The sequence below is a fragment of the Streptomyces sp. NPDC015345 genome, from assembly GCF_043078805.1.
Taxonomy (GTDB): Bacteria; Actinomycetota; Actinomycetes; order Streptomycetales; family Streptomycetaceae; genus Streptomyces.
The window spans coordinates 398,363-453,143 of record NZ_JBIBTX010000004.1; the positions used below are offsets into that span (position 1 = coordinate 398,363).

Annotated in this window: 55 protein-coding genes, 2 pseudogenes and 1 riboswitch (1 of these 58 only partly in view); of the genes and pseudogenes, 24 read left to right on the forward strand and 33 right to left on the reverse strand. The window is 70.9% G+C overall.

The genetic code is table 11. The features are described from left to right. Positions 1-19: 19 nt before the first annotated feature. Genes bioD through bioB form a run of 3 tightly spaced genes read right to left on the reverse strand, consistent with a single transcriptional unit; the run spans position 20 to position 3,189 of the window. Positions 20-754 (reverse strand): dethiobiotin synthase, encoded by a 735-nt coding sequence (bioD, locus tag ACF062_RS18965; RefSeq protein ID WP_392139500.1) that lies wholly within the window; start codon positions 752-754, stop codon positions 20-22. 1 nt (position 755) lies between these two features. Then, on the reverse strand, positions 756-2,036 hold the full coding sequence (locus ACF062_RS18970; RefSeq protein WP_392139502.1) for an adenosylmethionine--8-amino-7-oxononanoate transaminase: 1,281 nt from the start codon (positions 2,034-2,036) through the stop codon (positions 756-758). Beyond that, positions 2,029-3,189, reverse strand: a complete 1,161-nt coding sequence (gene bioB / locus ACF062_RS18975) for a biotin synthase BioB (protein WP_392139504.1) — start codon at positions 3,187-3,189, stop codon at positions 2,029-2,031. Before bioB ends, ACF062_RS18970 begins: the two co-directional genes overlap by 8 nt. Before the next feature lie 120 nt (positions 3,190-3,309). Here bioB and ACF062_RS18980 point away from each other — a divergent pair, with 120 nt between their 5' ends. Further along, positions 3,310-4,482 (forward strand): 8-amino-7-oxononanoate synthase, encoded by a 1,173-nt coding sequence (locus ACF062_RS18980; protein WP_392139506.1) that lies wholly within the window; start codon positions 3,310-3,312, stop codon positions 4,480-4,482. A 6-nt stretch (positions 4,483-4,488) separates the two neighbouring features. Here the strand turns inward: ACF062_RS18980 and ACF062_RS18985 are convergent, their stop codons facing one another. Both ACF062_RS18985 and ACF062_RS18990 read right to left on the reverse strand, forming a co-directional pair. Next, a complete protein-coding gene (locus ACF062_RS18985; RefSeq protein ID WP_392139507.1) occupies positions 4,489-4,722 on the reverse strand; it encodes a DUF397 domain-containing protein in 234 nt (77 codons plus the stop codon). A 9-nt stretch (positions 4,723-4,731) separates the two neighbouring features. Then, positions 4,732-5,598 (reverse strand): helix-turn-helix domain-containing protein, encoded by an 867-nt coding sequence (locus tag ACF062_RS18990; protein WP_392139509.1) that lies wholly within the window; start codon positions 5,596-5,598, stop codon positions 4,732-4,734. A 274-nt stretch (positions 5,599-5,872) separates the two neighbouring features. Here ACF062_RS18990 and ACF062_RS18995 point away from each other — a divergent pair, with 274 nt between their 5' ends. Continuing rightward, the gene (locus ACF062_RS18995) at positions 5,873-6,313 is read left to right on the forward strand and encodes an ATP-binding protein (RefSeq protein WP_320592217.1); all 441 of its coding nucleotides are present in this window, start codon (positions 5,873-5,875) and stop codon (positions 6,311-6,313) included. An 89-nt stretch (positions 6,314-6,402) separates the two neighbouring features. Here ACF062_RS18995 and ACF062_RS19000 read toward each other — a convergent pair whose 3' ends face one another. The 4 genes from ACF062_RS19000 to ACF062_RS19015 all read right to left on the reverse strand — a co-directional run bounded on the left by ACF062_RS19000 (position 6,403) and on the right by ACF062_RS19015 (position 8,865). Further along, positions 6,403-6,876, reverse strand: coding sequence for a C40 family peptidase (locus ACF062_RS19000; RefSeq protein WP_223772835.1), 474 nt, complete (start codon positions 6,874-6,876; stop codon positions 6,403-6,405). A gap of 3 nt (positions 6,877-6,879) precedes the next feature. After that, positions 6,880-7,056: riboswitch (cyclic di-AMP (ydaO/yuaA leader) on the reverse strand. A gap of 372 nt (positions 7,057-7,428) precedes the next feature. Then, on the reverse strand, positions 7,429-7,737 hold the full coding sequence (locus ACF062_RS19005) for a hypothetical protein (protein WP_392139512.1): 309 nt from the start codon (positions 7,735-7,737) through the stop codon (positions 7,429-7,431). A 7-nt stretch (positions 7,738-7,744) separates the two neighbouring features. Next, entirely contained in the window at positions 7,745-8,380 is a 636-nt protein-coding gene (locus ACF062_RS19010; RefSeq protein WP_392139514.1) for an ATP-dependent Clp protease proteolytic subunit, read from the reverse strand. 83 nt (positions 8,381-8,463) lie between these two features. Next, complete coding sequence (locus ACF062_RS19015; RefSeq protein ID WP_392139516.1) at positions 8,464-8,865, reverse strand: RidA family protein; 402 nt, start codon at positions 8,863-8,865, stop codon at positions 8,464-8,466. A gap of 101 nt (positions 8,866-8,966) precedes the next feature. On the opposite strand from ACF062_RS19015, the gene ACF062_RS19020 reads away from it, so the two are divergent. Next, positions 8,967-9,350 (forward strand): helix-turn-helix domain-containing protein, encoded by a 384-nt coding sequence (locus ACF062_RS19020; RefSeq protein ID WP_223772831.1) that lies wholly within the window; start codon positions 8,967-8,969, stop codon positions 9,348-9,350. 40 nt (positions 9,351-9,390) lie between these two features. On the opposite strand, the gene ACF062_RS19025 is transcribed toward ACF062_RS19020, so the two are convergent. Then, positions 9,391-10,026 carry a nucleoside deaminase gene (locus ACF062_RS19025; RefSeq protein ID WP_392139518.1) on the reverse strand — a complete coding sequence of 212 codons (636 nt, stop codon included), beginning with the start codon at positions 10,024-10,026 and terminating at the stop codon, positions 9,391-9,393. 108 nt (positions 10,027-10,134) lie between these two features. Here ACF062_RS19025 and ACF062_RS19030 point away from each other — a divergent pair, with 108 nt between their 5' ends. Then, on the forward strand, positions 10,135-10,428 hold the full coding sequence (locus tag ACF062_RS19030) for a type II toxin-antitoxin system Phd/YefM family antitoxin (protein WP_392139520.1): 294 nt from the start codon (positions 10,135-10,137) through the stop codon (positions 10,426-10,428). A gap of 38 nt (positions 10,429-10,466) precedes the next feature. On the opposite strand, the gene ACF062_RS19035 is transcribed toward ACF062_RS19030, so the two are convergent. After that, positions 10,467-11,483 (reverse strand): ABC transporter permease, encoded by a 1,017-nt coding sequence (locus ACF062_RS19035; RefSeq protein WP_392139522.1) that lies wholly within the window; start codon positions 11,481-11,483, stop codon positions 10,467-10,469. 167 nt (positions 11,484-11,650) lie between these two features. Here ACF062_RS19035 and ACF062_RS19040 point away from each other — a divergent pair, with 167 nt between their 5' ends. From ACF062_RS19040 to ACF062_RS19070, 7 genes are all read left to right on the forward strand, one after another. Beyond that, the gene (locus ACF062_RS19040) at positions 11,651-12,271 is read left to right on the forward strand and encodes a TetR/AcrR family transcriptional regulator (protein WP_392139524.1); all 621 of its coding nucleotides are present in this window, start codon (positions 11,651-11,653) and stop codon (positions 12,269-12,271) included. A 200-nt stretch (positions 12,272-12,471) separates the two neighbouring features. Further along, on the forward strand, positions 12,472-12,774 hold the full coding sequence (locus tag ACF062_RS19045) for an urease subunit gamma (RefSeq protein WP_223772826.1): 303 nt from the start codon (positions 12,472-12,474) through the stop codon (positions 12,772-12,774). Positions 12,775-12,791: 17 nt separating this feature from the next. Beyond that, complete coding sequence (locus tag ACF062_RS19050) at positions 12,792-13,136, forward strand: urease subunit beta (protein ID WP_392139526.1); 345 nt, start codon at positions 12,792-12,794, stop codon at positions 13,134-13,136. After that, positions 13,129-14,850, forward strand: coding sequence for an urease subunit alpha (locus tag ACF062_RS19055; protein WP_392139528.1), 1,722 nt, complete (start codon positions 13,129-13,131; stop codon positions 14,848-14,850). Before ACF062_RS19050 ends, ACF062_RS19055 begins: the two co-directional genes overlap by 8 nt. 29 nt (positions 14,851-14,879) lie before the next feature. Next, positions 14,880-15,554, forward strand: a complete 675-nt coding sequence (locus tag ACF062_RS19060) for an urease accessory protein UreF (RefSeq protein WP_392139530.1) — start codon at positions 14,880-14,882, stop codon at positions 15,552-15,554. A gap of 470 nt (positions 15,555-16,024) precedes the next feature. Next, complete coding sequence (gene ureG, locus ACF062_RS19065) at positions 16,025-16,708, forward strand: urease accessory protein UreG (protein WP_392139532.1); 684 nt, start codon at positions 16,025-16,027, stop codon at positions 16,706-16,708. Further along, positions 16,690-17,526, forward strand: coding sequence for an urease accessory protein UreD (locus tag ACF062_RS19070; protein ID WP_392139534.1), 837 nt, complete (start codon positions 16,690-16,692; stop codon positions 17,524-17,526). The genes ureG and ACF062_RS19070 overlap by 19 nt, the downstream gene beginning before the upstream one ends. Before the next feature lie 2 nt (positions 17,527-17,528). Here ACF062_RS19070 and ACF062_RS19075 read toward each other — a convergent pair whose 3' ends face one another. Continuing rightward, positions 17,529-18,326 carry an SAM-dependent methyltransferase gene (locus tag ACF062_RS19075; RefSeq protein ID WP_392139536.1) on the reverse strand — a complete coding sequence of 266 codons (798 nt, stop codon included), beginning with the start codon at positions 18,324-18,326 and terminating at the stop codon, positions 17,529-17,531. A gap of 181 nt (positions 18,327-18,507) precedes the next feature. On the opposite strand from ACF062_RS19075, the gene ACF062_RS19080 reads away from it, so the two are divergent. Continuing rightward, positions 18,508-19,386, forward strand: a complete 879-nt coding sequence (locus ACF062_RS19080; protein ID WP_392139538.1) for an endonuclease/exonuclease/phosphatase family protein — start codon at positions 18,508-18,510, stop codon at positions 19,384-19,386. A gap of 79 nt (positions 19,387-19,465) precedes the next feature. Next, positions 19,466-20,317, forward strand: coding sequence for a restriction endonuclease (locus ACF062_RS19085; RefSeq protein WP_392139540.1), 852 nt, complete (start codon positions 19,466-19,468; stop codon positions 20,315-20,317). 58 nt (positions 20,318-20,375) lie between these two features. On the opposite strand, the pseudogene ACF062_RS19090 reads toward ACF062_RS19085, so the two are convergent. Then, positions 20,376-20,468 (reverse strand): annotated as a pseudogene (locus tag ACF062_RS19090) (hypothetical protein); the annotation flags it as partial. A gap of 160 nt (positions 20,469-20,628) precedes the next feature. Here ACF062_RS19090 and ACF062_RS19095 point away from each other — a divergent pair. Beyond that, positions 20,629-22,230, forward strand: a complete 1,602-nt coding sequence (locus ACF062_RS19095) for an alpha/beta hydrolase (RefSeq protein ID WP_392139542.1) — start codon at positions 20,629-20,631, stop codon at positions 22,228-22,230. Between the two features lie 18 nt (positions 22,231-22,248). Here ACF062_RS19095 and ACF062_RS19100 read toward each other — a convergent pair whose 3' ends face one another. The 3 genes from ACF062_RS19100 to ACF062_RS19110 all read right to left on the reverse strand — a co-directional run bounded on the left by ACF062_RS19100 (position 22,249) and on the right by ACF062_RS19110 (position 24,615). Beyond that, positions 22,249-22,737, reverse strand: a complete 489-nt coding sequence (locus ACF062_RS19100) for a YbaK/EbsC family protein (protein ID WP_392139543.1) — start codon at positions 22,735-22,737, stop codon at positions 22,249-22,251. After that, complete coding sequence (locus ACF062_RS19105) at positions 22,738-23,781, reverse strand: NAD-dependent epimerase/dehydratase family protein (protein ID WP_392139545.1); 1,044 nt, start codon at positions 23,779-23,781, stop codon at positions 22,738-22,740. It abuts the gene before it with no gap. Positions 23,782-23,880: 99 nt separating this feature from the next. Beyond that, positions 23,881-24,615 carry a lysophospholipid acyltransferase family protein gene (locus ACF062_RS19110; protein ID WP_392139547.1) on the reverse strand — a complete coding sequence of 245 codons (735 nt, stop codon included), beginning with the start codon at positions 24,613-24,615 and terminating at the stop codon, positions 23,881-23,883. A gap of 222 nt (positions 24,616-24,837) precedes the next feature. Between ACF062_RS19110 and ACF062_RS19115 the strand changes: the two genes are divergently transcribed. After that, complete coding sequence (locus ACF062_RS19115; protein ID WP_392139549.1) at positions 24,838-25,227, forward strand: SSI family serine proteinase inhibitor; 390 nt, start codon at positions 24,838-24,840, stop codon at positions 25,225-25,227. Positions 25,228-25,272: 45 nt separating this feature from the next. Here the strand turns inward: ACF062_RS19115 and ACF062_RS19120 are convergent, their stop codons facing one another. From ACF062_RS19120 to ACF062_RS19140, 5 genes are all read right to left on the reverse strand, one after another. Further along, complete coding sequence (locus tag ACF062_RS19120) at positions 25,273-25,431, reverse strand: hypothetical protein (RefSeq protein ID WP_223772813.1); 159 nt, start codon at positions 25,429-25,431, stop codon at positions 25,273-25,275. A gap of 89 nt (positions 25,432-25,520) precedes the next feature. After that, positions 25,521-26,471 carry a cytochrome c oxidase assembly protein gene (locus tag ACF062_RS19125; RefSeq protein ID WP_392139551.1) on the reverse strand — a complete coding sequence of 317 codons (951 nt, stop codon included), beginning with the start codon at positions 26,469-26,471 and terminating at the stop codon, positions 25,521-25,523. Positions 26,472-26,583: 112 nt separating this feature from the next. Continuing rightward, positions 26,584-27,609, reverse strand: coding sequence for a 6-phosphofructokinase (locus ACF062_RS19130; protein ID WP_392139553.1), 1,026 nt, complete (start codon positions 27,607-27,609; stop codon positions 26,584-26,586). Between the two features lie 179 nt (positions 27,610-27,788). Further along, a complete protein-coding gene (locus ACF062_RS19135) occupies positions 27,789-28,517 on the reverse strand; it encodes a type 1 glutamine amidotransferase (RefSeq protein WP_223772810.1) in 729 nt (242 codons plus the stop codon). 42 nt (positions 28,518-28,559) lie between these two features. Further along, the gene (locus ACF062_RS19140) at positions 28,560-29,798 is read right to left on the reverse strand and encodes a MurT ligase domain-containing protein (RefSeq protein WP_392139555.1); all 1,239 of its coding nucleotides are present in this window, start codon (positions 29,796-29,798) and stop codon (positions 28,560-28,562) included. Between the two features lie 138 nt (positions 29,799-29,936). Between ACF062_RS19140 and def the strand changes: the two genes are divergently transcribed. Beyond that, positions 29,937-30,476 carry a peptide deformylase gene (gene def / locus ACF062_RS19145; RefSeq protein WP_392139557.1) on the forward strand — a complete coding sequence of 180 codons (540 nt, stop codon included), beginning with the start codon at positions 29,937-29,939 and terminating at the stop codon, positions 30,474-30,476. A gap of 17 nt (positions 30,477-30,493) precedes the next feature. Here the strand turns inward: def and ACF062_RS19150 are convergent, their stop codons facing one another. Next, positions 30,494-31,144 (reverse strand): TetR family transcriptional regulator, encoded by a 651-nt coding sequence (locus ACF062_RS19150; RefSeq protein WP_392139559.1) that lies wholly within the window; start codon positions 31,142-31,144, stop codon positions 30,494-30,496. Between the two features lie 166 nt (positions 31,145-31,310). Here ACF062_RS19150 and ACF062_RS19155 point away from each other — a divergent pair, with 166 nt between their 5' ends. After that, positions 31,311-32,537 carry an acyl-CoA dehydrogenase family protein gene (locus tag ACF062_RS19155; RefSeq protein ID WP_392139561.1) on the forward strand — a complete coding sequence of 409 codons (1,227 nt, stop codon included), beginning with the start codon at positions 31,311-31,313 and terminating at the stop codon, positions 32,535-32,537. 235 nt (positions 32,538-32,772) lie between these two features. Here ACF062_RS19155 and ACF062_RS19160 read toward each other — a convergent pair whose 3' ends face one another. From ACF062_RS19160 to ACF062_RS19180, 5 genes and pseudogenes are all read right to left on the reverse strand, one after another. After that, complete coding sequence (locus ACF062_RS19160) at positions 32,773-33,561, reverse strand: GNAT family N-acetyltransferase (protein WP_392139563.1); 789 nt, start codon at positions 33,559-33,561, stop codon at positions 32,773-32,775. A gap of 62 nt (positions 33,562-33,623) precedes the next feature. Continuing rightward, entirely contained in the window at positions 33,624-34,664 is a 1,041-nt protein-coding gene (locus ACF062_RS19165; protein ID WP_392139565.1) for a PhlD, read from the reverse strand. Between the two features lie 114 nt (positions 34,665-34,778). After that, positions 34,779-35,594 (reverse strand): helix-turn-helix domain-containing protein, encoded by an 816-nt coding sequence (locus tag ACF062_RS19170; protein WP_392139567.1) that lies wholly within the window; start codon positions 35,592-35,594, stop codon positions 34,779-34,781. A gap of 434 nt (positions 35,595-36,028) precedes the next feature. Beyond that, the gene (locus ACF062_RS19175; protein WP_392139569.1) at positions 36,029-36,916 is read right to left on the reverse strand and encodes a Gfo/Idh/MocA family protein; all 888 of its coding nucleotides are present in this window, start codon (positions 36,914-36,916) and stop codon (positions 36,029-36,031) included. Positions 36,917-37,073: 157 nt separating this feature from the next. Beyond that, a pseudogene (locus ACF062_RS19180) lies at positions 37,074-38,041 on the reverse strand (DMT family transporter). A 245-nt stretch (positions 38,042-38,286) separates the two neighbouring features. Between ACF062_RS19180 and ACF062_RS19185 the strand changes: the two are divergent. Beyond that, entirely contained in the window at positions 38,287-38,862 is a 576-nt protein-coding gene (locus tag ACF062_RS19185; protein WP_392140241.1) for a TetR/AcrR family transcriptional regulator, read from the forward strand. Positions 38,863-39,098: 236 nt separating this feature from the next. After that, positions 39,099-40,940 (forward strand): asparagine synthase (glutamine-hydrolyzing), encoded by a 1,842-nt coding sequence (gene asnB, locus ACF062_RS19190; RefSeq protein ID WP_392139571.1) that lies wholly within the window; start codon positions 39,099-39,101, stop codon positions 40,938-40,940. Positions 40,941-40,969: 29 nt separating this feature from the next. On the opposite strand, the gene ACF062_RS19195 is transcribed toward asnB, so the two are convergent. Both ACF062_RS19195 and ACF062_RS19200 read right to left on the reverse strand, forming a co-directional pair. Continuing rightward, positions 40,970-41,242, reverse strand: coding sequence for a hypothetical protein (locus ACF062_RS19195; RefSeq protein WP_392139572.1), 273 nt, complete (start codon positions 41,240-41,242; stop codon positions 40,970-40,972). Positions 41,243-41,457: 215 nt separating this feature from the next. Beyond that, a complete protein-coding gene (locus ACF062_RS19200; RefSeq protein ID WP_392139574.1) occupies positions 41,458-42,216 on the reverse strand; it encodes a sulfite exporter TauE/SafE family protein in 759 nt (252 codons plus the stop codon). 171 nt (positions 42,217-42,387) lie between these two features. Between ACF062_RS19200 and ACF062_RS19205 the strand changes: the two genes are divergently transcribed. Then, the gene (locus ACF062_RS19205; protein ID WP_392139576.1) at positions 42,388-43,320 is read left to right on the forward strand and encodes a LysR family transcriptional regulator; all 933 of its coding nucleotides are present in this window, start codon (positions 42,388-42,390) and stop codon (positions 43,318-43,320) included. 143 nt (positions 43,321-43,463) lie between these two features. Here ACF062_RS19205 and ACF062_RS19210 read toward each other — a convergent pair whose 3' ends face one another. Beyond that, the gene (locus ACF062_RS19210) at positions 43,464-44,705 is read right to left on the reverse strand and encodes an RNA polymerase sigma factor (protein WP_392139578.1); all 1,242 of its coding nucleotides are present in this window, start codon (positions 44,703-44,705) and stop codon (positions 43,464-43,466) included. Further along, positions 44,702-45,115, reverse strand: coding sequence for a YciI family protein (locus tag ACF062_RS19215; RefSeq protein ID WP_392139580.1), 414 nt, complete (start codon positions 45,113-45,115; stop codon positions 44,702-44,704). Before ACF062_RS19215 ends, ACF062_RS19210 begins: the two co-directional genes overlap by 4 nt. Positions 45,116-45,405: 290 nt before the next feature. Between ACF062_RS19215 and ACF062_RS19220 the strand changes: the two genes are divergently transcribed. From ACF062_RS19220 to ACF062_RS19230, 3 genes are all read left to right on the forward strand, one after another. Continuing rightward, positions 45,406-47,472, forward strand: a complete 2,067-nt coding sequence (locus ACF062_RS19220) for a pectinesterase family protein (protein WP_392139582.1) — start codon at positions 45,406-45,408, stop codon at positions 47,470-47,472. Positions 47,473-47,588: 116 nt separating this feature from the next. Then, positions 47,589-48,833 carry an LLM class flavin-dependent oxidoreductase gene (locus ACF062_RS19225; RefSeq protein WP_392139584.1) on the forward strand — a complete coding sequence of 415 codons (1,245 nt, stop codon included), beginning with the start codon at positions 47,589-47,591 and terminating at the stop codon, positions 48,831-48,833. Next, positions 48,830-50,077 carry an MFS transporter gene (locus ACF062_RS19230; protein ID WP_392139586.1) on the forward strand — a complete coding sequence of 416 codons (1,248 nt, stop codon included), beginning with the start codon at positions 48,830-48,832 and terminating at the stop codon, positions 50,075-50,077. Before ACF062_RS19225 ends, ACF062_RS19230 begins: the two co-directional genes overlap by 4 nt. A 42-nt stretch (positions 50,078-50,119) precedes the next feature. On the opposite strand, the gene ACF062_RS19235 is transcribed toward ACF062_RS19230, so the two are convergent. Beyond that, complete coding sequence (locus ACF062_RS19235) at positions 50,120-52,288, reverse strand: MMPL family transporter (protein WP_392139588.1); 2,169 nt, start codon at positions 52,286-52,288, stop codon at positions 50,120-50,122. A gap of 153 nt (positions 52,289-52,441) precedes the next feature. Beyond that, positions 52,442-53,845, reverse strand: a complete 1,404-nt coding sequence (gene lpdA, locus ACF062_RS19240; protein WP_392139590.1) for a dihydrolipoyl dehydrogenase — start codon at positions 53,843-53,845, stop codon at positions 52,442-52,444. A gap of 258 nt (positions 53,846-54,103) precedes the next feature. Here lpdA and ACF062_RS19245 point away from each other — a divergent pair, with 258 nt between their 5' ends. Continuing rightward, positions 54,104-54,781: the 5' portion of an SAM-dependent methyltransferase gene (locus ACF062_RS19245; protein WP_392139592.1), read on the forward strand. 195 nt of this gene lie beyond the right edge of the window; the window shows 678 of its 873 coding nt (coding positions 1-678); its start codon is at positions 54,104-54,106; its stop codon lies off the right edge, out of view.

Consider the following 54,781-nt stretch of genomic DNA (forward strand, 5'->3'; position numbering starts at 1 on the left):
CCCGAGGCCCCGCCGCAACTCAGGCCCCGAACACCCCCGGCCCCTCCCGCCGCGTGAACACCTCCGCATCCCACGTTCCGCCCAGCGCCGCACCCAACCAGCCCCCGGCCGCCGCGCGGAACGCGGAGCTCCCGAGAGCGCCGGCGCCCTCCGGGACCGCGCCCAGGAGGTCCGCCTCCGCCGCCTTCGGAAGGTCCGCCAGGTTGCAGCGCGAAGCCAGGTCGGGAGCGGTGGGCCAGCTGCCGATGGCGACACCCAGCTGCCGCACGCCGCGCGCCCGCAGCGCCTCCGCCGACAGCGCCGTCGTGTTCAGCGTGCCGAGGCCCGCCGAGGCGACCAGCAGGACGGGCGCGTCCAGGAGCCGCGCCGCGTCGGCGAGCGTGCCGCCCTCCTCGTCGAAGCGGACGAGCAGCCCGCCCGCCCCCTCGACCAGGACCAGGTCGTGCTCCGTGGCCAGCTTCGCGGCGGCGTCCGCCACGGCGGAGGGGTGTACCGGCGTCATCCCGGCCCGCCGCGCCGCGGTGTCCGGCGCCAGCGGCTCCGGGAAGCGGGCGAGTTCGAGCGCGGTGACACCCTCGCCCGCGAGTCGCCGCACCTCCTGCGCGTCCCCCGGCTCACCGGGCGCGACTCCGGTCTGCGCCGGCTTGAGCACAGCGACGCTGCGCCCGCCCGCCAGGGCCACCGCGGCCACCGCGGCCGTCGTCACCGTCTTGCCGATCTCCGTGCCCGTCCCGGACACCACGATCACCGTCATGTCAGCCCTCCCTCGCCGCCGCGGACACCGCGCGCGCGATCCGCGCCACGTCGTCGTCACCCGTGATGAACGGTGGCATCGTGTAGATCAGATCCCGGAACGGCCGCAGCCAGACCCCCTCACGCACCGCCGCCCGCGTCGCCGCGGCCATGTCCACCGGGTGGTCCAGCTGGACCACGCCGATCGCCCCGAGGACGCGGACATCCCGTACGGACGGCAGGGCCGCCGCCTCCGCGAGGCCCGCGCGCAGACCCGTCTCGATGCGCTTGACCTCGGTCTGCCAGTCCTGCCCGAGCAGCAGGTCGATCGAGGCGCCCGCCACCGCCGCGGCCAGCGGGTTGCCCATGAACGTAGGCCCGTGGGCGAGGACCGGGACCTCACCCCGAGAGATGCCGTCCGCGACCCGCGGCGTACACAGCGTCGCCGCCAGCGTCAGATAGCCGCCGGTCAGCGCCTTGCCGACGCACATCACATCGGGCGTGACGCCCGCGTGGTCCGCCGCGAACAGCGCGCCCGTACGGCCGAAGCCCGTCGCGATCTCGTCGAACACCAGGAGCACGTCGTGCGCGTCGCACGCCTCGCGGAGCACACGCAGATAGGCGGGGGAGTGGAACCGCATCCCGCCGGCGCCCTGCACCACCGGCTCCACGATCACCGCGGCCAGTTCACCCGCGTGCCGCTCGATCAGCTCACGCAGATGATCCGCGTACGTCTCCTCGTACGCGTCCGGCGGCGCGTCCGCGAACACCTGCTGTGGCAGGACCCCCTGCCACAGCTCGTGCATGCCGCCCTCGGGATCGCACACGGACATCGGCTGCCAGGTGTCGCCGTGGTAGCCGCCGCGCCACGTCAGCATTCGCCGCTTCTCGGGGCGGCCGAGCGAACGCCAGTGCTGGAGGCACATCTTCACCGCGACCTCGACCGAGACCGAGCCCGAGTCGGTGAGGAAGACATGCTCAAGACCCTCGGGAGACATGTCGACAAGACGCTTCGCCAGTGCCACGGCGGGCTCGTGCGTGAGCCCGCCGAACATGACGTGGCTCATCCGGTCGAGCTGACCGCGCACCGCTTCGTTCAGCACCGGATGGTTGTAGCCGTGGATGGCCGACCACCACGACGACATGCCGTCGATCAGCTCGGTCGAGCCGCCCGCCAGACGCAGCCGCACCCCGGTCGCCGACTCGACGACCAGCGGCTCCTGGCGCCCCGGCATCGGGCCGTAGGGGTGCCACACATGGCGACGATCCAGTTCGAGGAGGTCACCCAGGGGAAGCTCAGGCATTGGGGGCGAGGTCCGTTCCCGCGCCCCGGCGGCGTACCGCCACCAGGTCCGTCCGTGCCTCGTTGGGTTCCGCCGGGGGCTCGTCCGCCCCGCAGGGGCCGCAGCCGCCTCCCTCGTGCGACCCGCAGCCCGCGGCGGACTCCGCGTCCACCCGGTGCTCCGGCAGCGTCACCTGGTCCGTGCCCTCGACCTCGAAGCCGGCGTCCGCGATCATCTCCAGGTCCGCCTTGCCCGCCTGTCCCTCACTGGTGAGGTAGTCGCCGAGGAAGATCGAGTTGGCGAGGTTCAGGGCGAGCGGCTGCATCGAACGCAGATGGACCTCGCGACCGCCCGCGATGCGCACCTCGACGTCGGGGCAGACGAAGCGGACCATCGCGAGGATCCGCAGGCAGCGCTGCGGGGTGAGGTTCCACTCCTTGGCCAGCGGGGTGCCCTCGAAGGGGATCAGGAAGTTCACCGGCACCGAGTCCGGGTCCAGCTCGCGCAGCGAGAAGACCACGTCGACCAGGTCCTCGTCGCTCTCACCCATGCCCGCGATCAGCCCCGAACAGGCGGAGAGCCCCGCCGCGTGTGCCTTCCGCACCGTGTCCACGCGGTCGGCGTAGGTGTGCGTCTTGGTGATGTCGGCGTACGTCGCCTCGGAGGTGTTGAGGTTGTGGTTGTACGCGTCCGCGCCCGCGCCCCGCAGCCGCTCCGCCTGGCCGTCCGAGAGCAGCCCGAGGCAGGCGCACACCTCGACGCCCTCGTTCTGCTCCTTGACCGCCGCGATGGTCTGCGCCACCCGGTCCACGTCACGGTCGGTCGGCCCGCGGCCGCTGGCCACCAGGCAGACCCGCTTGGCGCCGCCCGCGACACCGGCCGCAGCGGCCTGCGAGGCCTCGTCGGGCTTCAGCCACGTGTACTTGAGGATCTCGGCCTTCGAGCCGAGCCGCTGAGAGCAGTACGAGCAGTCCTCCGGGCACAGCCCCGACTTGAGGTTGACCAGATAGTTGAGTTTCACCCGCCGCCCGAACCACTGCCGCCGCACCTTCCCGGCGGCGGCCACTACGTCCAGGAGATCGTCGTCGGACGTGGCCAGCACGGCCAGCGCCTCTTCACGGCTCGGCAGCTCGCGCCGAAGCCCCTTGTCCACCAGCGTGTTCAGGAGATCCATGGCGCTGATCCTTACGCACGGCAGTCTCCCCGGCCAAGGAGAGTTCGCACAACAGAAGCGGTTTGAGGTGTGGGTATTGCCACATACTGGCCAGGTGGCAGGACGGCTAGGGTCTGTGCAATGTCTACAAACAGCCACCCCGTGACGGGTGCGACGCGCGCGCCGTTCGACTGGCTCGACGAGCAGGCCGGGCTGCGCGCCGACGCCGGCCTCGTCCGCACCCTGCGCCCGCGCGCCGCCGACGCGGGCGGCCTCCTCGACCTGGCGAGCAACGACTACCTGGGGCTGACCCGGCACCCGGAGGTCACCGAGGGCGCCGCCGCGGCGGCCCGGCGGTGGGGCGGCGGCGCCACCGGCTCCCGGCTCGTCACCGGCTCCACGGAACTCCACGCCGAACTGGAGCGGGAGCTCGCCGATTTCTGCGGCTTCGAGGCGGCGCTCGTCTTCTCCTCCGGCTACGCGGCGAACCTCGCGGCGGTCACCGCGCTCGCCCCGCACGGCTCGCTGATCGTCTCCGACGCGGGCAACCACGCGTCGCTGATCGACGGCTGCCGGCTCGCGCGCGCCGCCACCCAGGTGGTGCCGCACAGCGACCCCGAGGCGGTGCGCAAGACGCTGGACGCCCACGACGGCCCCGCCGTCATGGTGTCCGACTCGGTGTTCTCGGTGGACGGCGACGCCGCGCCGCTCGTCGAACTGGCGGACGTATGCCGGGAGTTCGGTGCGGGTCTGATCGTCGACGACGCGCACGGCCTCGGCGTCCTCGGTGACGGCGGCCGGGGCGCACCGCACGCCGCGGGCCTCGCGGGGGCCGCCGACACGGTGGTCACACTCACCCTCTCGAAGTCCTTCGGCAGCCAGGGCGGCGCCGTGCTCGGACCCGCCAAGGTCATCGACCACCTGGTGAACGCGGCGCGTACCTTCATCTTCGACACGGGGCTCGCGCCCGCCGCGGCGGGCGCCGCGCTCGCGGCCCTGCGGCTGCTGCGCCGCGAGCCCGAACGGGCCGCAAGGGCCCGCCAGGTCGCCGCCGAACTGCACCGGCGCCTCACGGCCGAGGGCCTGTCGGCGGTACGTCCCGACGCCGCCGTCGTCTCCGTGCGCGCCCCGGCACCGGAATCGGCTGTGCGCTGGGCCGCCGAGTGCCGGGCGGCGGGTCTGGCGGTCGGCTGCTTCCGCCCGCCGTCGGTACCGGACGGTATTTCGAGGCTGCGGCTGACCGCCCGCGCGGATCTCACCGACGAACAGATCGCCGATGCCGTACGAGTGATCAGCCGCACCGCACCCCGCTGACCGCCGTCAGCGGAGGCTGTCGACGAACGTCTCCCAGGGGCCGGGGGAGAAGAGCAGGGCGGGCCCCGCGGTGTTCTTCGAGTCGCGCACGGCCAGCAGGCGGGCCGCCGTGCCGGAGTGGAGCGTGTCGAGCGTGGCCGTCTCGACACAGTTGTTCATTCCGTTGCTGCGGCTGCTGCGCTGCCACCGCGCACCCTGAAGGGTGGTGCTTGAAGGTACGTACCGAGGCAGTGCGGTCATGGTGCCTCCTTACGCGCCGTCGCTTAGCCCGGCGATGAAATCCTCTGAGTCCTCGGGTGAAAGCGCCTGTTCCTGAAGGGAGTTGAAGGCCTCCACGTATGCCTGGAGGTCTTCTTTCCGTTCGAGATAGAGGCTACTCGTCAAGTGGTCGAGAACAACCACATCCAGATCAGCAATGTTCGGAAATGAGAAAATAACGAAAGGCCCGATGAGGCCCACATGCTCTCCGGAGGAGAACGGCAGCACCTGAAGTCGCACCTGTGGCAACTGCGCCACCTCCTGTAACCGTGCGAGCTGATGTGCGAAGACCTGCGGTCCGCCCACGGAACGGCGCAAAACCGCCTCGTCCAGGACCACGCTCAGCCGCACCGGAGGCTCCGCGCGCAGCACGTCCTGACGGGCCAGACGCACCTCCACCAGCGCGTCCACCTGCTCGTCGGGCAGCCCGCCGAGCGCGGCCCGCGTGACGGCGCGCGCGTAATCGGGGGTCTGGAGCAGCCCCGGAACCACCGAGGTCTCCAGGGTGCGTACCCAACTCGCCTGCGACTCCAGGCTGATGAAGTCGCGATAGGCGGCGGGCAGCAGGTCGCGGTACGCCTTCCACCAGTGGTGACGCCCCGAGGCACCGGTGTCGTCGGCGCCCGCCAGGGCCACGAGCAACTCGCTGAGGTGGGCATCCTTCACCTCGTACGCGTCGAGCAGGAGGCGCACATCCGTGGCCTTCACACCGCTGCGGCCCGTCTCGATCCGGCTCACCTTCGACTGGTGCCAGCCGACCTTCGCGGCGGCCTGGCTGCTGGTGAGTCCCGCGAGGCCGCGCAGCGCGCGCAGTTCGGCGCCGAGCCGGCGGCGGCGCACCGCGGGGCCGTACTGCATGTCCGTCTCCTTCCGGACCGAGCCGTCGGGCATCCCGGCGGCAGAGCGGGGGGACAGAGGCGACAGTAGAGGAAGTGGCGTCCCCGCGCCCAAATACGGTCGGTCCTGGCAGAGTTCACCGCTTCGAGCGACAGATATATGCACATCTCGGTGGATCGCCACCCGTGACCGGCGAAGGAATGGGACGCTGGCGCGAAGCACCAGTCCGGGGCCGTCCTCGAGTCATCCGCTCCGAGTCGGAGACCGACCCCGGTGGGAAAGGGACAGCGTCGCCATGGCAGATCACCAGGAAGCATCCGTCACTCTGCCGAGCGATCCCGCCTCGGTCTCGGCCGCCCGCGCGTACGTGGCGAACGTACTCACGGAATGGGGCCTGCCGGGCGAGGCCGAGGTGGCGGACACGATCAGACTCATCGTCTCCGAACTCGCCACCAACGCCGTGCAGCACACCAGAGGGCAGTCGCCCACCTTCACGGTGGACGTCGAGCTCGACCGGGACGAGCAGCTGCGGATCGGCGTCACCGACAGTCACCCGCGCTATCCGAGGCGGCTGCCGGCCGCCGTCCAGCAGGACAACGGCCGCGGCATGGTCATCATCCGCTGGCTGACCGCCGAATGCGGCGGCAAGCTATCCGTCAGCCCCACGGCGGAGGGCGGCAAAACTGTATGGATCGCACTGCCCTGGACAGCGCCGGTCCAGCAGGGGCACCGCTGACGCCGCGCACCCGCCGCGCGGCCCGGCTCCGGCCGGACGCGGCGTGCGGGTCCACGGACCCCCGCGTCCGGCCGGGCGTGACGGGCGGGTCAGCGGACCCGGCCGTACCAGACGCTCTTGGTCCAGATCTTGTCCAGGCGTACCACGGTCCCCCTCTTCGGTGCGTGCCAGATGCGGCCGTTACCCGCGTAGATCCCGACGTGGTAGACGTTCCGGCCCGAGTGGAAGAACACCAGGTCGCCTCGGGTCCGCTGGGACTTCGAGATGTGCCGCGTCTTGTTGTACTGCGCGGCGGCGGTGCGCGGCAGCTTCTTGCCCGTGCGCTTGAACGAGTACAGCGTCAGGCCCGAGCAGTCGAAGCGGTTGGGCCCAACCGCTCCGTAGCTGTAGGGAGAGCCCTTCTTGGACGCCGCGATCTTGAGCGCTTTCGTTCCGTGGGTGGCTGCCTCGGCTTCCGATGTGAGCCCGGGGGCCACGACGGTGCCGCCCACAACGGCGAGGGTGAGGGCCGAGACGGCCCCGGTCCTGCCGAGCAGCGACGGAACGTGATTCAGCGCGGTCATGCGTAACCCTTCGTCAGCCGCCTGTGAAGGATGACCTGTCGGGTTCGGGCAGGCGAAGATGCCCGGCCGCGTCATGCTCTGCGGCTTCACCCCAAGGGCGTCGTCCGGACTTCCCGGACGGGCCCGCCTTGCTCGGGTCCTCCACTCCTGCCGGTGCACCGATGTCGACCGGTCAACCGGGCGGCGGCAGGACTCGGCGTCCGCCCGGATCGCCCCGCCGCTGTGGCGGGGTCTTGTCGTCGGAAGGGATCTTGACCCGAAAACCACTCGAAAACCGAGTCGAAACGACGTTTTGTGAGGCTCCTCACGACTGACCTGTTCGGGTGGACGCTGCCGAATTCGACTCCCAATGGCCCGTCTGACGATGGCTCGACCAGCACCGGAACGTCTCATTCCGCCTTCGCCGTACGTATCCGGTGCAACTCTCGAACGCGTGATTAAGGAGCCCCTGCTACGCCAACTGAGGTAGCCCATCTGGTCGCTCGCACAGCGGATCCAGACGTTCCGGTGAGCGGAGCGCGTCCTTCAGCGGCCGCTGAGGGACTCACCGGCTCACTGGCTTGCCGATGGCGGCACGCCCACCCGTCCGGTCCGCCGCTCGCCGTCGAGGACGCGCAGGGCCTGGGCGAGCGTGGCGGCGTGCACCTCGCTCTCGCCGCGCCGGTGCATGAGGGCCAGTGCGTCCCGCAGGGCCGTCGCCCGGCCGACCAGGGCCTGGGCGGCACGCAGTCCGCCGTAGGTGTGCTCGGCGCGGGCGGGGTTGATCCGGCCGACCAGATCGACGACTTCGAGGTAACGGTCGATCAACTCGGCCTCGGCGCGGGTCAGCGCGGGCAGCGGCGGCAGCTCGGGCGGCAGCATCCGCGGGTCACCTCGTCCCGCGCGCGCCGAGCGAGGTCTTGCGGCTCTGGACGATCCGGTCCACGAGCCCGTACTCCACGGCGGCCGGGGCGTCGAGGATCTTGTCCCGCTCGATGTCCGCGGCGATCCGCTCCGGGCTCTGTCCCGTGTGCCGCGCGAGGAGTTCTTCGAGGAGCCGCCGGGTCCGCAGGATCTCGTCGGCCTGGATCGCCAGATCACTGGCCTGCCCCTGGATCGGCTCGGAGAAGGAGGGCTGGTGGATCAGTATCCGCGCCCCCGGCAGCGCGTGCCGCTTGCCGGGTGTGCCGGCCGCCAGCAGGACGGCGGCGGCCGAGGCGGCCTGCCCGAGGCAGACCGTCTCCACGTCACAGCTGACGAACCGCATCGTGTCGTAGATGGCGGTCATCGCGCTGAACGAGCCGCCGGGGGAGTTGATGTACAGCGAGATGTCGCGGTCGGGCGCCGCGTACTCGAGGTGCGTGAACTGCGCCATCACGTCGTTCGCCGACGTGTCGTCGACGGGGGTGCCGAGAAAGACGATCCGCTCTTCCAGAAGTCGCGAGTACGGATCCATGGTCCGCGCCCCCGAACTGGTGCGCTCGGTGAACTCGGGCAGGACATGACGGGCTGACGGACGGCGCATGGCAGGCCTCTCTTGCTAGGGGGCGACGGAGGGTCCAGCTCTCCGTAAAAAATGTACAGGACGTACGTTTCTTTGGGGGGCGCTCAGCAAGGCAGCCTTCTGTCGACGACGAAGCTGATCTCGACGACCTGACCGGGAAGGGTCAGTTCGGTGACGCCGAGGACCGTGGCGGTGGGGCGGTGGTCGCCGAAGTACGCCAGGTTGCCCTCCGCCGTCGCCGCGGCGTTCTGCCGTAGGTTCACCACGTACAAGTTCTGTGAGACCACCTGGTTACGGGTGGCGCCGTAGTGGTCGAGGACCCTGTCCAGGTTGGTGTAGGTCTGCTGGAGCTGGGCGCCGAAATCGCCCGCGTGCACGAAGGTGCCCGTCTCGTCGAACGCGAGCTGTCCGGAGACGTGGATCAGTTCGCCGGACCTGATCGCCTGTGCGTATCCGAAGTCGCTCTCGGCCGGAATGTCGTGGTTGAAGACGTCGAGGCTTGTCACGGTGTTCGCCCTCCCGAGGTGCTCTCTTGTGGTTACTCGGGAACTGTAGGAGAGTGGCTCCTGACCTGGAAGAACGCACTTTTCGGTGACTGGGGAACCTGATGGTGACCAAACAACTGCTCCAAGGCCTGCCCGAGGACGCGGACCTGCGGCGCGCGGACTCGCTGGCCCGGGAGATCTTCTCGGACGTCGCCAACAAGTGGGCGCTCCTGATCATCGAGACGCTCGGTGACGAGACCCTGCGCTTCAGCGCGCTGCGGGACGGGGTCGAGGGCATCAGCCACAAGATGCTCACGCAGAACCTGCGCATGCTGGAGCGCAACGGCCTGGTCGAGCGGAAGGTGCACCCCACCGTGCCGCCGCGCGTCGAGTACACCCTCACCGAGGCCGGCCGGGGCCTGCGCGCCACGGTCGACGGCATGTGCGAGTGGACCCACCGCCACCTCGGTCACATCGAGGCGTCGCGCCTGCGCTTCGACGCCTGAGGAGCGGGGTGCGCGGTACCGGCCGTGCCGGGCCCCGGCGTCAAGGCCCGGCCTCCGCGATCCGTGGCAGGGCGAGCCGATAGGCGGCCTCCACCGTCTCGGCTTCGGTGAAGCCGGGCGTATCCAGGCAGCGCCGCGCCAATCCCAGCGGACCGTCGCGGCGCGGCTGTTCGCCTGACTCCGGCGTCTCCGGCGCGTGGCGGAGCGTCCAGAGGTACGGGAGCGTCGCGCCGAACACAGCCAGAGGTCCCTGGACAGGCCCTTCCCTGCGCACCCAGCGCTCCGCGATGGCGCCGCCCACGGAGGGGACCCGCTCGATTCCGCGCCACATGGGGTCCGCGGCGGCGTAGACGACCGTGCCGACACGGGCGTGGAGGAGGGCGCCGCTACAGAGCAGGCACGGCTCCAGGGTGGTGAAGAGGCGGTGGTCCTCATACCGGCGCCGGGACGGCAGCTGCGCCAGTACGTTGATCTCCGCGTGCGCGATGGCCGCCCCGGCGAGCTGCCCGGGCGGGGCGGCTGCCTCCTGGCCGCGGTTGCGCCCGCAGGCCACCACCGCGCCATCAGCGTCGAGCAACGCCGCTCCGATCGGCCGACTGCCCGCCCCGAACGCCTCCCACGCCAACGCGAAGGGCAGTCGCCAGACCGCCGGCAGCTCTGTTCCGGCACCAGACATGCACCGATTCTGCCCGGCAGGAAGAGGGCGCGAACAGTTCCGCGGCGATGCGCCCGGGCGGCTGCACTCTACGGCTCGCCCTGCGGAGCAGCTACTAAGCTGGACGGCATGGCCTACGAGATTCCGGTGACGCAAGCCCGGGCAGAGCTCGCCGAGCTGATCAACCGCGTCGTCTACGGCGGCGAGCGGGTCGTCGTCACGCGCCACGGCAAGCCGCTCGTGGCGCTGGTCTCCGCCGCTGATCTGGAGCGCCTCGAAGCGCTCGCCGAAGCCGCGGAGGCCCCGGAGGAGCGGACGGTCAGCACCGTGACCTCGATCGGTTCCGCGCCGCCCGCCGGTGCGGGGTCGGAGCACCGGCGGTTCGGCATCGCGGCGGAGCACCGAGGGCCCAACGTGACGTAACCGCACCGCCGTTGGGGCAGACGCGGTCCAGTGCCGGCTCAGCCCACCGGTGCGGCATCCCGTACGGCCGAGGGTTCATCCGAGGCCGGTGCGCGCCGCCCGCGCCGCGCGCCGAGCAGGACGCCGGTGAGGCCGAGCGCGGTCCAGACGCCGAGGGTCAAGGCCGGTGCGGCGGCCTGGGCGCCGTCGAAGAAGGACACCGAGCGCAGCAGGGTGCCCCCGGCCCCGGGCGGCAGCAACTGCCCGATGACGCCGATCGGTTCGGGCAGCAGCCGTGGTGCGGAGGTCACGCCGGAGAAAGGATTGCCGAGGAGCACCATCAGCAGGGCGCCGACCCCGATGCCCGCCGGGCCGAGCAGCGCTCCGATCCCGGCGACCGTGGCGCTCACCGCGAGCGTGGAGAGCCCCAACACCCCTGCTTCCGCCCACCAGTTGCCGGTGAGAATACCCAGCCAGCTGTGGGTGAGCGTGGCCGCGACGACGCCGACGAGCCCGGCGGCCAGGACCAGTGCCCCCGCCGCGCGGAGCCCGCGCAGTCCGCCCAGTGTGACGAGCGCGCCGGCGGCGACCCCGGCGATCACCAGCGGCAGCACGCTCGACCCGAGAGCCGAGCCCCTCGGATCGGCCGCGGGGGCGGGCACCACGTCGACGGTCGGCACCCGCGTGCCCTCGGGTGCCTGTTCCCGCACCGCCTGCTCCAGGAGCTGGGCGACGACCGGGCTCGCGGCCGTCGCGGTCAGCAGCTTGGGGCCCTTGGGCGTGGCGACGACCGCGCCGTACACGGTCCGTCCCTCGATCGCGGACCGGGCGGCGGCCTCATCCGCGTAACGATGCACCTCGAACGCGCCCTCGCGCCGCTCGAGCCGTTGTGCGACCGGCTCCGCCGCGGCGGCCGGCCCGGCGACGCCGAGCGGCAGGTCACGTGGGGCGGTACGTGCGGCGGGCCAGGCGAAGGCCCAGAGCGCGAGCGCGACGAGTACGGGAACCAGGGCGGCCACCATCGCGATGCGCGGTCCTTGCCCGGAGCGGCTGTCGGGTGGCGGTGGCGTGGGCATGGGACTGCCTCCAGGTTTTCAAGGTCCGGGATTCAAAAACGGGGCTGCGAAACCAGGGATGCGTAGCCGGGGTTTCAAAGAGAAGGATCGTTCGTTTTACTTTGAGGTCACTGTCCCGCCGATGCGGTTCGGTTGTCAAGAAGGAATGTTCGTTTTACGTTGGGCGCATGGCTCGCGTATCCCAGGAACACCTCGACGCCCGACGGCGGCAGATTCTCGACGGCGCCGCACTCTGCTTCGCGCGCAACGGCTTCCACGCCACGTCGATGCAGGACGTCCTGAAGGAAGTGGGCCTCTCGGCGGGCGCCGTCTACCGCTACTTCGCCGGCAAGGACGAGCTGATCACCGCGATCGTCTCCGAGGTGCTCACGGACATCAAAGGCATCTTCGACGTCGTCGCCCGGCAGAGTCCGCCGCCTCCGCCGGACGTCCTGCTGGGCCGCGTGGTCGCGCAGGTCCTCGACCTGAGGCCCGGTATGCGGGTGGAGGGGACCTCGTACTTCCCCCGGCTGATGGTCCAGGTCTGGACGGAGACGCTCCGCAACGACGAGCTGGCGGCCCTCATGGCCCGGATCTATGCGGATGTGCGCGCCGCCTGGGTGAAGGTCGTCGAGGCCTACCAGGAGGCGGGCATGATGCGCGCGGACGTACCCGCCGACCACGTCGCCCGCACGATGATCGCCGTGGTGCAGGGATTCGCCGCGCAGTACGCCCTCTTCGAAGAGGTGCGCGTCGAGGCGCTGCGGGAGGGCCTCGGGGCATTGCTGGGTATGACGGAGCCCAGCTGACGGTCATGGGCCGGTCAACGGCTGGTTAACCTCGTTGAAACTCCTCCCAACTACCCTCCCGTGCCACGCCACCAGGGGTTTTCGTAACCGGGGGTGCGCAAGATCATGCGTACTCGCTGTGTGTTACATCTATATCCGTCGCGGTGGCCGCGGCAGCCGGACCCCGCACGGTTCGGAGCGAGGACTGTGAGGTGGGACGCGTGCAACTGACCCCGCACGAGCAGGAGAGACTGCTCATCCATGTGGCCGCGGACGTGGCCGAGAAGCGAAGGGCGCGGGGACTGCTGCTCAACCACCCCGAGGCGATCGCCCTCATCACCTCCCACATCCTGGAAGGCGCCCGGGACGGCCGCACCGTCGCCGAGCTGATGTCGTCGGGGCGGAAGGTGCTCACCCGGGACGACGTCATGGCGGGCATCCCGGAGATGATCCACGACGTCCAGGTCGAGGCCACCTTCCCTGACGGCACGAAGCTCGTCACCGTCCACGACCCGATCGTCTGACGGGAGTCGCGCGCCTCATGCATGCCGCCACGCACGGCACAGGTCAGGGGCCCGTCCCCGGGGAGATCCTCTTCGCCGACGAGCCCGTTCCCTTCAACGAGGGCCGCGAGGTCACCCGCCTCACCGTACTCAACGCCGCCGACCGTCCCGTCCAGGTCGGCTCCCACTACCACTTCGCCGAGGCCAACCCGGGCCTGGACTTCGACCGCGGCGCCGCGCACGGAAAGCGGCTCAACATCGCCGCCGGAACCGCCGTGCGCTTCGAGCCCGGAATCCCCGTCGACGTCGAACTCGTCCCGCTGGCCGGCAGGCGCATCGTGCCCGGCCTGCGCGGTGAGACCGGAGGTGCCCTCGATGCCTGAGCTGTCCCGTGCCGCGTACGCCGACCTGTTCGGCCCCACGACCGGTGACCGGATCCGGCTCGCCGACACCGATCTCCTGATCGAGATCGAGGAGGACCGCTCCGGCGGTCCCGGCCGCTCCGGCGACGAGTCGGTGTTCGGCGGGGGCAAGGTCATCCGCGAGTCGATGGGCCAGTCCCGCACCACACGCGCCGAAGGAGCCCCCGACACCGTCATCACGGGCGCGGTGATCATCGACCACTGGGGGATCGTCAAGGCCGACGTGGGCATCCGCGACGGCCGCATCACCGGCATCGGCAAGTCCGGCAACCCGGACACCATGGACGGGGTCCACCCCGATCTCGTCATCGGCCCGGAGACCGAGGTCATCGCGGGCAACGGCAAGATCCTCACCGCGGGCGGCATCGACACCCACATCCACTTCATCTCGCCGACCATCGTCGACGAGGCGCTCGCCTCCGGTGTCACCACCCTCTTCGGCGGCGGCACGGGCCCCGCCGAGGGCAGCAAGGCGACCACGATCACTCCGGGTGCCTGGCATCTGGCGCGGATGTTCGCGGCCATGGAGTCGAGCCCCGTCAACATCGGCTTTCTCGGCAAGGGCAACACCGTCTCCGCCGAGTCGATGCACGCCCAGCTCCGCGCCGGCGCCGTCAGCTTCAAGATCCACGAGGACTGGGGTGCGACGCCCGCCACCATCGACGCCTGTCTGAACGTGTGCGAGGAGACCGGCGCCCAACTCGCCGTCCACTCCGACACCCTCAACGAAGCGGGCTTCGTCGACGCCACGTTCGACGCCGTCGCCGGGCGCACCCTGCACGCCTTCCACGTCGAGGGCGCGGGCGGCGGGCACGCCCCGGACATGATCACCGCGGTGTCGCTGCCGAACATGCTGCCGAGCTCCACGAACCCGACCCGGCCGCACACCGTCAACACCGTCGAGGAACACCTCGACATGCTGATGGTCTGTCACCACCTCAACCCGGCCGTCCCCGAGGACCTGGCCTTCGCCGAGTCACGTATCCGGCCCACGACGATCGGCGCGGAGGACATCCTCCACGACCTCGGCGCCATCTCGATCATGTCCTCGGACTCGCAGGCCATGGGACGCATCGGCGAGGTCATCATGCGCACCTGGCAGACCGCGCACGTGATGAAGCGGCGCCGCGGCTTCCTGCCGGGGGACACCCGCGCCGACAACCGCCGTGCGCGTCGCTATGTCGCCAAGTACACGATCAACCCGGCCGTCGCACAGGGCATCGACCACGAGCTCGGCTCGGTCGAGTCCGGCAAACTCGCCGACCTCGTGCTGTGGGACCCGGCGTTCTTCGGCGTCAAGCCCCAGACCGTCCTCAAGGGCGGACAGATCGCCTACGCGCAGATGGGCGACGCCAACGCCTCCATCCCGACCCCGCAGCCGGTCCTGCCGCGCCGCATGTACGGGGCGCACGGCAAGGCTCCGGGGCTGAACTCGGTCAACTTCGTGACCCAGTCGGCGCTGGACGACGGGCTCGTGGAGCGCCTCGGCCTGGACAAGCAGTTCCTGGCCATCCGCTCCACGCGCGGCCGCTCCAAGGCGGACATGCGCGAGAACGACGCGCTGCCCCGCGTGGAGGTCGCCCCCGACAGCTTCGCCGTCACCATCGACGGTGAACTGGTCGAACCGTCACCCGCCGCTGAACTGCCGCTCGCCCAGCGGTACTTCCTCTTCTGACGGCCCCGACGGACTCTGGCGACGATCACATGTCACGCGCAGCACTCCTCGTCCTGGCCGACGGCCGTTTCCCCGCCGGCGGGCACGCGCACTCCGGCGGCGCCGAAGCGGCCGTCAAGGCGGGCCGGATCACCGGGGTCGAGAGCCTGGAGGCCTTCTGCCGAGGGCGGCTCCACACCAGCGGCCTGGTGACGGCGGCCCTCGCGGCGGCCGCCGCACTCGGCGTGGATCCGGCCGCCCTTGACGAGGCGGCCGACGCACGCACCCCCTCGCCCGCCCTGCGGGCCGCGGCGCGGCGGCTCGGGCGGCAGATGATGCGGGCCGCCCGCGCCACCTGGCCGCACCCCGAACTCGACGCCCTGGCCAGGCGGTTCCCCAAGGGGGCCCATCAGCCGGTCGTCCTTGGACTCACCGCCCGCGCCGCCGGCCTCGGGCCCGACGACGCCGCGTACTGCTCGGCGTACGAAGGAGTCAGTGGCCCGGCGACCGCCACGGTCCGGCTCCTGAGCCTCGACCCCTTCGACGCCACGGCGGTCCTGGCGCGGCTCGCCCCTGATCTCGACCGGGTCGCGCGGGCCGCGGCCGAGGCGGCGGCCCGCGCCGCCGCCGAGGGCGTCGACGCGCTGCCCGCGGCGTCGGCTCCGCTCCTGGAAATCGGAGCGGAGGCGCATGCGGCCTGGCCGGTACGGCTCTTCGCGTCGTAGCGGCCCTCATCTCCCCGAACTGTCCGTACCGACCCGGGGGCTTTCGCCCCCAGACCCCAAATCGGGCCCCGGCCCCCGGACCTCAGCCCCCAACTGTCAGACCCCAGCCCAACCAAGACCCCGGACCCAGACCCAGACCCAGGCCCCGAGGCGCTAGCGCCCAGACCCGGGACCCAGGCCCCAGCCCTCCAGACTCAGGGCCCGGACCCCGGACCCCGGACCCCAGGCCCCGGACCCCAGGCCCCAGGCCCTGAGGCGCTAGCGCCCGGACCCGGCCCCGGACACAGACCCCAGACCCAGCCCCCCCCCCAAACCCCAAACCGGGCCCCGCCCCAGACCCCAGCCCAACCAAGCCCCCCGGCGCAAGCCCCAGACCCCAGGCCCTCCAGGCCCTCAGCCCCCCAACGGCCTGACAGGCCTCGTCCGCGCCGCCGGACGGGCCGAGTGGGCCCCGACCATTGGAGCCGCACATGCACCTCGACCACTCCCACGCCGGCACCGCCGCCGTCTCCGCCGACGCGCACCGCCCCGACGGGCGCCGGCGCGCGCTGCGTATCGGGCTCGGTGGGCCCGTCGGGTCCGGTAAGACCGCGACCGTCGCCGCCCTCTGCCACGCGCTGCGCGACCAGCTGTCCCTGGCCGTCGTCACCAACGACATCTACACCCGCGAGGACGCGGAGTTCCTGCTCCGCGAGGCCGTACTGCCGCCCGAGCGGATCACCGCCGTGGAGACCGGGGCCTGCCCGCACACCGCGATCCGGGACGACATATCCGCCAACCTGGAAGCCGTGGAGGACCTGGAGGACGAGGTCGGGCCGCTCGACCTGATCCTCGTCGAGTCCGGCGGTGACAACCTCACCGCCACCTTCTCCAAGGGACTCGTCGACGCGCAGATCTTCGTCATCGACGTCGCGGGCGGTGACGACATCCCGCGCAAGGGCGGTCCCGGCGTCACCACGGCCGACCTCCTCGTCATCAACAAGACCGACCTCGCCCCGCACGTCGGCTCCGACCTGGCCAGGATGGCCGCGGACGCCAAGGCGCAGCGCGCCGAACTCCCGGTGATTTTCCAGTCGTTGCGTTCCGCGGAGGGCGTCGGTCCGGTCGCCGCCTGGGTGCGTGAGCAGTACGCCGCATGGACCGCGTCGGCGTGACGGTCGACCTCGCCCCGCAGGGCGACACGCAAGCCCTGCGGGGCGGCAAGGAGTGGCAGGGCGGCGCCGGCCTGCGGGCCACCGCCCGCGTCGAGGCCCGCGCGGACGGCCGTGGCGGCACCGTCCTGCCCGTGCTCGACGGCGAGGGCCCGCTCGCCCTGCGCCGCACCCGCTCGACCGGCCCCGCCGCACGCGTCACGCTGGTCGGTGCGATGAGCGGCCCCCTCGGCGGCGACCACCTCACCGTCGAGGCCACCGCGCACGACGGGGCCGCGCTGCACATCGCCTCGGCCGCGGCGACCCTCGCGCTACCGGGCCAGACCAAGGAACCGGCGCGCTACGACGTGTGCCTCACCGTGGCCGAGGGTGCCGAACTGCGCTGGCTTCCGGAGCAGTTGATCTCCGTACGCGACAGCGACCTAAGGGTCACGACGCGCGCGGATCTCGCCGCGGGGGCCCGCCTGGTGCTGCGCGAGGAGCAGGTCCTCGGCCGCACCGGCGAGGATTCCGGTCGCCTGACCAGCCGCCTCACCGTGCGCCGGGCGGGCACCCTGCTGCTCGACCAGGAACTGTCGTGCGGCCCCGGAGCCCCCGGCGGCTGGGACGGCCCCGCGGTCCTCGCGGGGCACCGCGCCGTCGGGCAACTGCTCGTCGTGCAACCGGAGTTCGAGCACGGCACCCCGCAGGCCGCGCCGCTGGGGGAGTGGGCGGCGCTCACGCCGCTGGCCGGACCCGGCGTCCTGGTCACCGCCGTCGCCCCGGACGCCCTGCGGGTACGCCGCACGCTGGACGAGGCCCTGCGCGATCTGTTCGGGTGACGTCACGGCACCCGTGCCACACCGACCCATCCGGCCCGCATGGTCAGCGAACCGGGCATGGCCGCGTCCGGCTTCCACTTCGGCCAGGGGACGAAGCCGGGCTCGACGAGCTCAAGGCCGTCGAACAGGGAGACCGTCTGCTCCGGGCCGCGCAGAACGTAGGGAATGGCGCCGGAGTTGTTGTACTCCTCCTGCACGCTGCGGTGCAGTTCGTCGTCGGCGTCGGCGTGGGTCAACGAGACGTAGCTGCCCGAGGGAAGACCGGACACCAGACCACGCACCAGGGTCAGAACGTCTTCCCAGGGGTCGATATGGCCCAGCACGTCATTGATGACGAGACCGACGGGCCGGGACATGTCCAGCGTTCTGGCCGCGCCGCGAAGGATCGTGTCGGTGTCGCGCATGTCCGCCAGCACATAGTCCGTCGCGCCTTCAGGGGTGCTGTGCAGGAGCGTGTCGACATGCATGAGGACGATCGGGTCGTGGTCCACGTAGACCACCCGGCTGTCCGGCGCTATGCGCTGAGCGATCTCGTGGGTGTTGTTGGCCGTGGGCAGCCCGGCACCCACGTCCAGGAATTGGTTGACGCCTTCCCGCGCCATCCAGGTCACCGAGCGACGCAGCACGTCGCGTGACTCCCGGGCCATCGGGACGATCAGCGGAAACTTCTCCTTGTAGGCATCACCGGCCTTCTGGTCGGATTCGTAATGGTCCTTGCCGCCCAGCCAGTAGTTCCAGACACGTGCGCTGTGCGGAAGGGACGTGTCTATGTCGTGGAGGTCCGCTGGTTCACTGCCCACTGAAAAAGTGCCTCTCTCCATTGCCGGCAAGCGCGAACTCGGTGAAGCTCGGCGCCTTCACATTGTGCCGATCACTGGCAACGGCGTATCGGATTCGGGGGAATCGGACGTCACCGAGGGGGCGCTGCCGTGCCTGACACCCGTCCCGTTAGCCTCATGCGAGGAGACACCATGTGATGCGATGTGTCTCCACTCCGAGGAGGCGATGGTGAGCGGAACAGGCGTGCGGTTGCTCGCGGGTGCCATGATCGTGGTCTGCATGACGCTCGTCGGCCCCAGTGCGCCCAAGGGCACTCTCTTCGCCAGGCCGCTGCCCGCCGGCGCCCCCGAAGATGTCGTACCGAACCGGGTCATGACATGGAACATCTGCAATCCCTGCAACGAGAGCGGACAGAACATCGGCCGGGCGGCGGACATCGCCACGTACGCGCCCCAGGTCATCGGCCTGCAAGAAGCATGTGTGCGGGACGTCGAGAGGATCCGGGACCATCTGGAGTACCAGTACGGACTCGTCTACCAGGTCGAGTACGGGTCAGTGCTCCGCAGTTGGAGCCGCTGCGGAGGGCTGCCGTGGCGTCCGGGGGGCTTCGGGCAGGCCATCCTCTCGGCGGCACCGATGACGGACCACGTGAGCGTGGAGTACCCCGACGGCGGATCCGAGGACCGCGGGTACATGGCGGTCACCACCACCGTGGACGGCCGGCCCACCCGGGTCTTCAACACCCACCTCGCCCAACGACGCCAGGAAGCGGTCCGCGCGGAACAGACCGACGTGCTCGCCGCGGCCGTCGCGCGACACGACCGCGCGATCGTTCTCGGCGACTTCAACGCCGTGCCGGACGCCCCGGAACTCGCCGAGATGTGGGCGGTGGCCGCGGACGCCGACCCTGAGTGCCGTTCCCGGGCCACCGGCACCTGCGAGGTGACGACCGACTGGTACAGCAAGTTCGACTACATCTTCCTGCGGGACATCGCCCCGGCCGGACACGGTGTGCATCTCACGCGGTACTCGGACCACAACATGTTCCACGCCGACGTGGATCTGACCGATCCGACCTGAGCGCGCGGTTTTTTGCGGACCTGGATCCAGGGCACGCGTAGACAAGTGATCTTCGTAGTCCTCCTCCGGAAGGGGCCGAATGACCGTGCCCTCGCGCTCGGTGCCACACGTGGCTGGCGAACGGCGTTTCGACCTGCGCGCGAACGCCGTGTTCTTCGTTCTGCTCGCGATCATCCTCTGCGTCGTGGTGTTCCTGGTCCGCACCGCGGCGAGCATCGTCGAGAGCCGCCCGCTGTGGGCAGGTGCGCTCGTCATCGTGGCGCTCTCGACCGTGCCGCTGTGCCGGTCCAGGTGGCGCCGCTTCTCCGCCGCCAGGTGTGCGCGCCGCGCCGCCGAGGTGCTTGAGGAAGCCGCGGAGCAGGCCGCCGACAGCCTCGGTGCCGCTAAGGAGGCGGGCACGGCGCGCGGCGCGCCGGCCGATGCGGCGTACATGCCGCCGGGCGGCGAGGAGGCGACCGCCGTCCTCGACCCGCCGTTCGCCCAGGACGACACCTGCGCGTACGACTACGCCGAGCTCGCCCCGGACGGATTCGAAGAGGCCGTCGCGGAACTGTGCGCCCGTGACGCGTGCCGGGGCGTGGAAGTCGTCGGCGGCGCTTGCGACTTGGGAGCGGACGTCATAGCCGTGACGCCCGACGGTCGGCGGGTCGTCATCCAGTGCAAGCGTTACGGCGACGGGAACAAGGTCGGCTCGCAGGACCTGCAGCGCTTCGGAGGGACGTGTTTCACGGTCCACGAGGCCGACGTGGCCGCACTCGTCACGACGAGCGACTTCACCGCTCCCGCCCTGGAGTACGCGCAGCAATGCGGCATAGTCTGCGTCGACGGCGCGGCCCTGGAGGCCTGGCGTGATGGCACGGGGCCGAGCCCTTGGGAGGGGGCGGGCAGGGAGAGCGCCGGTTCGGTCGGTCCAGGGACTGATGGGTCATGACGTGATCGGCGATCTGGTGGAGCGGCTGGTCGTGGCGGATGGCGTGGGCGCGCATGCGGGCCAGGGCGTCGTCCGGGGGGAGCCGGTGCTTTTCGGCGAGGATGCCGGAGGCCAGACGGACGAGCGTCACGCCGAGGCCGTCGGCGTCCATGTCGGCCTGCGCCTGCCCGATGAGCAACGGAACCCGTGCCCGCCACACCGTTTATCGGATTGGTAAAGAAGACCTGCCGTGTCTGTTGCCAGGGACCCCGCAGGCGCAAGGATCCCCGTACTGATCGAAACTGCTCGAATTCGACGTGCGGGAGGCCCACTTGAGACGGACCCGAGGGACCAGGCGGACGGCGGTGCTCGGATCCGCGGGCGCCCTTGTCGCCGCCACGCTGATAGCGGGTGCGATGGCCGCGCCCACGGCGAGCGCCGACGCGAACGCCCGGTCCGGCAAGGACCGTGAGGCGCGCGGCGTCGCGCTCGCCGCCCAGCGGGCCGCCAAGGCCGGTATCGAGTGGCGGGACTGCCCGGCCGACTGGGGTCTGGAGAAGCCCATCCAGTGCGGCTGGGTCACCGTCCCCCTCGACTACGCCAAGCCGGACGGCAAGAAGATAAAGATCGCCGTCGACCGCATAGGCAACACCGGTACCAAGGAAGAGCGTCAGGGCGCCCTCCTCTACAACCCGGGCGGCCCCGGCGCCTCCGGCCTCCGCTTCCCGCGCCGCGTCGTCACCAAGAACAAACTGTGGGAGAAGACCGCGAAAGCGTACGACTTCGTGGGCTTCGAGCCGCGCGGCGTCGGCCACTCGGCGCCCGTGTCCTGCGTGGACCCCCAGGAGTTCGTGAAAGCACCCAAGCTGGACCCGGTACCCGACAGCGAGGCCGACAAGCGCGTCCAGCGCAAGCTCGCCGCCGAGTACGCGGACGGCTGCCAGGAGCGCAGCGGCGCGCTGCTGCCGCACATGACGACGCCGAACACCGCCCGCGACCTCGACGTCATCCGTGCCGCCCTCGGCGAGAAGAAGCTCAACTTCCTCGGCGTCTCCTACGGCACCTACCTGGGCGCCGTCTACAGCACCCTTTTCCCGACACACGTACGCCGCATGGTCTTCGACTCCGTGGTCAACCCGCGCACGGACAAGATCTGGTACGAGGTCAACCTCGACCAGGACGTCGCCTTCGAGAAGCGCCTGATCGACTGGATGACGTGGGTCGCGAAGAACGACGCCGCCTTCCACCTCGGCGACACCTACGGCGAGGTCCGCGCCCAGTGGGAGAAGCTGCGCGCCACCGCGAAGAAGCAGCCGCTGGACGGGACCGTCGGCCCGGCCGAGCTGCACGCCTACTTCCAGAACGCGCCCTACTACGACTCCTACTGGGTCGAGGTCGCCACGAACTGGAGCAAGTACGCCGCCGGTGACCCCAAGTCCCTCATCGAGGCGGCGAGCCCCGACATGGCGGACAAGGCCGGCAACGCCGCCCAGGAGAACGGCAACGCCGTCTACACGGCCGTCGAGTGCGCGGACGCCAAGTGGCCGCGCAGCTGGTCGAAGTGGGACCGGGACAACACCCGCATCCACCGGGCGAGCCCCTTCTTCACCTGGGGCAACGCCTGGATGAATCTGCCGTGCGCGACCTGGTCGAGCAAGCAGCAGCGTCCGCTGGAGATCGAGAGCCGCAAGGGCCTGCCGCCCACGCTGCTCGTCCAGGCCACCCGGGACGCGGCCACGCCGTACCCCGGCGCCCTCGAACTGCACGAGCGGCTCAAGGGATCGCGCCTGGTCACGGAGAAGGACGCCGGTTCGCACGGCATCACCAACATCCCGAACCCGTGCCTCAACGACCGCGTCGACGCCTACCTGTTGACCGGCAAGCTCGACGCCTCCGACGTGACGTGCGGCCCGCACGCCACACCGAAGCCGTAACAGCCCCCTGCGGCGCCCCTATTGGGAGATCGTCTCGATCCGAGGCGAGGCGATCTCCCGGTAGTCCGCCGTCCGCAGCGCCAGCGAGCGGTCCAGCCGCGCCGCGTTGAAGAAGATCTCCTCATGCTTCAACAGGGCGGGATCCACGACGAGTTCGAGCTCCGGGTCGAACGAGAACGGCAGGATCGTCCCGCTCACGCTCCCCGAGAGCCGCTCTGCCACCTCCTGCGTCGCGAAGCCGGCGTACGTACCGCCGAGCAACGCCTTCAGCGCGTTGAGGTCGACGCGCCGGTCGCCCGGCACCACGGCCAGCGCGTACCGCTTCGTCTTCTTGCCGGTCTTCACCATCACCACGATGCACTTGGCGGCCTGCTCCAGGGTGTTGCCGCGCAGCGCGCTCACCGCCTCCGTGGCGCCCTCCGGCTCGTGTTCGATGACCCGGTAGGCCGCCCCCCGCTCATCCAGCAGTCCCACCAGCTTCGTGTACTGGGCGTGCTGCTCGCTCACTCAGTCCTCCTGTCGCGCCAACCAGGCGTCTTCCGCTGCGTAGTCGAAGAGATCGACATTGGGATCATAGGTCGCGGCCATCTTCGGGAACGCCTCCCGCCAGTCCCTGTCGCCGAGCTGGTCGACGAGCCAATGGACCGTCTCCGCAAGGGAGTCGGCGTACGTCCTCACCGGGCGGTATCCCAACTCCCGCTCCGCGGCCGACATGTCGTACACCACCGGGTGCCGTGCGGACCACGGGGTGAGGCCGACGCCGCGCTCCGGAGGGTCACCCTCCACCAGCACCGTCCGCGTCTCCACGCCCATCACCGCGTCCACGGCGGCGCCGATCTCCGCGACGGTCGGCGCGGCGGGGTCTCCCGCGTTGAGCGCCCGGGACCCCGGCCGGGCCGCCGCGAGACGCACCAGCTCCGCGAGGGTGTGCGCGCTCACCGGGTGGAAGCGGCTGCGCCCGCCGTGGGCGAGCACCCGGACCCGCCTGCCGTCCACATTCCGCTTCACGAAGTACAGCTCGCGGGGTGTGCGGCAACCCGGCCCGTGGATCGCCCCGGCCCGCAGCAACGTCACCGGCAACCGCTCGCCGAGCGCCAGGAGCTCCTGCTCCAGGGCGACCTTGCGCGCGCCGTACGTGGTGTCGCCGGGCGCGACCGTCGGCTGGGTCTCGGGGAGCGGCACGAGGTACTCGGGGAAACCGTCCGGCTCGTCCTGGGTGTCGAAGCTGCGGCCCCGCGCGTCCTCGTACACCGCTCCGCTGGAGAGCACCACGGCCGACCCGATCCGGTCGGCGAGCGCCGCGTACTGACGCGCGTGCCCCCGGTGGAAGGCGACCATGTCGACCACCAGCTCCACGCCGTCGCCGAGCACCTCCGCCAGCGCCGCGTCGTCGTCCCGGTCGAGCCGCGCCTCGCGTACGTCACCGGGCCACTGCTCGTCGCGCCCGCCGGTCCGCGAGACCGCCGTCACCGCCCAGCCGTCCTCGGCGAGAGCCCGTACGGCCACGCGCCCAGTCTGTCCCGTCGCGCCGATCACCACTGCGTTCCTCATGCAGGGAACGTACGTGGCGGCCCCGGCGCGATCGAGAACGTCTGCTCTCAGCAGAGTGTCGCGGGGCCGCGCCGCCGGCCCGGCGGCGGATCGGTCGCCTCAGCGCAGCGGCATCCGGGGGAACCTGCGGGACTCCTTCGCCCTCGCCGCGGCACGCTCGGCCTCCTCGGCCTTCACGACCGCCGCGTACTTGTCGACGTACTCCTGCCCGGAGAGCCCCAGGATCGCGTACATGATCTCGTCGGTCACGGCCCGCAGGACCGCCTTCTCGCCGTCCATGCCGTAGTAGCGGGAGAAGTCGAGGGGCTCGCCGAAGCGGATCGTCACGCGTCGGAGGTTCGGCACCTTCTGGCCCGGCGGCTGCGCCTCGAAGGTGCCGATCATCGCGCAGGGGATCACCGGCACCTCCGCCTTGAGGGCCATCGCCGCGACGCCGACCTTGCCCTTGTACAGCCGCCCGTCGTGCGAGCGCGTGCCCTCCGGGTAGATGCCGAGCAGCTCGCCCTTGCGCAGGACGCACAGGCCCTCGCGGATCGCGGCCTGCCCCGCCTCCTTGCCGGAGCGGTCGACGGGGATCTGCCCGGCGCTGCGGAAGAAGGCGGCCGTGAGGCGGCCCTTGAGGCCCGGGCCCGTGAAGTACTCGGCCTTCGCGAGGAAGGTGATGCGGCGCTTGATGATCGCGGGCATCAGGAAGTGGTCCGAGAACGACAGATGGTTGCCCGCGACGATCGCCGCGCCCGACTCCGGCACATGCTCCAGACCCTCGATCCTGGGCCGGAACATCAGCCGCAGCAGCGGGCCGAGGATCACGTACTTGAGCAGTAGATAGAACATGGCGGCCGCCTTCCCCTGATCCCGGTGCCGACGCACAGTAGCCAATCGGCGACGCGGACGCGAGAGCCCGTTCGGGCTCTTCCGGGCCGCCGCACGGGCGATCCACCGGCGAGGCGGCTCGACGCCCGGCGCGGACGGGAGGTCCGCTGGCCTCGCCCGGACGTCCCCGGCGCCACGGGCCGACGCCACAGCACGTCACCGTCACTCACCCGGAGGTTTCGCATGCGTCCGTTCACCGTCGCAGCCGCCGCGCTGATCGCCCTCGGCGCGGCCGTCCCCGCCCAAGCCGCCGACGGGGCCCCCACACGGGAGCGCGGGTTCTTCCTCACCGTCTCGGGCGCCGAGAACTCCTGGGTGCGCGGCGTGATGCTGCGCTGCGAGCCCGAGCCGAGGGGCCCCCACCCGCAAGCGAGGAAGGCGTGCGAGGCGATCCACCGGGCCAAGGCGGACTTCGGCGCCCTCGCTGACGACCCGCACGTGTGCACCAAGCAGTTCGATCCGGTCACGGCGACCGCGGTCGGGACCTATCGGGACCGGTTGATCGCGTGGCGGAAGACGTATGCGAACGCCTGTGAGATGCATGTCGACACCGGTCACGTATTCCGGTTCTGACACGGGCCGACCCGCCGTGCACCCGGCTGTCGCGCGGCATCGCGCTCACGTGGCGCGCGACAGCACCATCCCGAGCGTGATCAGCCCGAGCACGACCCAGCCGAACCACAGCCAGCCGTTGCTTCCGAGCGCCACCGAGTAGGCCGTCACCATGACCAGGCCTCCGACGGTGAACCCACCCATGGTCTTCGTGGAACCGGGCATCGCTCTCAGCCTCCTCCCGGCAGCCCGCGGCGCGTGCGCGCCGAGACCGCGGTCCGAAGACCATCGTGACCCGCGAGTGCCCTCTCGCGCTACCGTCCGCGTGCGGCCAGTGAGGCCAGATAGGCGTTGTACGCCTCCAGCTCCTGGTCCCCGTCGCGGTCCGCGGCGCGGTCCTTGCGCCGGGACTCACGGTCCTCCGAGCGCCGCCACTGGAAGAGCAGGGCCACAAGCACGACCACGGAGGGGATCTCGCTGAACGCCCAGGCGATGCCGCCCGCGGCCTCCTGGTCGGCCAGCGCGTCGATGCCGAGCGAGGCCGGCGGATGCATGTACGTGCCGATCATCGGCTCGGTCGCCATCATCAGCGCGATGCCGAAGAACGCGTGGAACGGCATGCCCGCGAACAGCTCCAGCATCCGCATCACATAGCCGGGCCGGTGCGGGCCGGGGTCGACGCCCATGATCGGCCAGAAGAAGATCAGGCCGACGGCGAGGAAGTGCACCATCATCCCGATGTGGCCGGCCTTGGAGCCCATCAGCGTGTCGAAGATCGGCGTGAAGTAGAGCGCGTACAGGCTCGCGATGAACAGCGGGATCGTGAACGCCGGATGCGTGATGATCCGCATGTACCGGCTGTGCAGCACCCACAGCAGCCACTCGCGCGGCCCCTTGTGGCCGCGTGCCGCGACCGGCAGCCCGCGCAGCGACAGCGTGATCGGCGCACCCAGCAGCAGCAGGATCGGCGAGAGCATGCTGATCACCATGTGCTGCACCATGTGCACGCTGAACATGACCATGCCGTAGTCGTTGAGCTTGGTGCACATCACCAGGAGCACGGTCAGGATGCCGAGCACGAACGAGATCGTGCGGCCCACCGGCCACTTGTCGCCGCGCCGCACGAGCCGCACCACGCCCCACCCGTACAGGGCGAGGGCCAGCAGGCAGCCGATGAGGAAGAAGGGGTCGGCCGAGAGTTCCAGGCCTCGCCCCAGCGTGAACGGCGGCAGATCCATGTTCATGCCGTGCCCGCTGTGATCCATCCAGTGGCTCCTGATTCGTGCGGATTGTGCGACGTGCGTCGGCACCAGAGTAGAACCGCCCCCGGCCGCTGCTGCGACCGGGGGCGGGTAGTGCAACGAGCAACGACTACAGCTACAGCACGCACTCCGCCTCGGCGTACCGCTCGTCGGGCACGGTCTTCAGCGTCTCGACGGCCTCGGCGAGCGGCACCATCGTGATGTCCGTACCGCGCAGCGCGGTCATGTGGCCGAACTCGCCGCGGTGCACGGCCTCCACGGCGTGCCAGCCGAAGCGGGTCGCGAGGACGCGGTCGTACGCCGTGGGGGTGCCGCCGCGCTGTACGTGCCCGAGGATGACGGGGCGCGCCTCCTTGCCGAGGCGCTGCTCCAGTTCGAGGGAGAGCTGGCGGGCGATGCCGGCGAACCGCTCGTGGCCGTAGACGTCCTTGCCGCCCTCGTCGAACTCCATGGAGCCCGCGCGGGGCTTGGCGCCCTCGGCGGCCACGACGATCGCGAACTTCTTGCCCGCCGAGAAGCGCTCGCCGACCTTCGCGGCCAGCTCCTCGATGTCGAAGGGGCGCTCGGGCACGACGATGGCGTGCGCGCCCGCGGCCATACCGGAGTGCAGGGCGATCCAGCCCGTGTGACGGCCCATGACCTCGACGATCAGGACACGCTGATGTGACTCGGCGGTGGTCTTGAGCCGGTCGAGGGCCTCGGTCGCGACGCCCACGGCGGTGTCGAAGCCGAAGGTGACGTCGGTGACCGCGATGTCGTTGTCGATGGTCTTCGGCACGCCGACGATCGGCAGGCCCGCGTCGGAGAGCAGGCGGGCCGCCTTCAGCGTGCCCTCACCGCCGATCGGGATGATCGCGTCGAGGCCCAGGTCGGCGACGTGGCCCCGGGCGCGCTCCACACCGTCCCGCAGATGGGCGGGCTGCACGCGCGAGGAGCCGAGAATCGTGCCGCCGCGGGCGAGGATGCCGCCCACCGCGTCGAGGTCGAGCTTGCGGTAGTCGCACTCCAGGAGGCCTTTCCAGCCGTCGTGGAAGCCGATGACCTCGTCGCCGTGGTCCACCACCGCGCGGTGCACGACGGAGCGGATGACGGCGTTCAGGCCGGGGCAGTCGCCGCCGGAGGTCAGGACACCAATGCGCATAGCCCGGGAAACCTTTGCAACGTGGGCCGAATGGCCGGACCACGTCGTCCGGCTGGATCCCCGCCACCCTATAGGCGCCGGGGGGCCGTACCGCATCAGGCGTCCGAGGGCTGGACGCCCCCGCTCACATGTGCGGGCGGGGCGTCAAGCGGGCTGCCGCGGCGAGTGCCGGGCAGCGGTTACGCGGGCTGCTGGGCGGCGTTGATGCGCTCGGAGCGCAGCGCCTCGTACCAGCGGTCGTCCGTGGGCGGCAGCGCGTTCACATCGAGGGCCAGCTTCAGCAGCAGGTCCGCGATGAGCGGGTTGCGGGCGAGGACGGGGCCGTGCATGTACGTGCCGAAGACCGTGCCGTTGTACGCGCCCTCGGTGCCGTCGCCCGTGCCGTTGCCCCGGCCGAGGGTGACGCGGGCCAGCGGCCGCGCGTTCGGGCCGACGTGCGTGACGCCCTGGTGGTTCTCGAAGCCCGTCAGCGGGGGCAGGCCCAGCTGCGGGTCCATGTCGGCGAGGACGTCACCGACGCAGCGCTCGCCCTCGCCGCGCGTGGAGACCACGTCGAGCAGACCGAGGCCCGGCTCGCGCTGACCGAGGTCGTTGATGAACTCGTTGCCGATGATCTGGTAGCCGGCGCAGACCGAGAAGACGATCGCGCCGTTGCCCACGGCGCGCTGGAGGCCGCCGTCGCGGCGCAGCCGCTCGGCCGCGAGGCGCTGCGGGCGGTCCTCACCGCCACCGATCAGGTAGATGTCGCCGGAGGTGGGCACCGGCTGGTCGCTGCGCACGTCGTAGCGCTCGACCTGGAGGCCGCGCTGGCGGGCGCGGCGCTCCACGACCAGGGCGTTGCCCTGGTCGCCGTACGTGCTGAGCAGGTCGGGGTAGACCCACACCAGCCGCAGGCTGTTGTCGCTCATGCTCATGTGTCCCTACGAATGGTCTAGAAGGGCCGGTGGGGGTCAGTTGCCGACGCGGCGGCGCAGGTCCTGGAACGCGGTGTAGTTCGCGATCGTCTCGATGCGTCCCGGCGGGGCCAGCTGCACCGCCTCGTCGACGGTCTCGCAGACCCGGAAGTCCAGGCCCGCGACCTCGAGACGCACGGCGAGGTCCAGCTTGCGGTCGCCGAGCACGAAGATCGGGTGACCGGCGAGACGGGTGTAGTCGACGTCCCACAGCCAGGAGGTGTCCGTGCCGTCCGCGCCGCGGGCGTTGACGGAGAGGATCACCGGGGTCGGCGGCGGGTCGATCAGCGAGAACGTCTCGAGCCAGCCCGCGGGGTTCTTCGCGAGCAGCAGCCGCAGGTCACGCCCCTGGAACTGCACGACGTCATAGCGCCCGGCGACGGCCTGCACCTGGTACATCCGCTCCAGGGCGACCTGCGGGGGCACACCGAAGACGGCGGCGACGGCGGCCGAGGATGTGGCGTTGGCCTTGTTCGCGCGGCCGGGCAGCTGGAGGTGGATCGGCCAGGCCGAACCGTGCGGGTCCAGGACGTGGTCGCCGGAGAGCACCCAGCTGGGCGCCGGGCGGCGGAAACCGCACTCGCCGCAGAACCAGTCGTCCCCGGGGCGCTGCATGACGCCACCGCAGGACGGGCACGACCAGGCGTCGTCCTTCCACTCCTGGCCCGCGGCCACCCACACCACGTTCGGCGAGGAGGAGGCGGCCCAGACGACCAGCGGGTCGTCGGCGTTGGCGACGACGACGGCCTTGGAGCCGGCCAGGCCCTCGCGCCACTTCTCGGCGAGCATGCGGGTCTCGGCGGCGCGGTCCAGCTGGTCGCGCGAGAGGTTCAGCAGCGCGATGGCCTTCGGGTCCACGTCACGGGCGACGCCCGCGAGGTACTTCTCGTCGACCTCGATCACGCCGTACCTGGCGTCGGAGCCACCGGCGAGCGCCGAGGTGATCCCGGCGGGCATGTTGGCGCCGAGGGCGTTGGAGACCACGGGGCCGCTGGCGCGCAGGGCCTCCGCGATCAGGCGCGTGGTGGTCGTCTTGCCGTTGGTGGCCGACACGAGGACCACGTCCAGGTGTGTGGCGAGGCGGCCCAGCAGCTCGGGGTCGAGCCTGAGGGCGACCTTGCCGCCGATCACCGATCCGCTGCCGCGGCCCGCCGCGCGCGACACCGCCGCGGCCGCCTTGCCCGCCGTCACGGCCAGCTTGGCCCGCGGCGACAGCGGGTCCGTGTTGCCTGACATCTGTCGAGATCCTCCTTGCGTACGGCGCCGCGCCTGCCCGGCATCGTTTCGTTGCTCAGCCTATCGAGATCCGCTGACAAGCCCGAACCGCGGCACCACGTCGATGCCGCTCCTGCCATGGACCGTACTCTTGCCGCCATGCGACACGGCTCGATCCCGGGCGCCTCGGGGCGCGTACGACCTCTGACCCTGCTCGGTGACCCCGTGCTGCACACGGCCTGCGAGGAGGTCACCGACTTCGGACCCGAACTGGCGCGGCTCGTCGAGGACATGTTCGCGACGATGTACGCGGCGCAGGGCGTGGGCCTGGCCGCGAACCAGATCGGCGTCGCCCGGCGGGTGTTCGTCTACGACTGCCCGGACGACGACGATGTCCGCCACCTGGGACACGTGGTCAACCCGAGGCTGGTCGAGGCGGACGGCGTCACCGTGCGCGGGCCGGAGGGCTGTCTGTCGCTGCCCGGCCTCGAAGCGGGCACGCCGCGCTTCGACCACGCCGTGGTCGAGGGCTTCGACGTGCGCGGGGAGCCCGTGCGGGTGCACGGGACGGGCTGGTTCGCGCGCTGCCTCCAGCACGAGTGCGACCACGTGGAGGGCGGCGTCTACACCGACCGTGTCACCGGCTGGCGGCGCCGCAGGGTGCTGCGGGCCGCCGCCAGGGCCCCCTGGAACCACTGAGCTCCGCCGGGGGCGGCTCAGAACCCCGGCCCGCCGACGCGGTTGCCCGCGGCGGCCAGCCGCCCCCAGAGCAGATCCGCCAGGCTGCGCACCAACTGCTCGCGCGGACACGGCCGTTCGCCGAGCCACCAGTCGCCGGCCGCGTGCATCATGCCGACGATGCCGTGCCCCCAGACGCGGGCGAGTTCGGCGCTCTGCGGGCCGAGGTCGACGCGCTCCTCGATGACCTCCGCCAGTTCTTCGCCGAGGCGGCGCAGCAGGGGAGCGGAGTGCAGGCCGACGTCGAAGCCCTGCTCGCCCGGTGAGGGCGCTTCGGAGGGGTGCATCAGGAACCGGTAGACCTGCGGGCGTGCCTCGATCGCCGCGAGATAGGTGTCGAGCGTCGCCTCGACCCGCTCCCTGCGCTCGGCGGGCGCGTCCAGGGCGGCGCGCAGCGAGGCGAGCAGGGCGTCCGTGTGCCGCTTGGCGAGCGCGGCGTACAGTCCGCCCTTGTCGCCGAAGTGGCGGTAGAGGATGGGCTTGGTGATGCCCGCCTCGGCGGCGATGGCGTTCATGGAGGCGCCGGGGCCGTCGCGGAGCACCACCCGGTCCGCGGCCTCCAGCAGCTCCCGTCGGCGCTGTCCATGGTCCGCGGATCTCTGCTGATCGGCTGGTTGTGTGGTCCCCATAAGCGTTTCTCCCCGCCCGTGCGATTGCGTGACGCACGCGCAACGTAACACCCGGGGTGTGGCGCGCATCGAACGGGTTGCCGGGAGTTGACACGGACTACTGGCCGGTAACAGACTTCGGTTACCGCTGGTAACGCCGCAATTGATCGCAGGTCCTGGAGGGGTCATGGCCGAGTTCACCATGGAGCTCAACGACGAGCAGAAGGAGGTCCGGGACTGGCTCCACGGGTTCGCCGCGGAGGTGATCCGTCCCGCGGCCGCGGAGTGGGACGAGCGCGAGGAGACTCCCTGGCCCATCATCCAGGAAGCGGCCAAGCTCGGCATCTACTCCCTCGATTTCTACGCCCAGCAGTTCTTCGACCCCACGGGCCTCGGCATCCCGATGGCCACCGAGGAGATCTTCTGGGGCGACGCGGGCATCGGCCTGTCCATCATGGGCACGGGCCTGGCTGCCGTCGGCGTCCTCGCCAACGGCACCGAGGAGCAGATCGGCACCTGGATACCGCAGATGTACGGCGACGCCAACGACGTCAAGGTCGCCGCCTTCTGCTCCTCCGAGCCGGACGCGGGCTCCGACGTGGCCGCCATGCGGACCCGAGCCGTCTACGACGAGGCCAAGGACGAGTGGGTCCTCAACGGCACGAAGACCTGGGCGACCAACGGCGGCATAGCCAACGTCCACGTCGTCGTCGCGGTCGTCGACCCCGAGCTCGGCTCGAAGGGACACGCCTCCTTCATCATTCCGCCGCACACAACCGGCCTGTCCCAGGGCCAGAAGTTCAAGAAGCACGGCATCCGCGCCTCGCACACCGCAGAGGTGGTCCTCGAAGACGTACGCGTCCCCGGCCACTGCCTGCTCGGCGGCAAGGACAAGCTCGACGAGCGCCTCGCCCGCGCGCGGGAGCGCGCCAAGGCCGGTGGCGAGCGCGTGAAGAACGCCGCGATGGCCACCTTCGAGGCGTCCCGCCCGGCGGTCGGTGCCATGGCGGTGGGCACGGCCCGTGCCGCGTACGAGGAGGCACTGGAGTACGCCAAGACGCGTACGCAGTTCGGCCGCCCGATCATCGACAACCAGGGCGTCGCCTTCCAGCTGGCGGACATGCGGACCCAGATCGACGCCGCGCGTCTGCTGGTGTGGCGCGCCTCGTGGATGGCGAGCACCGGCAAGAAGTTCGAGTCGGCCGAGGGCTCCATGTCGAAGCTCTACGCGAGCGAGGTCGCCAAGAAGGTCACCGCCCAGGCCGTGCAGATCCTCGGCGGCAACGGCTTCACGCGCGAGTACCCGGTGGAGCGGATGCACCGGGACGCGGCGATCTACACGATCTTCGAGGGCACGAGCGAGATCCAGCGCCTGGTCATCGCGAGGACCCTGTCGGGGATGCCGATCCGCTAGGGCCTGTCTGACAATTCCCGCCTGCCTCGCGACGCCATGCACGCACTCTCGCCGCACCGGGCGCAGAGCCAAGTACATCCAGTACGAGGCCCTACGCCCGGCACGCCGAGAGCACGCACCTGACGCCGCGAGGCCGCCCTCCGGGCGACGACGCGAATTGTCAGACAGGCCCTAGGCCGCACCTCCGTCCTCGTATCCGCCCCCGTCGCTACGCGGCGGGGGCGGATCGACGCCGTCACGGCCGGTACACGTACGGCGTGGTCGTGCACAGCGTGGTGAAGCCGAGGCGGTCCAGGATCGGGCGGCTGTCGTCGGAGGCGTCGACCTGGAGGTAGCGGTAGCCGCGCTCGGCGGCGATGCGGGCGCGGTGGGCCACCGTGGCGCGGTAGATGCCCTTGCCGCGCCACTCGGGAGCGGTGCCGCCGCCCCACAGGCCCGCGAAGTCGGTGCCGGGGCGGAACTCCAACCGGGCGCCGCACACGGGGCGGTCGCCCGCCATGGCCACGACCGCGACGATCTCGTCCGGCGTCTCGGTCAGCTGGGCGAGGACCCGCTTGCCCAGCTGCTCGCTCAGCGCGACGTCGCCCTCGCCGAAGGCCGCGAGGTGCGCCTCGGCCATGAGCTCGACGCCCGCCGCGTCGGTCACCGGGAGCAGCCGGATGCCCTCGGGCAGCTCCGGCCCGGCGGGCAGGCCGTCGGACTCGGCGACCATCACCGTCTCCAGCGGATCGGCCACGAAGCCGGCCGCGAGGAGCCGCTCGGCCAGATCGGCGGGGTGGTCGTAGGAGTGCAGCTTCCACTCGAACTCGCGTCCCGCGTCCGTGAAGTGACGCACCTGCTCCGCGATCACGTCGTCCGCTGTCCTCGCGTCGACGTCCGCCCACAGGACGCCGTTCCAGTCGTGCTCCGAGCCGGTCTGGCGGACGACGCCGCCGATCCGCTCAAGCCGCGTGCCGGATCCCTCACTCCGTGCGTCGCGCCGAATCTGTTGGTCGTACGCGGCCAGAACCGCTGCGTGATCCATCCGGCCACTTCAACAGGGGCGGTGCGGGGCGGCAAGTGAATATCGGCGGGCCGGTTCGGGGGTCAGGACTGCCAGCGGCAGCGGAGGGCGGCGGTGGTGAAACCGGGGCCGTAGGCCACCGCCACGCCCCGCGCGTTGTCGGCGGGGGGTTCTCCATGGGTGCGTTCAAGGACGCGGAACACACTGACGCCGCCGAGGTTGCCCTCGTCGGCGAGCGTGGCGGTGGAGTGGCGCACGGCGTGGGCGCGGAGACCGAGTGCCTCGGCCGTGTCGCCGATGATGCGAGGGCTGCCGGGGTGGACGACCGCGAAGTCGGCGCGGTAGGGACCGAGCCAGTCCAAGATGGTGGGCAGCACGTCGTCGGCCGCGCTGAGCGCCTTCTTCGTGGAGTCGAAGTGGAATCCGTCCGGGGCGATGCGTCCGCGGTACCGGTCGAGGCTGTCCGGCAGCACGTACTCGAGGGAGTCCTCGACCGCGATTCCGGGTCCCAGCGGATCGCTCGTGACGATCGCCGCGGCGGCGGAGTCCCCGAACAGCGCCTTGTAGATCATTGACTCGATGCTCGTGTCGCTGTGGTTGTAGACACTGGAGATGACCTCCGCGGCCACCACCAGGACCTTGCTGCCCGGCCGCGCTGCGACGAGGTCGGCGGCGCGGATGAGCGCCTGGACGCCTCCCGCGCAGGCCAAGGTGGTGAGCGCGATGTGCCGCGCGGTGGGCCGCAGCCCGAGCCGGTCCATGAGCCTGACATCGAGGTTGGGCACCGCCCAGCCGGTGCAGTGAGCCGTGACGATCGCATCGATGTCCTCGCCGACCAGACCCGAGGCGTGCAGGGCCTCGGACGCGGCCCGCTCGGCCATGTCGAGCGCGTCCTCGAAGGCGACGGCGGCACGGTCCTCGATGCCCGCGGCCCCGGCCACGGTCGGCGCGTCGACGGGGCGGCTGAAATGACGCGTGTTGACACCGCAGTTGCGTACGACACGGAGGATCGCGCCGAGGCGGGGATGGTCCGAGTGGTGGGCGCGGATGTCGTCGGCTATGTCACCGGTGGTGACCTTGTGGTCACCGAAGACGGTCAGAGGTCTTGATACGTAAGCAGGCACGGTGGCGCTCCCGCGGGCTCGGTCGGGTGTGGGGGGTGCGGCACAACGTACTTCACCGCGGTGAGCCCGTCGCCTGCTGTGTGCGAAGGGGTGAAGACCGGAAGAGCCCGGTCCTCAGAAGGCCCGCAACATGGGCGCCCGCGTATGCGCTCGCTTCTGGCCGGGATGGAAGACGAGGATGATGAGCCGCGCGCCGGGGGCCGTCATGGGCTGCGCGGCGCACATGGTGACCCAGCCCGGCCCCAACTCGGCGTGCAGCAACGGGCGTTCGTCTCCGTCGGGGTGGGGAAAGGACGCACCGCCCAGATAGAGCGGCCCGGCCTCGGGGTCGGCGAGGATCTCCTTCTCGATCTGCCGCAGGACCTCGTCCTCGGGTCGGGTCGCGAGGGCGGCACGCAACTGCGGCAGAACCAGGGGCGCCCAAGCGGTGTGCCAGTCCGTCAGCACCTCGCGGCCCTCGAGCAGCATCCAGCGCATCGTGTTGGCCGGGACGCTCCGACCCGGGAACAGGGCCGCGAAAGGCTCGTTGTAGGCGAGCAGGTCCCAGGAGGCGTCGGAGACATAGGCGATGTGCCGGATGCTCTCCACGGCCTCCTGCCACACACCGGGGATCTCCTTCCCCGATGACAGGTGGAGCGGCCCGGGGGGATCCTGCAGGAGCGCGTATCGGCAGAGTGACACCCACTCCTGCTCATTGAGCCCGAAGAGGCGCGCGACGTCACGGAGCAATGCCGCCGGCGGATTGGGGTAATTGCCGGATTCGAGACGGTGGTACGTCCCGAAGGTGCGGTGCAGCAACTGATCGACCTGGTGCTGTGACAGGCCGGGAGCCCGCCGTCCCTGACCGCTCGGCCGCGAGAAGCCATGCGATTCGGGGGCAATGAGGGCGCGTCGTTCGCGGAGCAGAGCGCGGAGCGCCGTCTTGTTCATGGTGGGTAATCCCTCTTGGTACACGCCGAGTTGGAGCGTGATCAGTCTAAATATTCACATCTTCTTTGGTAGTAAACATTGCCCGAAGAAAACGATCAGCCGCTGCGGCATCATGGTGTGCGCGACCTCGCCGACCTGCGGATTTGATCGTCGGCGGGTGCGCGGGCACAACTGTGGGGCATCTTGTCCGGGGAGCTTGAGAATGGCTGAAATTCCCCGGCATTGGGTACCCCCTAGGCCCATCGGGCCGACGTGGGAAGCGCGTGGGACGGTTGTTCGTATTCCGATCCGTGTGGTCGGAAACAGGGCAACGCCGGACCGCGTGGACCTTCCTCCAGGTCCGGTTTCATGGGTCCACCGGCTGCGGTCGGTGCCGTCACTCGCCATTACGTAGCGGCCACGGTACCGACCGCCCGTGGTTGTCCCCGGCCACGTCACGCGGCCCTTATCCGTTCCTCGGCCCGCGCCAGGATCTCCGTGACCCGCAGCCCGAACCGGACGTCGCAAGGGTGCGCCGTGCCGGTGCGCACGGCCGTGGCCAGTTCGCCGATCGCGGTGTCGAAGGCCTCGTCGGCGCCCTCCCACGGCGGCAGTACGGCGATGCCGTTCTCGCCGCGCAGCTCCACGGCCAGGCCCGAGCCCTTGGCCGGCGCCGTCAGGCTCAACGCCGCCGTGCTGGAGGCGCCGCTCGTGTGCCGCAGGATCAGGTGGGCCGTGTCGCCGGGCCCCGGAGCGGCCGTCACGTCGCTCACGTCGCCGAGGATCGGCAGCAGCATCGACAGGGCGTGCGGTCCCACGTCCCACAGGCCCCCGCGGCTCGCGCGCCACGGGGAGGAGAACGGGGCGGTTCCGTCCGGGGTGTAGAACGAGCCGTACCAGTCGGCGCGGCCGGTGAACCAGCCGCCGACGGTGGCCTGTTCGGTCACCCAGGCCGAGCTGAGGGTGGCGAAGCGCAGCGTGAAGAAGACCACGGACGCCACTTCGGCGCGCTCGGCCGCCCGGACCAGGTCGCGTGCGGCGTCCGGCGTCGTGGCCACCGGCTTGTCGAGGAGCAGGTGGCAGCCCGCCGCCGCGGCGCGCGCGGCCAGCGGCGCCTGCACGTCGGGCGGGACCGCGAAGGCCACGGCGTCACTGGCCGCGAAGAGTTCGTCGGCGTCCGCGTACGCCGTCGTCCCGTGGGCGGAGGCGAGTGTGGCCGCGGCCTCCGGACGGCGGCCCCACACACCGCTGAGATCGATGTCCGGGTGCCGGGCGAGGGCAGGGGCATGCGTGGCGGTGGCCCAGGGGCCCGTGCCCACGAGGCCGATGCGGAGACGGTTCATGGGCGGCAGTATGACCGAAGCGGTCCGAAAGGGGCTTCTCGCGGCAGAAACCCCCCTCATCAATGGCCTGTTGCCGACGGCCCGCATTTACGGACCGGACGGCGGCAAGGTGGCTCGGCACATGTCAATTTCCTGCGGGTGAATACCCATTCACCCGCTATGGAGAATTTCCATGCACTTCATCGGTGAGTGCCCGACGGCCTCGGCCGTCAACTCGGCCGTCGCAAGTGCCCCGCCCCGCCGGCACGCCGGCCGTCCGAGGGCGCTCGCCGCGCCGTACGACGACCACCGCGGCGAGCCCCACCGCCAGGCCGAGCACCGTCTGCGCGCCGAAGGGTTCACCGAACATCAGGGCGCCCCACAGGGCCGTCACCGGAGCCATGAGGACATCAGCGTATTGACCTGGGTGACCCCGGAGCGCCGCAGGATCAGCCAGTACAGGCCGTACCCGCCGAACGTGGAGAGCGTCACGAGCCAGCCGATCGCGACCCAGAAGGACATCTCGGTCGGCGGCGTCGCGGCTCGCGCCGCGACGGCGAGCGCCGTGAAGACGACGGCACTTGTGAGGCAGTGGACGGTCATCGACACCGCCGGGCCGACCGGGCGCGTCGTGCGCCGGTCCAGGAACGTCGCCGCCACCAGCGACAGCATGCCGAGGAACGGTACGAGGTAGGCCCACCACGCGGTGTCGCCGCCGCCCGCGAAGTCGGCCGCCGTGACGATGACGACGCCGCCGACGCCGAGCCCGAGGCCGATCCACTGCGTGCGGGAGACGAACTGTCCCAGCAGCGGACCGGCGAGCGCTCCCGCCACCAGGGGCTGGGTTCCGTCGATCAGCGCGGTGGTGCCGCTGGAGACGCCGAGCTGGATGGCGTAGTACACGGTGAGGAGATAGCCGCTCTGCGACAGCGCGCCCACGAGCACCTGCCGCCCGACGTCCCGTGCCGTCAGGCCGCGCCAGGACGCGCGGGTCAGAGTCAGCGCGACGAGCCCGAGGACCAGGGCCAGCGGCAGGAACCGCCACATGAGCACCGTCACCGCGGAGGCGCTGCCCGCACCGAGCTTGGCCCCGATGAACCCGGAGCTCCAGGTCAGCACGAAGGCGATGGAGAGCAGGACGTTCATGGTTCTCCTTCCCCGCGACGGCCGCCCCGGGTCCTGGGGGAGAGAGCCGGCGCGAGAGAGTAGACCGATCTGTTTACTTCCGAGGTCGAGTATACAGACCGGTCTACTATGGCTTTATGACTGAGAAGGCGTACGAGAACCAGAAGGCGCAGGAGAGCCAGAAGGCGTACGGGAGTGAGAAAGCGCCCGGGAGTGAGAAGGCGTACGGGGCGCCGGATGCGGTCGCCGCGCCGCGGCGCGTCACCATGACGCCGGCGGCGCGCCGCGCCCTCGACGCCGCGGGACGGCTCTTCTACGAGCGCGGCATCCACGCCGTCGGCGTGGACCTGATCGCGGCCGAGGCCGGGGTGACGAAGAAGACCCTCTATGACCGGTTCGGTTCCAAGGAGCAGATCGTCGTGGAGTACCTCGCCGACCGGGACGAGCGCTGGAGGTCGTTCCTCGCCGGGTATCTGGCGGCGGCCCCCACGCCGCGCGCCCGGATCCTGGCCGTCTTCGACGCCTCGCGCGACTGGGCGGCGGACCGTTCCGCCAAGGGGTGCAGCATGGTCAATGCGCACGCCGAGATCAGCGACGCCTCGCACCCCGCGTATCCGATCATCACCGGCCAGAAGGCGTGGATGCTCGCGCTCTTCACCGGCCTGGCCCGCGAGATCGCCCCGGAGGGCGCCGACCGCCTGGCGCGGACCCTGATGCTGCTGCATGAGGGCGGCCTCGTCGCGCACGGTCTGCACGTCTTCCCCGGCGCGGTCGAGCAGGCCAGGGACGACGCGGAGCGGCTGCTGACGGCCGGCGAGGCGCCGGGCGCCGTCGACCGTTGACAAGTCTTTGCCGGTGGCCGGAGTGTTTCCGTCTGTGATCTTGGGCGGCCCCGACTTCTTGGGGCGGGGGCCGTATCTCCGCGAAGGCGTGCTCTCTGGCCTTGGCAAAGTGCGGCCGAAAGTGTGGGGGTGGTGGTCCCCGCTCGGTTTCCGGGATGTTGACGGTACGCAATCGCAGGCGCACGATCGGCATATAGGTGCTAGATACACCTAGTTCGCCGAGCGGGAGGAAGCGTATGTGTGGCATCACCGGCTGGGTCTCCTTCGACCGTGACCTGACGGCCGCGTCCACCACCCTGGACGCCATGACGGAGACGATGTCCTGCCGCGGTCCGGACGACCGCGGCACGTGGGCCGCCGGCCCCGCCGGGCTCGGTCACCGCCGGCTCGCGATCATCGATCTGCCCGGTGGGCGCCAGCCCATGACGGTCGAGACGCCGACCGGAACCGTCGCCCTGGTCTACTCGGGGGAGACCTACAACTTCACCGGACTAAGGCGTGAACTCGCGGGCCGCGGCCACCGGTTCACCACCGAGTCCGACACCGAGGTCGTCCTGCGCGGCTATCTGGAGTGGGGCGAGTCCCTCGCCGAGCGGCTCAACGGCATGTATGCCTTCGCGCTCTGGGACGCCCGGCACGACAAGCTCGTCATGATCCGCGACCGCATGGGCATCAAGCCGTTCTACTACTACGAGACCCCGGACGGCGTCCTCTTCGGCTCCGAGCCCAAGGCGATCCTCGCCAACCCGCTGGCCCGCCCGCGCGTCGGCATCGACGGACTGCGGGAGCTGTTCTCCGTGGTCAAGACGCCCGGCCACGCCGTGTGGGAGGGCATGCGCGAGGTCGAGCCCGGCACCGTGGTGACCGTGGACCGCTCGGGGCTGCGCCGGCACGTCTACTGGTCGCTGGAGACGAGGCCGCACACCGACGACCGTGACGCGACCATCGCGAAGGTGCGCGAACTCCTCGAAGACATCGTGCGCCGCCAGCTCGTCTCCGACGTGCCGCGCTGCACGCTTCTCTCCGGCGGCCTCGACTCCTCCGCGATGACGGCCCTCGCCGCGCGACAGCTGGCCGAGGCGGGGGAGACGGTGCGCAGCTTCGCCGTCGACTTCGTCGGCCAGGCCGACAACTTCGTCGCCGACGAGCTGCGGGGCACGCCCGACACGCCGTTCGTGCACGACGTCGCGGAGGCGGCGGGCACCGAGCACCGCGACATCGTCCTGGACTCGCATGCCCTCGCCGACCCCGACGTACGCGCCAAGATGATCCGCGCGCGGGACATTCCCATGGGCTTCGGCGACATGGACGCCTCGCTCTATCTCCTCTTCCGGGCCATCCGCGAGCACTCCACGGTCGCGCTCTCCGGAGAGTCCGCCGACGAGGTCTTCGGCGGTTACCTCCAGTTCTTCGACGAACAGGCGCGTACGACCGACACGTTCCCCTGGCTGGTGCGGTTCGCCGATCACTTCGGGGACGACTCCGGTGTCCTGCGCCCCGATCTGACCGCCGCGCTGGACCTGCCCGCGTACATCAAGGAGAGTTACGCGACAGCCGTCGACGGCATCCGGCGCCTGGACGGCGAGAGCGACTTCGAGTACCGGATGCGCAAGATCTGCCATCTGCACCTGACCCGCTTCGTGCGCGTCCTGCTCGACCGCAAGGACCGCGCCAGCATGGCCGTCGGCCTCGAAGTGCGCGTGCCGTTCTGCGACCACCGGCTGGTCGAGTACGTCTACAACACGCCCTGGGCGCTGAAGTCCTTCGACGGGAGGGAGAAGAGCCTGCTGCGGGAGGCGACCGCCGATCTGCTGCCGCGGTCGGTGTACGAGCGGGTGAAGAGTCCTTACCCCTCCACGCAGGACCCCGAGTACGCCCGCGCCCTCCAGGGGCACGTCAAGGGCCTGCTCGCGCGGCCCGGTCACCCGGTCTTCGAACTGGTGGACAGGGAGTGCGCGGCGCGGGCCGCCGAGCGGGAGGCGCCGCAGATCACCCAGGCGTCACGGCGCGGCCTGGAGCGCACCCTGGACCTCGCGCTCTGGCTGGACCTCTATCAGCCGGACATCGCGCTCTCCTGACGTGGCCGCAGGGCCTTCCCCGGCCCCGCTCACTCCTTGGGCTCACCCGAGGCGGCGAGCGTGTCGAGGAAGCGACGGAGCGCGGGCTTCCCGTCCGTCCCGAGGCTCCGCTGGACCGGCGGCACGCTCGCCCCGCGCCGGGCCTCCGGGATCCGGCACGGGTCGAGGCGCTCCTCGGCGCGGACGGTCACCGCGCGGCGTATGAACTCCGCCACCGGCATCCCGAGCCGGTCCGCGTGGAGCAGGACCGAGGCGTACTCCTCGGGCGTGAACAAGACCTGCACAGGCTGGGCACCGTCCATGGACGCATGATGCCGTCCGGGCGGATGTGACGCGGTGCGCTCGGCATATTCGCCCACGAACGCGTGAAAACCAACGGAAGGCGGCGACGTGAACGAGAAGTGACCCCGACCGGACGGGGGAATCGCGGTCGGGGCCACATCATGTTCAATAATAAACCACCGTGAGGTGTGCCCGTGCCACGGACGTGCTGGTGTGAGCCGTGTTACGAGAGGGCTCACGCCCTCGCGATCATGACCGCCGACGCCGTGACGCCCACGACGACGATGAAGCCCCGCATCGCCACCGGCGGAAGGCGGCGGCCGTAGCGCGCGCCCACGAGTCCGCCCACCGTAGAACCGGCGGCGATCAGCCCGGCCGCCGCCCAGTCGATGTCGGCGACCGCGATGAAGACGACGGCCGCGATTCCGTTCACGATCGAGGCGAGGACGTTCTTCACGGCGTTCAGCCGTTGCAGGTCCTCGAGGAGGAAGGCGCCGAACAGGCCCATGAGCAGCACGCCTTGGGCCGCCCCGAAGTAGCCGCCGTACATACCGGTGGCGAGGACGCCGCACCACATCGGCACACCGCCGTCCCGCTTCCCCCGGGCCCCGCGTTCCTTGAGCCGCCGGTTGAGCCAGGGCTGGAGCAGTACCAGGGCGCACGCACTCAGGATCAGTACGGGCACCACCGCCTGGAAGGCGTCGGCAGGCAGCTTCAGGAGGAGCAGCGCGCCCATGAGGCCGCCGATGAGCGAGGCCGTGCCGAACCGCACCAGGCGCTTCGCCTGCCCCTTCATCTCCCTGCGGTAGCCGTACGCGGCGCTCAGGGTGCCCGGCACCAGGCCGAGGTTGTTCGACACGTTGGCGAGCACCGGCGGGAAGCCGAAGGCCAGCAGGGTGGGGAAGGTGATGAGGGTGCCGGACCCCACCACCGCGTTGAGCCCGCCGGCCGCGACACCGGCGACCCCGACGGCCACCATTTCGAGCGCTTCCACACGTCACCTTTCCCACACGATCGTGGCCCGCCCCCGGGGTCCGGTCGCACCCCGGGTCGGCGCCCGTCACCGGGTCGCCGCCCGGGGCCGACAACGATCTTGAGGCACAGGGAAAACCCAAGTCAATCCTCGGGTTTCCTTGCATCTCCCCAAGCGATACCTTCACCCCTCGTGACCCTGGACGATCTCCGTGTCTTCGTGGCCGTGTGCCGCGCGGGCAGCCTCAGCGCGGTGGCCCGCGACCTCACCTGTACGCAGTCGGCCGTGAGCCAGCACGTCAAACGGCTGGAAAGGGAGCTCGGCGTGAGCCTCCTGGAACGGCACGCACGCGGCGTCGTGCCCACCTCGGCCGGACGCATCCTGCACGCCGCCGCGGCCGATGGCATCGGCGGCATCGACCTCGCGGTGCGGCGCCTGCGGGAGCAGGCGCGGGGGGACGCCGGCTCGGTGCGGATCACCACCGGTGCCACCACCGTGCGGCACTTCATGGCCGAGGCCGTCGTCGGCTTCCGGCAGCGCTATCCGCGCGTCAGCCTGGAGTTCCAGACCGTGGCCTCCAGCAGCGGCTGCTTCGACGCCCTCGCCGCCAACGACCTCGACCTCGCCTGGATCACCCTCGGCGAGCCCGTGCGCGGCATCGAGCAGCGGACCGTCCTGGCCCTGCCGTGGGTCCTCGCGGTCCGCGCCGACGACCCGCTCGCCGACCGGCCCCGCGTCGAGCCCGCCGAACTCGCCGCCGGGCAGATCATCACGCCACCGGCGAACTCGACCTCCCGCGCCCACCTCGACGCCCATCTCGGAGAGCTGGGCGTGACGTTGCCCGCCGGAACCAGTGTCGCCGACTGGGACACGGCCGTCCTCCTCACGGAGCTGGGCCTCGGCCAGGCCGTCGTCCCCGCGCTGCCGGCCGGGCGCGGCGACGCTCCCGCCGGGCTCCGCATGGTCCCGATCCCGCGGCTGCCGCCGCTGTCGGTCGGCTGGGCGGTGCGCCGCTGGGACGCGCTCAGCCCGCTGGCCCGCGCCTTCGCCGACACGGTGGTCGAACACTGCGCGCCGCTCGGCCAGCTCTCCGCTCAGGGCAGCAGCCTGGCGGCGCGCATCTGAAGGTGGCGGGCTTCTGGGTGATACAGGGTGCCTTTCGCGGTGTACCGGTAGGCGGTGAGCAGCGCGGCGATCGCCGCCTGGCACCCAGTTCGCGTCCCGGGTCTTTCGGTCCTGCGCTGCGCGCCGCTCGGCCCGCCGCAGGATCAGGGCAGCAGCCTGGCGGCGCGCATCTGAAGGTAGCGGGCCTCAGGGCGGCTCAACGTGCCCTTGGCCGCCAACCGGTAGGCGTCCAGGGCTCCTTCGAGGTCACCCGCCTCCTCCAGCAGGTGCCCCCGTACGGCGTCGAGGCGGTGATGTCCCCGCAACCTGCCCTCCAGCGCGGCGAGTTCCTCCAGCGCGGCCTTCGGGCCGTGCACCATCGCGTACGCCACGACCCGCCCCAGTTCGGCCATGGGCTCCGGAGCGCGGCGTACGAGGACGTCGTACAGGGCGAGGATCTGCGGCCAGTCGGTGGCGCCGGCGCTCTCCGCCTCGTCGTGCAGCGCCGCGATCGCCGCCTGCAACTGGTAGGCCCCCGCAGGGCCTTGGCCGAGCGCCTCCTCGACGAGCGCGGTACCTTCGGCGATCGCACGGCGGTCCCACAGGGCGCGGTCCTGCTCGTCGAGCGGGATCAGCTCGCCGTGCGGCCCCGTCCTGGCCGCGCTGCGCGCCTCGGTGAGCAGCATCAGCGCCAACAGGCCCGTCACCGCGCCGTCTCGGGGCAGCAGCCGGCGCACGGAACGCGTCAGCCGGATCGCTTCCCGCGCCAGGTCCGCGCGGTGCAGGGCATCCCCTGACGTCGCCGTATAGCCCTCGTTGAAGATCAGGTACAGCACCTGGAGGACCACCGCGAGCCGCGCGTCACGGTCCTCGGGCCCCGGCTGCCGGAACGGCGCACCTTTGACCTTCGCCTTCGCCCGGCTGATCCGCTGGGCCATGGTCGCCTCCGGCACCAGGTGCGCGCGGGCGATCTCGGCCGTGGTCAGGCCGCCGACGGCGCGCAGCGTGAGGGCGACCTGACCCGCCGGGGGCAGCGCCGGGTGGCAGCACAGGAACAGCAGCGTGAGCGTGTCGTCGTCCGAGGGGGCGCGGCTCTCGCCCGGCGGGGGAGCGGTGAAGGCGTCACGGGGCGTGAGCAGCGCGGCGTCCTCCTCGCGCCGCCGCCGCGCCTCGTCCGCGCGCAGCTGGTCCATCAGGCGGCGCGAGGCCACCCTGATCAGCCAGCCCCGCGGATTGTCAGGGACGTCCTGCTCCGGCCACTGCCGGGCCGCCGCGAGCAGCGCCTCCTGCACGGCGTCCTCGGCGGCGTCGAAGTGTCCGTACCGGCGTACGAGCGCGCCGAGGACCTGCGGCGCGTGCCGGCGCAGCAGTTCCTCGACTCCGGTCCCACCGGTGGTACGTCTCAACAACCGCCTCCCGCTTCCTGCACGGGCCGGATGACGACGGGCGGCTCGACCAGCCCCTCGGGGCCGGGGCACCGGGTGACGCGCTCGGCGATCTCGGTGACCCGCTCCAGGCTCTCGCAGTCGAGCAGCCAGTACCCGGCGAGGACCTCCTTCGTCTCGCCGTAGGGGCCGTCCGTGATCACCGGGCGCCCGTCCTTGCCCGCGCTGACGAAGCGGGCCCGCGCGGGCTCGGTCAGGCCCTGCGCGTCGATGAGCTCCCCGGACTCGGCGAGATCGTTGTTGATCTCGTTCATGAAGGCGAACATCGCCTGGAGTTCCTGCTCGCTCCAGACCGGGCTGTTCTCGGAGGGCTTGCCCGCCATCGCCTCGTAGTCGGCCTGTGAGCCCTGGACCATCACCAGATACTTCATGACTTCGCTCCTCGGCTGCGCCGTCACCCCTCGTGGGCGACTCTCACAGGGGACGTCGGAGCGGGCGGCGCGTTCTCTACGAGTCACGGAAAGAATTTTTCCGGAACCCGGGGGTTCTCTCCGGCAGCGCGGCGGAACCGGCCGCCCCCAGCATGCTATCGGGGGACGGCGGCGACTTCATGGCGAGACGTATCGAAGAGGGGCGGCAACCTTCTGCGGCCGTGCGGCGACTGCTCAGCGGCCCGTGATCCACGGGCACCCCCCACGTACGTACAGATGGGAAGCGACGCATGAGTGAGCTGCACGGCCACGGCAAGGCGCGGCACCGCAGAAAGAAGACGGCCCTGCTGGCAGGTGTCCCGCTGGCGCTGGCCGCCGCGGGGGCCCTGGCCTACGGCACGGCCTTCGGGGTGTTCGGCGATGACGCGCAGCCGAGGGCCGCGGCCGCCGCCGCGCCGTCATGGGCTAAGGACACCGCCGACGGCTTCGCCTCGGTCCACGCGCTCGGCCAGAAGGGGACGTACGGCGGGCGGGACGGGAAGACGGTCACCGTACGGACCCTCGCCGACCTGGAGAAGTACGCGACAGCCCCGGAGCCGTACGTCATCGTGGTGGCCGGGACGATCTCGATGGACCCCAAGGGCAAGGAGATCAAGGTCGCCTCCGACAAGACGATCGTGGGCGCGGGCACCTCGGGGCAGATCGTCGGCGGCGGGTTCTTCCTCGGCCAGGGCGTGCACAACGTGATCATCCGGAACCTCACGATCCGGGACTCGTACCACGGCACCTGGAACGACAAGGAGCACGACTGGGACGCCATCCAGATGGACGGCGCGCACCACGTCTGGATCGACCACAACGACCTGCGGCACATGGCCGACGGCCTGATCGACAGCCGCAAGGACACCACCTGCGTGACCGTGTCCTGGAACAGGCTCAGCGACAACAACAAGACGTTCGGCATCGGCTGGACCGAGAACGCCACCGCCGACCTGACGATCCATCACAACTGGTTCCGCGAGACGGAACAGCGCAACCCGTCGACCGACAACGTCGCCCACGCCCACCTCTACAACAACTACCTCCAGGACGCCCCGGGCACGGACATCACCTCGTCGTACGGCAACTACGCGCGCGGCAGGACGAAGATGGTCCTGGAGAACAGCTACTTCGACGGAATGAACAACCCCGTCATCAAGGACGCCACCGCCGCCCTGGTCCAGCGCGGCAACGTCTTCTCCCGCACCAGCGGCCGCAACGAGAGCGGCGGCACGGCGTTCGACCCCAAGGCGTACTACAAGTACAGCCTGGACAAGGCTGCCGACGTCCCCGCTCTCCTCAAGTCCGGAGCGGGGCCGCGCGGTTCCATCGGCACGACAGCCGGCGCCCCGGCCGCCGCGAGCACCATCCTCACGGTGGCGAAGGACGGCGGCGGACGGTTTACCAGCGTGCAGAAGGCCGTCGACGCCGTCCCGGCGGGCAACACCTCGCGCGTGGTGATCCGGATCGCCCCCGGCACCTACCGCGAGACGGTCAAGGTCCCGGCGAACAAGCCCCACGTCACGTTCGAGGGCACGGGCCGCAGCCGCAAGGACACCGTCATCGTCGAGGGCCACGCCGCCGGCATGACGAAGCCGGACGGCTCGGGAACGTACGGCACCGGCGGCAGCGCGACCGTCGCCGTGGAGGCGGACGACTTCCAGGCCCGCCACCTCACCTTCTCCAACGACTTCGACGAGGCGAGGAACCAGCAGCTCAACGGCCAGCAGGCGGTCGCGCTGCGCACCGCCGCCGACCGGGTCCGCCTGGACGACCTCATCATCAGCGGCGACCAGGACACGCTGCTCCTGGACACGGCCGCCAAGGAGAAGACGGGCCGCGTGTACCTCACCGACTCCTACGTGATCGGCAACACCGACTTCGTCTTCGGCCGTGCCACCGCCGTGATCGACAGGTCCGTACTCACCCTCAAGAAGCGGTGGAACGGCACCTCGGCCGGCTACGTCACCGCGCCCAGCACCCCGGCCGGACGCAAGGGCTTCCTCATCACCCGCTCGACCGTCGACGGTGATGTCTCCGCCCGGAGCTTCCACCTCGGCCGCCCCTGGCACGCGGGCGGCGACGCGAGCCTCGACCCGCAGACGACCGTCCGCGACACCACCCTCGGCGCGGCCGTGAAGACGGCTCCGTGGACCGACATGGGCGGCTTCTCCTGGAAGGACGACCGGTTCGCCGAGTACAAGAACAAGGGCCCGGGCGCCGGACCCGCCGGCGGTGACCGCCCGCACCTGACGGACGCCCAGGCCGCCGCCCAGGAGACGGCGGACTGGCTCGGCGACTGGAAGCCGGCCTCATGAACACCTCCGGCATCTGATGCCCGCCTCGCCCTGACCGTTCCCCCTGAACTAGCGTGATCCCGTGCCCGCGGACGCCCCGCGGGCACCTCGGGACCGATGGGGGAGTGGGGGCGGCAGTGGCTGTCGACGTCGGGGTGTTCCTGCCGATGCTGCACGGGGACGGGAAGGGACAGGCCGCGGAGTTCGCCGAGGCCGCGCGCCGGGCGGAGGAGCTGGGCTTCGAGTCCGTGTGGGCGAGCGACCACCTGACGGGGCGCGCCCCGATGCTGGACGCCACGGTCACCCTCACCATGGCCGCAGCGGTGACCACCCGCATCAAGGTCGGCCATGGCGTCCTCACCCTCCCCCTCCACCCGGTCGTCCCCCTCGCGAAGCAGCTCGCGAGCCTCCAATACCTCTCCCAGGGACGGCTGTTGGTGGGGGCCGACACGGGCGGCAGCGCCTGGGCGCAGTGGCGCGGCGGGCTGGTGGACACGCCCGCGTGGGCTGCCGCCGAAGTGCCGTACGCGGAGCGGGACCAGCGGACCGACCAGGCGCTGGAGCAGCTGCGGAGCCTGCTGGTGGGGTATCCGACGCAGGTCGGTGCCGCCGAGCTGAGCCTGCGGCCCCGCGTGGGATGGCCGCCCTTCCTGGTCGGCGGCGAGTCCGAGGCCGACCTGCGGCGCGCGATCCGCCACGGCGGCTGGTTCCCGAACCTCGCCTCTCCCGCGTATCTGAAGCGGATGATCCCGCGCCTGTCCGCGCTGGCCGCCGAGACGCACGACACGGCCCCCTGGGTGAGCGTCGCCGTCCCGGCCACCCTCGACGCCGGCGGCACGGGGAAGCGCCGGGAGGCGCAGGCCGACGCGGTGGCGCACCGGTACGGCATCGACGCCGAGCGTGCCGCGGCCACGCTCGTCGAGGGGACACCGGAGCGGGCCGCCGAGCAACTGGTGGAATTCGCGCGGGCCGGGGCCGACCGGATCGTCCTCAGCTTCCCCGACACCGACTGGCGTACGCAGTACGAACTCGCCGCCCGCGCCATGGAGTCGGCGCGTGCCGTCCTCCCGGTCCGGCGGACCGCCACCGCGGGGAGCCAGACGAGCTGCGGCGGATGGGCGCGCGTCACCCTCGACGTCGAACGCGCGACGGGCGCGTACGCCTTCGTCAACCCCCTCAGCGACGACGCCCTGCCCGGCGACCTCGCCGAGGCCCTGGAGGAGGGCGTGCGCGACGGGCTCGCGGGGCAGGACCGTGCCGTGCGGGTGCGTCGCGCGTGGGTGCACGAAGTCGACGCGCACCCACGGGTGTTCCGGGAAGCGGGCCGCAAGGCGGTCACCGAGGCGCTGGCCGCCGAGCGTGCCGAGGCCGCGGCTCGATGAGAGGCCGCGACCAGTCGACGGCCTCCCTCTGGGCAAACCCCAACTACCGCGCTTTCCTGGCCATCCAGACACTCTCCGCCCTCGGGGACTCCTTCTCGTTCGTGGCGATACCGCTGCTCGTGCTGCACAGCACCGGCTCGATCGTGCAGATGGGCCTGGTCACCGGCCTGACGGGCGTCGCCTCCATCGTCACCGGGCTCTTCGCCGGGGTGATCGCCGACCGCGTGGACCGGCGCGCACTCCTCATGGTCACCGACGTGGCGCGGTGTCTGCTGTACGCCACGATCCCGCTGGTCTGGCTCTTCGCGACGCCGATGTGGCTGATCTACACGGTCGTCCCGCTGGCCGGCGGCTTCGCGATGCTCTTCCGGGTCGCGTACGTGACCGTGGTGCCCGCGATCGTCGAACCCGACCAGATCACCAGGGCCAACGCCCATCTCTTCGGCTCGTACGCCGTCGCCACGGTCGGCGGACCGACCCTCGCGGGCTTCGTCACCGCCGCGTCCGGGCCGGTCGCGGCCATCGGGGTCGACGCCGCGACGTTCGCCCTCTCCGCCGCGGGGCTCCTGTTGGTCAAGTTGCGGCCGATGCCGACGCCGCCCACCGACGAGCAAGGAGCGGGCGAGGAGGGCGGCAAGGGCCAACGAGGCGGTGTCCGAGGAGAGTTCCTCGCCGGCATCCGCTTCTTGTGGGCGCACCCCGTCCTGCGGCCGCTGACCGTGCTGCTGTCCCTCTTCATCTTCCTCACGCACGGCATGACCGACGTCATCATCTTCCGCGTGAAGGAGGACCTCGGCCACGGGGACGACACCGTGGGCTATGTGCTGAGCGCGGGGACCATCGGCACCTTCCTTGCCTCCTTCGTGGTCACCCGCGTACGCAAGCGCCTTGGTTTCGGGCCCAGTTGGATCGGCGCCACCGCACTCGGCGGGGTGGTCGTCGCCTGCTTCGGGCTGACCGAGAACGTGCCGGTCATCGGCGCGCTCTCGGCGGGCATGCTGCTCGCCACCGGTGTCGCGGGCATCTGCTCGATGTCCCTGCGCCAGGAAGTGACGCCCAGTCACCTCCTCGGCCGGGTCACCGCGGCGTTCTGGACCACGCACTACTCCCTCGGCCCGCTGGGCGCCGCCGCCGTCACCGCGGCGGCGGCGGGGTTCGGGGTCGCGGAGGTCTGCATGGTGGTGGGGGTGGGCGTGGTGTGCGTGGCGCTGAGCGGGACGCTCACGGGCATCGCGCGCGGCTGAGGCGGGCGCCGGCGGTGGAGCGCCCGCCCGGATTCCGCTCGCTCACCCCGTTCGCGACGCGTCCCCCACCCGCTCCTCCTCCGGGCCGGGCGGGGCCGTCCCGCCGCCTCCGTCCCGTTTCTCGTCCCCGTGGCCGGGCCACCAGGCCGCGTGCCCGATGAGGGCCGTCAGGGCGGGCGTGAAGACCGCCGCCATGACGAAGGCGGCGATGACGATGCCGAAGGAGAGCGAGAAACCCATCTGGGAGAGCGTCGAGTTGCCCGCCAGCATCAGCGTCGCGAACGTACCGGCGAGGATCACGCCCGCCGAGCCGATCGTCGGACCGGAGTGCCGCACCGCCGTGCCGGCCGCGTCGTGCGGACCGCGGCCCTCACGGGCCTCCTCGCGCAGGCGCGACACCATGAGGATGTTGTAGTCGGTGCCGAGCGCGACCACGAACAAGTACATGATCACCGGCAGCATGAACATCAGCCCCGGCTGGTCGCCGAGCTGCTGGAAGAGCAGCGAGGTCGCGCCGAGCGTCGCGCCGAAACCGAGCGCGACCGACAGCATCAGGTACCAGGGCGCCACGAGGCTGCGCAGCAGCAGGCCGAGGATCACCATGATGGCGAGGGCCGCCACGGGGAAGACGACCGAATAGTCGCGGTCCACCGCCTTGTTGATGTCGACGTAGACCGCCGTGACGCCGCCGACCAGCGCCTCGGAGCCGGCCGGCGCCTCCTCGTGGGCGGTGGGGCGCAGCCGGTCCTTGAGGGTGGCGAGCGCCTTGTCGGAGGCGGGCGGATCCGAGAGGATCACCGAGTACGACGCCGTCGTACCGTCCGGGCTCATGCGCGGCGCCGCGACCTCGCCCACGCCCGGGACATCGCCGAGCCGCTCGCGGAAGCCGGCGGCCTGCGCCTTGGCCAGCGGCTCGTCGTCCGTCGAGGAGAGGTAGACGGAGGTGGGGTCGGTGGAACCGGCGGGGAAGCCCTTCTCCAGGTCCCGCATCGCGACCATCGACTCCTTGTCCTTCGGCAGCGAGGACCCGGCGAGGTCGAAATTGGCCTTGTAGCCGAGCGCGCCGAGCGTCAACGCGCCCATGAACAGCGCCGAGACCACCGCCCACACGGCGGGCTTGCGGGCGATCGACGCGCCGAGCCGGGCGAAACCGCTGCCGTGCGGCTCCCGCTGCCAGGACTTCGACGGCCAGAACACCTTCGTGCCGAGCAGCGACACCACCGCCGGTACGAGCGTGAGACCGGCCAGCAGCGTCACGAAGACGGCGATGGCGAGCGCGGGACCCATCGAGCGCAGCATGCCGAGCGAGGAGAGCGTGAGCGCGGCGAAGGCGACGATGACGGCGCCCGCCGCCGACGTGATGGCCTCACCGACCCGCTCCACGGCATGCACCATGGCGCCCTTCGGATCCTCGCCCGCCCGCAGCGCCTCCCGGTAGCGGAAGAGCAGGAACAGGATGTAGTCCGTGCCGACACCGAACAGGACGACGGTCAGCAGCTCCTGGATGGAGGAGTCCGCCTTCATGTCGAAGGCCTTGTTGGCGGAGGCGATCAGCCCGGTCGCCATCGGCGAGATCAGACCGATGAGCACGACGGGCAGCAGCGCGATGATGGGGCTGCGGAAGATGACCAGGAGCAGCACGATGATGATCGCGATCGTGCCGACCCCCACGAGCATGCCGGCGCGCTCGGAGGCGTCCCGCTCGTCGAGGGCCTGGGCCGCGGAACCGGTGATCCCGGCCGACAGGTCCGTGCCGCTCAGCTCCTGCTTGAGGTCCTCCCGCAACTGCTCGACCGCGTCCTGCTGCGAGGTGTCCTCGGGGTCGGTGATCTTCGGCATCGCGACGACCGACGTCTGCACCAGCTTGTTGGGCGAGACCTCGCCGGGCACGACGCCCTGCACTTCCCCGATCTTCTTCGCCTGGAGATCCTTGGAGGCGCGGACCACGTCGGCGGAGTCGGCGGCCGTCAGCTTTCCGCCGTCGGACCGCTCGAAGACGATGATGGCGCCCACGTTCTGCTGCTTCGGGAACTCCTTCTCCTGTACGTCCGTCGCGCGGATCGACTCGTAGTGGTCGGGAAGGAAACTCGCCTCGTCGCTGCTGGAGGTGAGCTTGGGCGCCAGCGAGATCACCGCGCCGGCCACCACCACCCACGCCAGGATGATCCACCAAGGACGGCGGACCACGAAACGGCCCAGACCAGAGAACATCGGCTACTGCCTCTCCTCGCCCCCGAGGCATCACAGTCGTGTTCCGACCAGCATCGGCCGGTCCGGGCGGCCCCGCCACTCGAGCCACTCGATTTGAGTCACTCGCGTCGCGGCGGGACGCCCCCGGTCTCCCGCGGCCCGTTTCCGGCGCCGTCAGAAGTTGATCATGTGTCCGGCCAGGCCGTGCACCGCTTCCTTGACGGCCTCGCCCAGCGTCGGGTGCGCGTGGACGTTGCGCGCCACCTCATGGACGGTGAGGTCCCACTGCTGCGCCAGGGTCAGCTCGGGCAGCAGCTCGGTCACGTCCGGGCCGATCAGGTGGGCGCCGATGATCTCGCCGTACTTCGCGTCGCTGATGATCTTCACGAAGCCGACGGTGTCACCGAGGCCGTGCGCCTTGCCGTTCGCCTGGAAGGGGAACTTCGCGACCTTGACGTCGAAGCCCTTCTCCTTGGCCTGCGCCTCCGTCCAGCCGAAGCTCGCGATCTGCGGCTGCGAGTAGGTGGCGCGCGGGATCATCGGGTAGTCGAGCTCCATCGTCTCGGCGTCCGCGAGGGTCTCGGCGGCGACGACGCCCATGGCCTCGGCGGTGTGCGCCAGCATCAGCTTCGCCGTGACGTCACCGATGGCATAGATGTGCGGGACGCTCGTACGGCAGCGGCCGTCGACGTCGATCGCGCCGCGCTCGGTGAGCGCCACGCCCGTCGCCTCCAGGCCGAAACCGGTGACGTTCGGCGCGAAACCGATGGCCTGGAGGACCTTGTCGGCCTCCAGGGTCTGCTGCTTGCCGTCCTTGCCCGTGACGGTCACCCGGACCTGCTCGCCCGACTCGTCGATCGACTCCACGCGCGTCGAGGTCATCACGTCGATGCCGAGCTTGCGGTACTGCTTCGCCAGCTCCTTCGACACATCCGCGTCCTCCAGCGGCGCGACACGGTCGAGGAACTCGACGATCGTCACCTTCACGCCGTAGTTGTGCAGGACGTAGGCGAACTCGATGCCGATCGCGCCCGCGCCCGCGATCACGATGGAGCGCGGCAGGGAATCGGCGAGGATCTGCTCCTCGTACGTGACCACGCGCTCGCTGCGGCTCGTGCCGGGCAGCAGCCGGGGCGTGGCACCGGTGGCGATGACGCAGTTCTCGAAGCCGATCGTGGTGCTCGTGCCGTCGGACTTCGCCACCTGAAGGGTGTTCGCGTCCAGGAACGTGCCCCGGCCATCGAACTCCGTGATGCCGTTCTTCTTCATCAGGAAGTGGACGCCCTTGACCCGGCCGTCCGCGACCGTGCGGCTGCGGCTGAACGCCTCGCCATAGTCGAAGGACACCTGCCCGTCGACCTTGATGCCGTACGTCTTCTGCTCGTGCGTGAAGAGATGGGCCAGCTCGGCGTTGCGCAGCAGTGCCTTCGTCGGGATACAGCCGACGTTGAGGCAGACACCGCCCCAGTACTTCTCCTCGACGACCGCGACCCGCTTGCCCAGCTGGGCGGCGCGGATGGCGGCCACATAGCCGCCGGGTCCTGCTCCGAGCACGACGACGTCGAAGCGGTCTTCCATGGAAGGTCCTCTCTGGGTACGGATGGCTCTGGCCACGATCATGCGCCATGCGGCTGCCAGGATGGCGGGCGGGTGGCGCACACCACTGTCCGCCCCGGCGGGTCCCGGCGCGCACACGCCCCGTCGGTGCCTCAACCGCCCCCTGGCACACGCCTGTTGCGGTTTCCGCCTTCCGTTCACCCGAACGTGGATCACCGGATAGTGTCACTCCGACGGCACACATTCCGTGCACCCCACGGGAGAGGTGGAGAGCGCACTGTGGACAGCGAGAACCGGTCCGAGACGGAATCCCGTCCCTCGATTCCGTACGACATCCCGACCTCCGCACGCGCCTACGGCTGGATGCTGGGCGGCAAGGACAACTACGAGGTCGACCGCAGCTTCCTGCTCTCCACTCTGCCGTCGTTCCCGGAGTGCGTCGACATCGCCCGGCAGAACCGCGAATTCCTCTTCCGCGTGGTGCGGTATCTGACGCGCGAGGCGGGCATCCGCCAGTTCATCGACATGGGCTGCGGCCTGCCCACCGATGACAACGTCCACCAGGTCGCTCGGCGCTTCGTCCCGGAGGCCCGCGTCGTCTACGTCGACATCGACCCGATCGTCCTCGCGCACGGCCGCGCGCTGCTCGCCGACGACGCCTCCACCACCGTGATCACCGGCGACATGCGCGACCAGAAGGCGATCCTGGACCACCCCGACCTGGTGCGACTCATCGACTTCGACGAGCCGCTCGCCGTGCTCTTCCTCTCCGTGGGGCACCACCTCACCGACGCCGACGGGCCGGCCCGCATCCTGCGGACCGTCATCGACCGGGCCGCGCCCGGCAGCCTCCTCGGCTTCTCGCAGGTCGTCGCCGACGATCCCGCCCGGGGCGCGGCCATGACCGCGCACATCTCCGGCGGCGGCGTCCCGTGGCAGACCCGCACCCCCGCCGAG

What these genes read in the sequence shown, in the direction of transcription:
- bioD (WP_392139500.1), bottom strand. Translation starts at nt 754, where the DNA reads ATGACGGTGATCGTGGTGTCCGGGACGGGCACGGAGATCGGCAAGACG.
- ACF062_RS18970 (WP_392139502.1), bottom strand. Translation starts at nt 2,036, where the DNA reads ATGCCTGAGCTTCCCCTGGGTGACCTCCTCGAACTGGATCGTCGCCAT.
- bioB (WP_392139504.1), bottom strand. Translation starts at nt 3,189, where the DNA reads ATGGATCTCCTGAACACGCTGGTGGACAAGGGGCTTCGGCGCGAGCTG.
- ACF062_RS18980 (WP_392139506.1), top strand. Translation starts at nt 3,310, where the DNA reads ATGTCTACAAACAGCCACCCCGTGACGGGTGCGACGCGCGCGCCGTTC.
- ACF062_RS18985 (WP_392139507.1), bottom strand. Translation starts at nt 4,722, where the DNA reads ATGACCGCACTGCCTCGGTACGTACCTTCAAGCACCACCCTTCAGGGT.
- ACF062_RS18990 (WP_392139509.1), bottom strand. Translation starts at nt 5,598, where the DNA reads ATGCAGTACGGCCCCGCGGTGCGCCGCCGCCGGCTCGGCGCCGAACTG.
- ACF062_RS18995 (WP_320592217.1), top strand. Translation starts at nt 5,873, where the DNA reads ATGGCAGATCACCAGGAAGCATCCGTCACTCTGCCGAGCGATCCCGCC.
- ACF062_RS19000 (WP_223772835.1), bottom strand. Translation starts at nt 6,876, where the DNA reads ATGACCGCGCTGAATCACGTTCCGTCGCTGCTCGGCAGGACCGGGGCC.
- ACF062_RS19005 (WP_392139512.1), bottom strand. Translation starts at nt 7,737, where the DNA reads ATGCTGCCGCCCGAGCTGCCGCCGCTGCCCGCGCTGACCCGCGCCGAG.
- ACF062_RS19010 (WP_392139514.1), bottom strand. Translation starts at nt 8,380, where the DNA reads ATGCGCCGTCCGTCAGCCCGTCATGTCCTGCCCGAGTTCACCGAGCGC.
- ACF062_RS19020 (WP_223772831.1), top strand. Translation starts at nt 8,967, where the DNA reads ATGGTGACCAAACAACTGCTCCAAGGCCTGCCCGAGGACGCGGACCTG.
- ACF062_RS19025 (WP_392139518.1), bottom strand. Translation starts at nt 10,026, where the DNA reads ATGTCTGGTGCCGGAACAGAGCTGCCGGCGGTCTGGCGACTGCCCTTC.
- ACF062_RS19030 (WP_392139520.1), top strand. Translation starts at nt 10,135, where the DNA reads ATGGCCTACGAGATTCCGGTGACGCAAGCCCGGGCAGAGCTCGCCGAG.
- ACF062_RS19035 (WP_392139522.1), bottom strand. Translation starts at nt 11,483, where the DNA reads ATGCCCACGCCACCGCCACCCGACAGCCGCTCCGGGCAAGGACCGCGC.
- ACF062_RS19040 (WP_392139524.1), top strand. Translation starts at nt 11,651, where the DNA reads ATGGCTCGCGTATCCCAGGAACACCTCGACGCCCGACGGCGGCAGATT.
- ACF062_RS19050 (WP_392139526.1), top strand. Translation starts at nt 12,792, where the DNA reads ATGCATGCCGCCACGCACGGCACAGGTCAGGGGCCCGTCCCCGGGGAG.
- ACF062_RS19055 (WP_392139528.1), top strand. Translation starts at nt 13,129, where the DNA reads ATGCCTGAGCTGTCCCGTGCCGCGTACGCCGACCTGTTCGGCCCCACG.
- ACF062_RS19060 (WP_392139530.1), top strand. Translation starts at nt 14,880, where the DNA reads ATGTCACGCGCAGCACTCCTCGTCCTGGCCGACGGCCGTTTCCCCGCC.
- ureG (WP_392139532.1), top strand. Translation starts at nt 16,025, where the DNA reads ATGCACCTCGACCACTCCCACGCCGGCACCGCCGCCGTCTCCGCCGAC.
- ACF062_RS19070 (WP_392139534.1), top strand. Translation starts at nt 16,690, where the DNA reads ATGGACCGCGTCGGCGTGACGGTCGACCTCGCCCCGCAGGGCGACACG.
- ACF062_RS19080 (WP_392139538.1), top strand. Translation starts at nt 18,508, where the DNA reads ATGTGTCTCCACTCCGAGGAGGCGATGGTGAGCGGAACAGGCGTGCGG.
- ACF062_RS19085 (WP_392139540.1), top strand. Translation starts at nt 19,466, where the DNA reads ATGACCGTGCCCTCGCGCTCGGTGCCACACGTGGCTGGCGAACGGCGT.
- ACF062_RS19105 (WP_392139545.1), bottom strand. Translation starts at nt 23,781, where the DNA reads ATGAGGAACGCAGTGGTGATCGGCGCGACGGGACAGACTGGGCGCGTG.
- ACF062_RS19110 (WP_392139547.1), bottom strand. Translation starts at nt 24,615, where the DNA reads ATGTTCTATCTACTGCTCAAGTACGTGATCCTCGGCCCGCTGCTGCGG.
- ACF062_RS19115 (WP_392139549.1), top strand. Translation starts at nt 24,838, where the DNA reads ATGCGTCCGTTCACCGTCGCAGCCGCCGCGCTGATCGCCCTCGGCGCG.
- ACF062_RS19120 (WP_223772813.1), bottom strand. Translation starts at nt 25,431, where the DNA reads ATGCCCGGTTCCACGAAGACCATGGGTGGGTTCACCGTCGGAGGCCTG.
- ACF062_RS19125 (WP_392139551.1), bottom strand. Translation starts at nt 26,471, where the DNA reads ATGGATCACAGCGGGCACGGCATGAACATGGATCTGCCGCCGTTCACG.
- ACF062_RS19130 (WP_392139553.1), bottom strand. Translation starts at nt 27,609, where the DNA reads ATGCGCATTGGTGTCCTGACCTCCGGCGGCGACTGCCCCGGCCTGAAC.
- ACF062_RS19135 (WP_223772810.1), bottom strand. Translation starts at nt 28,517, where the DNA reads ATGAGCGACAACAGCCTGCGGCTGGTGTGGGTCTACCCCGACCTGCTC.
- ACF062_RS19140 (WP_392139555.1), bottom strand. Translation starts at nt 29,798, where the DNA reads ATGTCAGGCAACACGGACCCGCTGTCGCCGCGGGCCAAGCTGGCCGTG.
- def (WP_392139557.1), top strand. Translation starts at nt 29,937, where the DNA reads ATGCGACACGGCTCGATCCCGGGCGCCTCGGGGCGCGTACGACCTCTG.
- ACF062_RS19150 (WP_392139559.1), bottom strand. Translation starts at nt 31,144, where the DNA reads ATGGGGACCACACAACCAGCCGATCAGCAGAGATCCGCGGACCATGGA.
- ACF062_RS19155 (WP_392139561.1), top strand. Translation starts at nt 31,311, where the DNA reads ATGGCCGAGTTCACCATGGAGCTCAACGACGAGCAGAAGGAGGTCCGG.
- ACF062_RS19160 (WP_392139563.1), bottom strand. Translation starts at nt 33,561, where the DNA reads ATGGATCACGCAGCGGTTCTGGCCGCGTACGACCAACAGATTCGGCGC.
- ACF062_RS19170 (WP_392139567.1), bottom strand. Translation starts at nt 35,594, where the DNA reads ATGAACAAGACGGCGCTCCGCGCTCTGCTCCGCGAACGACGCGCCCTC.
- ACF062_RS19175 (WP_392139569.1), bottom strand. Translation starts at nt 36,916, where the DNA reads ATGAACCGTCTCCGCATCGGCCTCGTGGGCACGGGCCCCTGGGCCACC.
- ACF062_RS19185 (WP_392140241.1), top strand. Translation starts at nt 38,287, where the DNA reads ATGACGCCGGCGGCGCGCCGCGCCCTCGACGCCGCGGGACGGCTCTTC.
- asnB (WP_392139571.1), top strand. Translation starts at nt 39,099, where the DNA reads ATGTGTGGCATCACCGGCTGGGTCTCCTTCGACCGTGACCTGACGGCC.
- ACF062_RS19195 (WP_392139572.1), bottom strand. Translation starts at nt 41,242, where the DNA reads ATGGACGGTGCCCAGCCTGTGCAGGTCTTGTTCACGCCCGAGGAGTAC.
- ACF062_RS19215 (WP_392139580.1), bottom strand. Translation starts at nt 45,115, where the DNA reads ATGAAGTATCTGGTGATGGTCCAGGGCTCACAGGCCGACTACGAGGCG.
- ACF062_RS19220 (WP_392139582.1), top strand. Translation starts at nt 45,406, where the DNA reads ATGAGTGAGCTGCACGGCCACGGCAAGGCGCGGCACCGCAGAAAGAAG.
- ACF062_RS19230 (WP_392139586.1), top strand. Translation starts at nt 48,830, where the DNA reads ATGAGAGGCCGCGACCAGTCGACGGCCTCCCTCTGGGCAAACCCCAAC.
- ACF062_RS19235 (WP_392139588.1), bottom strand. Translation starts at nt 52,288, where the DNA reads ATGTTCTCTGGTCTGGGCCGTTTCGTGGTCCGCCGTCCTTGGTGGATC.
- lpdA (WP_392139590.1), bottom strand. Translation starts at nt 53,845, where the DNA reads ATGGAAGACCGCTTCGACGTCGTCGTGCTCGGAGCAGGACCCGGCGGC.